The organism is Paenibacillus sp. JQZ6Y-1 (genome assembly GCF_040719145.1).
Taxonomy (GTDB): domain Bacteria; phylum Bacillota; class Bacilli; order Paenibacillales; family Paenibacillaceae; genus Saccharibacillus; species Saccharibacillus kandeliae.
The window spans coordinates 57,672-115,342 of record NZ_JBFDUZ010000002.1; the positions used below are offsets into that span (position 1 = coordinate 57,672).

General features: G+C 45.1%; 49 protein-coding genes and 1 tRNA gene (1 of these 50 only partly in view). 38 read left to right on the plus strand and 12 right to left on the minus strand.

Translation table 11 applies throughout. The annotated features are described in order from the left end of the window. The 4 genes from ABXR35_RS14075 to ABXR35_RS14090 form a co-directional block, all read left to right on the plus strand. Positions 1-616, plus strand: the end of a protein-coding gene (locus ABXR35_RS14075) for an HsdM family class I SAM-dependent methyltransferase (protein ID WP_367061621.1). 1,964 nt of this gene lie to the left of the window's left edge; 616 of the gene's 2,580 nt are visible here — the last part of the coding sequence; its start codon lies off the left edge, out of view; the stop codon is at positions 614-616. Positions 617-771: 155 nt separating this feature from the next. Next, entirely contained in the window at positions 772-951 is a 180-nt protein-coding gene (locus ABXR35_RS14080; protein ID WP_367061624.1) for a JAB domain-containing protein, read from the plus strand. Positions 952-967: 16 nt separating this feature from the next. Further along, positions 968-1,147, plus strand: a complete 180-nt coding sequence (locus tag ABXR35_RS14085; protein WP_367061626.1) for a hypothetical protein — start codon at positions 968-970, stop codon at positions 1,145-1,147. Between the two features lie 12 nt (positions 1,148-1,159). Then, positions 1,160-1,318, plus strand: coding sequence for a hypothetical protein (locus tag ABXR35_RS14090; protein WP_315794186.1), 159 nt, complete (start codon positions 1,160-1,162; stop codon positions 1,316-1,318). A gap of 238 nt (positions 1,319-1,556) precedes the next feature. Here ABXR35_RS14090 and ABXR35_RS14095 read toward each other — a convergent pair whose 3' ends face one another. Further along, positions 1,557-1,892, minus strand: coding sequence for a helix-turn-helix domain-containing protein (locus ABXR35_RS14095; protein ID WP_367061628.1), 336 nt, complete (start codon positions 1,890-1,892; stop codon positions 1,557-1,559). Between the two features lie 331 nt (positions 1,893-2,223). Between ABXR35_RS14095 and ABXR35_RS14100 the strand changes: the two genes are divergently transcribed. From ABXR35_RS14100 to ABXR35_RS14135, 8 genes are all read left to right on the plus strand, one after another. Beyond that, on the plus strand, positions 2,224-3,231 hold the full coding sequence (locus ABXR35_RS14100; RefSeq protein WP_367061631.1) for a hypothetical protein: 1,008 nt from the start codon (positions 2,224-2,226) through the stop codon (positions 3,229-3,231). A gap of 531 nt (positions 3,232-3,762) precedes the next feature. Continuing rightward, positions 3,763-4,830 (plus strand): copper amine oxidase N-terminal domain-containing protein, encoded by a 1,068-nt coding sequence (locus tag ABXR35_RS14105; RefSeq protein WP_367061633.1) that lies wholly within the window; start codon positions 3,763-3,765, stop codon positions 4,828-4,830. A 197-nt stretch (positions 4,831-5,027) separates the two neighbouring features. Then, a complete protein-coding gene (locus ABXR35_RS14110; RefSeq protein WP_367061636.1) occupies positions 5,028-6,236 on the plus strand; it encodes a hypothetical protein in 1,209 nt (402 codons plus the stop codon). A gap of 162 nt (positions 6,237-6,398) precedes the next feature. Then, positions 6,399-6,932: a hypothetical protein gene (locus ABXR35_RS14115; protein WP_367061638.1), complete on the plus strand. Its 534-nt coding sequence runs from the start codon at positions 6,399-6,401 to the stop codon at positions 6,930-6,932. Further along, positions 6,933-8,513, plus strand: coding sequence for a DNA primase family protein (locus ABXR35_RS14120; protein WP_367061641.1), 1,581 nt, complete (start codon positions 6,933-6,935; stop codon positions 8,511-8,513). A gap of 243 nt (positions 8,514-8,756) precedes the next feature. Further along, positions 8,757-8,939, plus strand: coding sequence for a helix-turn-helix domain-containing protein (locus ABXR35_RS14125; RefSeq protein ID WP_367061643.1), 183 nt, complete (start codon positions 8,757-8,759; stop codon positions 8,937-8,939). A gap of 28 nt (positions 8,940-8,967) precedes the next feature. Next, positions 8,968-10,089, plus strand: coding sequence for a site-specific integrase (locus tag ABXR35_RS14130; protein ID WP_367061646.1), 1,122 nt, complete (start codon positions 8,968-8,970; stop codon positions 10,087-10,089). Positions 10,090-10,272: 183 nt separating this feature from the next. Continuing rightward, on the plus strand, positions 10,273-10,887 hold the full coding sequence (locus ABXR35_RS14135) for a recombinase family protein (protein ID WP_436669374.1): 615 nt from the start codon (positions 10,273-10,275) through the stop codon (positions 10,885-10,887). A gap of 53 nt (positions 10,888-10,940) precedes the next feature. Here ABXR35_RS14135 and ABXR35_RS14140 read toward each other — a convergent pair whose 3' ends face one another. Then, positions 10,941-11,099: a hypothetical protein gene (locus ABXR35_RS14140; RefSeq protein WP_367061650.1), complete on the minus strand. Its 159-nt coding sequence runs from the start codon at positions 11,097-11,099 to the stop codon at positions 10,941-10,943. A 147-nt stretch (positions 11,100-11,246) separates the two neighbouring features. Between ABXR35_RS14140 and ABXR35_RS14145 the strand changes: the two genes are divergently transcribed. From ABXR35_RS14145 to ABXR35_RS14175, 7 genes are all read left to right on the plus strand, one after another. Next, entirely contained in the window at positions 11,247-11,918 is a 672-nt protein-coding gene (locus ABXR35_RS14145; protein ID WP_367061653.1) for a hypothetical protein, read from the plus strand. A gap of 312 nt (positions 11,919-12,230) precedes the next feature. Continuing rightward, entirely contained in the window at positions 12,231-12,428 is a 198-nt protein-coding gene (locus ABXR35_RS14150) for a hypothetical protein (RefSeq protein WP_367061655.1), read from the plus strand. Then, positions 12,421-12,630 carry a hypothetical protein gene (locus ABXR35_RS14155; RefSeq protein ID WP_367061658.1) on the plus strand — a complete coding sequence of 70 codons (210 nt, stop codon included), beginning with the start codon at positions 12,421-12,423 and terminating at the stop codon, positions 12,628-12,630. Before ABXR35_RS14150 ends, ABXR35_RS14155 begins: the two co-directional genes overlap by 8 nt. 613 nt (positions 12,631-13,243) lie before the next feature. Further along, on the plus strand, positions 13,244-13,522 hold the full coding sequence (locus tag ABXR35_RS14160; protein ID WP_367061660.1) for a hypothetical protein: 279 nt from the start codon (positions 13,244-13,246) through the stop codon (positions 13,520-13,522). A 381-nt stretch (positions 13,523-13,903) separates the two neighbouring features. After that, positions 13,904-15,064, plus strand: coding sequence for a cobalamin-independent methionine synthase II family protein (locus tag ABXR35_RS14165; protein WP_367061663.1), 1,161 nt, complete (start codon positions 13,904-13,906; stop codon positions 15,062-15,064). A 208-nt stretch (positions 15,065-15,272) separates the two neighbouring features. Continuing rightward, positions 15,273-16,751 (plus strand): amidase family protein, encoded by a 1,479-nt coding sequence (locus ABXR35_RS14170; RefSeq protein ID WP_367061665.1) that lies wholly within the window; start codon positions 15,273-15,275, stop codon positions 16,749-16,751. Between the two features lie 120 nt (positions 16,752-16,871). After that, complete coding sequence (locus ABXR35_RS14175; RefSeq protein ID WP_367061668.1) at positions 16,872-17,459, plus strand: hypothetical protein; 588 nt, start codon at positions 16,872-16,874, stop codon at positions 17,457-17,459. 206 nt (positions 17,460-17,665) lie between these two features. Here ABXR35_RS14175 and ABXR35_RS14180 read toward each other — a convergent pair whose 3' ends face one another. Further along, positions 17,666-18,268, minus strand: coding sequence for a hypothetical protein (locus tag ABXR35_RS14180; RefSeq protein ID WP_367061671.1), 603 nt, complete (start codon positions 18,266-18,268; stop codon positions 17,666-17,668). A gap of 47 nt (positions 18,269-18,315) precedes the next feature. Next, positions 18,316-18,873, minus strand: a complete 558-nt coding sequence (locus tag ABXR35_RS14185) for an SMI1/KNR4 family protein (protein ID WP_367061674.1) — start codon at positions 18,871-18,873, stop codon at positions 18,316-18,318. A 292-nt stretch (positions 18,874-19,165) separates the two neighbouring features. Here ABXR35_RS14185 and ABXR35_RS14190 point away from each other — a divergent pair, with 292 nt between their 5' ends. The 12 genes from ABXR35_RS14190 to ABXR35_RS14245 all read left to right on the plus strand — a co-directional run bounded on the left by ABXR35_RS14190 (position 19,166) and on the right by ABXR35_RS14245 (position 40,671). Further along, positions 19,166-20,419: a mechanosensitive ion channel family protein gene (locus ABXR35_RS14190; protein WP_367061677.1), complete on the plus strand. Its 1,254-nt coding sequence runs from the start codon at positions 19,166-19,168 to the stop codon at positions 20,417-20,419. A gap of 361 nt (positions 20,420-20,780) precedes the next feature. Continuing rightward, positions 20,781-21,482: a PspA/IM30 family protein gene (locus ABXR35_RS14195; protein ID WP_367061680.1), complete on the plus strand. Its 702-nt coding sequence runs from the start codon at positions 20,781-20,783 to the stop codon at positions 21,480-21,482. A gap of 101 nt (positions 21,483-21,583) precedes the next feature. Further along, complete coding sequence (locus ABXR35_RS14200; protein ID WP_367061683.1) at positions 21,584-22,615, plus strand: TFIIB-type zinc ribbon-containing protein; 1,032 nt, start codon at positions 21,584-21,586, stop codon at positions 22,613-22,615. After that, positions 22,612-23,535, plus strand: a complete 924-nt coding sequence (locus ABXR35_RS14205) for a TPM domain-containing protein (protein WP_367061686.1) — start codon at positions 22,612-22,614, stop codon at positions 23,533-23,535. The genes ABXR35_RS14200 and ABXR35_RS14205 overlap by 4 nt, the downstream gene beginning before the upstream one ends. A 62-nt stretch (positions 23,536-23,597) precedes the next feature. Then, positions 23,598-24,680, plus strand: a complete 1,083-nt coding sequence (locus tag ABXR35_RS14210) for an SPFH domain-containing protein (protein WP_367061689.1) — start codon at positions 23,598-23,600, stop codon at positions 24,678-24,680. A 147-nt stretch (positions 24,681-24,827) separates the two neighbouring features. Continuing rightward, positions 24,828-25,490, plus strand: coding sequence for a hypothetical protein (locus ABXR35_RS14215; protein WP_367061692.1), 663 nt, complete (start codon positions 24,828-24,830; stop codon positions 25,488-25,490). A 208-nt stretch (positions 25,491-25,698) separates the two neighbouring features. Next, positions 25,699-26,751: a YheC/YheD family protein gene (locus ABXR35_RS14220; protein WP_367061695.1), complete on the plus strand. Its 1,053-nt coding sequence runs from the start codon at positions 25,699-25,701 to the stop codon at positions 26,749-26,751. A gap of 235 nt (positions 26,752-26,986) precedes the next feature. Continuing rightward, entirely contained in the window at positions 26,987-29,371 is a 2,385-nt protein-coding gene (locus tag ABXR35_RS14225) for a polyprenyl synthetase family protein (protein ID WP_367061698.1), read from the plus strand. 404 nt (positions 29,372-29,775) lie between these two features. Then, a complete protein-coding gene (locus ABXR35_RS14230) occupies positions 29,776-32,664 on the plus strand; it encodes a glycoside hydrolase family 3 C-terminal domain-containing protein (protein WP_367061701.1) in 2,889 nt (962 codons plus the stop codon). 228 nt (positions 32,665-32,892) lie between these two features. Next, on the plus strand, positions 32,893-33,603 hold the full coding sequence (locus tag ABXR35_RS14235; protein WP_367061704.1) for a hypothetical protein: 711 nt from the start codon (positions 32,893-32,895) through the stop codon (positions 33,601-33,603). A 261-nt stretch (positions 33,604-33,864) separates the two neighbouring features. Beyond that, positions 33,865-37,611, plus strand: coding sequence for an alpha-L-arabinofuranosidase family protein (locus ABXR35_RS14240; RefSeq protein ID WP_367061707.1), 3,747 nt, complete (start codon positions 33,865-33,867; stop codon positions 37,609-37,611). A 498-nt stretch (positions 37,612-38,109) separates the two neighbouring features. After that, positions 38,110-40,671 (plus strand): LamG-like jellyroll fold domain-containing protein, encoded by a 2,562-nt coding sequence (locus ABXR35_RS14245; protein WP_367061710.1) that lies wholly within the window; start codon positions 38,110-38,112, stop codon positions 40,669-40,671. A gap of 47 nt (positions 40,672-40,718) precedes the next feature. On the opposite strand, the gene ABXR35_RS14250 is transcribed toward ABXR35_RS14245, so the two are convergent. Further along, positions 40,719-40,841, minus strand: coding sequence for a hypothetical protein (locus tag ABXR35_RS14250; RefSeq protein WP_367061713.1), 123 nt, complete (start codon positions 40,839-40,841; stop codon positions 40,719-40,721). A gap of 57 nt (positions 40,842-40,898) precedes the next feature. On the opposite strand from ABXR35_RS14250, the gene ABXR35_RS14255 reads away from it, so the two are divergent. The 4 genes from ABXR35_RS14255 to ABXR35_RS14270 all read left to right on the plus strand — a co-directional run bounded on the left by ABXR35_RS14255 (position 40,899) and on the right by ABXR35_RS14270 (position 45,269). Beyond that, positions 40,899-42,890 (plus strand): DUF2961 domain-containing protein, encoded by a 1,992-nt coding sequence (locus ABXR35_RS14255; protein WP_367061716.1) that lies wholly within the window; start codon positions 40,899-40,901, stop codon positions 42,888-42,890. 158 nt (positions 42,891-43,048) lie between these two features. Beyond that, positions 43,049-43,132 (plus strand) — tRNA-Leu (locus ABXR35_RS14260). Between the two features lie 312 nt (positions 43,133-43,444). Then, entirely contained in the window at positions 43,445-44,836 is a 1,392-nt protein-coding gene (locus ABXR35_RS14265) for an MATE family efflux transporter (protein WP_436669368.1), read from the plus strand. A 109-nt stretch (positions 44,837-44,945) separates the two neighbouring features. After that, a complete protein-coding gene (locus tag ABXR35_RS14270; protein WP_367061719.1) occupies positions 44,946-45,269 on the plus strand; it encodes a PH domain-containing protein in 324 nt (107 codons plus the stop codon). Between the two features lie 6 nt (positions 45,270-45,275). Here ABXR35_RS14270 and ABXR35_RS14275 read toward each other — a convergent pair whose 3' ends face one another. The 5 genes from ABXR35_RS14275 to ABXR35_RS14295 all read right to left on the minus strand — a co-directional run bounded on the left by ABXR35_RS14275 (position 45,276) and on the right by ABXR35_RS14295 (position 51,250). Beyond that, on the minus strand, positions 45,276-45,491 hold the full coding sequence (locus ABXR35_RS14275) for a hypothetical protein (protein ID WP_367061721.1): 216 nt from the start codon (positions 45,489-45,491) through the stop codon (positions 45,276-45,278). A gap of 241 nt (positions 45,492-45,732) precedes the next feature. Continuing rightward, positions 45,733-46,977: a SpoVR family protein gene (locus ABXR35_RS14280; RefSeq protein ID WP_367062781.1), complete on the minus strand. Its 1,245-nt coding sequence runs from the start codon at positions 46,975-46,977 to the stop codon at positions 45,733-45,735. Positions 46,978-47,011: 34 nt separating this feature from the next. Beyond that, positions 47,012-48,277 carry a sporulation protein YhbH gene (yhbH, locus tag ABXR35_RS14285; protein WP_367061724.1) on the minus strand — a complete coding sequence of 422 codons (1,266 nt, stop codon included), beginning with the start codon at positions 48,275-48,277 and terminating at the stop codon, positions 47,012-47,014. A gap of 21 nt (positions 48,278-48,298) precedes the next feature. Next, entirely contained in the window at positions 48,299-50,200 is a 1,902-nt protein-coding gene (locus ABXR35_RS14290) for a PrkA family serine protein kinase (protein WP_367061727.1), read from the minus strand. Positions 50,201-50,884: 684 nt separating this feature from the next. After that, a complete protein-coding gene (locus ABXR35_RS14295) occupies positions 50,885-51,250 on the minus strand; it encodes a DUF1304 domain-containing protein (protein WP_367062783.1) in 366 nt (121 codons plus the stop codon). Positions 51,251-51,486: 236 nt separating this feature from the next. On the opposite strand from ABXR35_RS14295, the gene ABXR35_RS14300 reads away from it, so the two are divergent. Continuing rightward, entirely contained in the window at positions 51,487-53,064 is a 1,578-nt protein-coding gene (locus tag ABXR35_RS14300; RefSeq protein ID WP_367061730.1) for a right-handed parallel beta-helix repeat-containing protein, read from the plus strand. Between the two features lie 192 nt (positions 53,065-53,256). Then, positions 53,257-54,141, plus strand: coding sequence for an NAD(P)-dependent oxidoreductase (locus ABXR35_RS14305; protein ID WP_367062785.1), 885 nt, complete (start codon positions 53,257-53,259; stop codon positions 54,139-54,141). Positions 54,142-54,319: 178 nt separating this feature from the next. Here ABXR35_RS14305 and ABXR35_RS14310 read toward each other — a convergent pair whose 3' ends face one another. Together ABXR35_RS14310 and udk are read right to left on the minus strand one after the other, a co-directional pair. After that, a complete protein-coding gene (locus ABXR35_RS14310; protein ID WP_367061732.1) occupies positions 54,320-54,874 on the minus strand; it encodes a 5' nucleotidase, NT5C type in 555 nt (184 codons plus the stop codon). A 283-nt stretch (positions 54,875-55,157) separates the two neighbouring features. Beyond that, positions 55,158-55,805: a uridine kinase gene (udk, locus tag ABXR35_RS14315; RefSeq protein ID WP_367061735.1), complete on the minus strand. Its 648-nt coding sequence runs from the start codon at positions 55,803-55,805 to the stop codon at positions 55,158-55,160. A 491-nt stretch (positions 55,806-56,296) separates the two neighbouring features. On the opposite strand from udk, the gene ABXR35_RS14320 reads away from it, so the two are divergent. Then, a complete protein-coding gene (locus ABXR35_RS14320) occupies positions 56,297-57,535 on the plus strand; it encodes a Zn-dependent hydrolase (RefSeq protein WP_367061738.1) in 1,239 nt (412 codons plus the stop codon). The last annotated feature ends 136 nt before the right edge of the window (positions 57,536-57,671 follow it).

The window sequence follows — 57,671 nt, forward strand, 5'->3', positions numbered from 1 at the left end:
TTGCAGTTCCGAATATTTAAAGTTAGGGGAAATAGTTGAGGTTATTCCTCAGCTAAAAAACTCAAAAGGTAACTCCATCTCTATAGACTCAAGAAAAAAATATAAGTATATCGAAATACAAGACATAGGGTACGGTGAATATAGAGGTACGGAGTATAGAGGGTGGGAATTACCAGACAGAGCTAAGCATTTTGCTGAACCGGGTGACTTATATATAGGCTCAATATGGGGAAGTGTATCGAAATGGTGCCTTGTGGGACCTGAAGCTGATAATTATGTAGTTACTAATGGATGCTACAGACTGAGAGTACTTCCTCAAATGAAAGAGTATTTACTTGACCTGATAGTTGCTCTTTCAACTGAACTTTACGCAACACAAATGAGGGCATTTGCTAGAGGATCTGATGGATTAGCTGAAGTGGCTGAGGTTGATCTAAAGGAAGTTTTAATCCCGATAATTTCAGATAGCACAAGACGTAAGCAGATCCAACCTTTCGTTGATAATCTACTGAGAGGGAAGCAAAGCTTGAAGAGTATGATTGAAACTATGGTTGATAACAATGAATTAGATGTTCCGGTTCCTCCAAAGCGTCCAAATCATACAGTATTAGTTTAGTAATTGGAAGTTACTATCTGAAACAGAACAGATATTTTCGTTATTATGGAGACTCTCAGTATTGTTTGAAATCCCAAATATATATTATTCTATTGATACCTACTCGATAGGTATTCCTAACTTAACAAACAAACAAAAATGCTTTGCACTTTGAGGTGCAAAGCATTTTTGTCTGTGAGAAGCTAAAATTAAAATATGGAAGATTGAAGGTATCTATAGTAACATATCGTAATATCATTGGTATCCACGTGTTGAATCATATAATTATTGGAGAAAATCGATATTATAGCTTGGAGGAACACGGACATATGTGTCGTGTTCTTTTGTTTTTATGAAAGGAGGTGAGGAAACTTGATTAAAAGGCCTGTATCAGTAATTGTTGAGACATTAAATGTGGCATCAGGGACATTAGTTGGTGGAGCTACAGGTGCAGCTGTTGGGACGCTTATTTTACCTGGAGCTGGAACTGCGCTAGGCTACATCTTGGGAGCTAGTGCGGGTATTTCGGTTGCCACCAAGTCTAAAAAGTAGGAGAGTGATAAATTGATTAATCGTTGGAAACAGGCACAAAATGCGGCATCTGATGCCATTATTAAGACGTTGGAAAATGGTTTCGACATATTCAAAACAGCAAAAGATTTGCACGAGAAGTACGCAGATGAAAATAGTCGAAGTGAAATTTCCAAATTAAAAGAGAAATAATAGAATAGCCATAAGAGAGTGTCTATATGGAATAGACAACTCTCTTTTTTAGATATTGTTATCAAACAATAGGGGATAGCTATCTATAAGCAGAATGTAGTTCGATAATACCGCATAAAAAGTTGATGTAGCGGTTCATATTACCTATAATTGTATGATGCTGTAGTATTATTACATATTATTCTGAGAGAAATTACAGATAACTTTATTTAGATATATATGCTTCTGAAATTACTTGTTACTCTTGTAACTCATCGACATGTGCCAGCATTACTCTAAGGACATCTAATATCATTTTTTTCTCTTTAATTGAACGATCTATCATAATTTTTTTAAGCTGATTCAAAAATTGGTCATCGTTCGAATCTAATGAATTATTTATTAGGTAATCAACTGTTACGCCAAATTGATCCGTGATTTTTAACAGCGTATCCAGGGACAAAATTCGTTCCCCTCTTTCAATTTGCCCTATATACGCTTCGGATAAATCTATTCTTTCTGCCAGCTTTTCTTGAGTCAGATTAAGTCTTTTTCTTTCTTCACGAATTCTCTTTCCCAAAAGCTCGTAATCCATTTTTGTTTCAGCCCCTCTCAATACAACAGTAGATAAAATGAGGAGGAATCATAACAAACTATAAGCTTTTTTAATGTTTACTATAGGCTTTTAATTTCGTATAATTAGTGCATCTATAGAACTAGATCTTTTAATATCTGTAAGTCTAGTACGCACTGAAACACTATTAATTTATATATTATAGTTTTGACATCTTGCTAGAAGATGATCAGGCTTTTATATGCTGCTTTCTAGCTTTATTCCATTATGTTAGTAAGGAGGACAATCTCATACATAGTAGTGACAGATAGAGAAAACTAAATTATTTAAGAGAATTCTATGGAGGTATTCAATGATTAAGAAAATAGTTTCTCAATTACCAGGCTTCAGAACCAACAAAAGATGGAAGAAGATTGTTTCGATAGTTCTATATGTTGTCATGGTTCTTTTAGCTATTGTGCTCATGGGAATTGGAGATTCGACATTATCGGCGTTGGATGATACCGTCTCAAGGTGGCAGGGCTTTGTCGTATTTGTATTCCTTGTTCTTATTCCGTATATACTTATATCAAATTTAGGGAATATAAGAACTAAACTACCTCTATTTAGTAGCGGCACTGTATTCAAAAAGGTAATGGCATGGATAATGTCTTTATTAATAGTGTTAACAGGATTGTTATCTAGCTGGGCTGCTTTAGACGGTATGCACTCAACTGAATTTATTGCTAAACAAGAGGAGCAACGCAAAGATAAGGCTATTCAAGTAAAAAAAGATAAGGAAGAAAGAGAAGCTGAAAAGCAAGTTGCCCTAGCAAAAGAAGAAAAGATCCAACGTGGATTAGAAGGTAAGGCTACTAAAGAAAAAGCCATAAGTACATTGGACAAACAATTAGAGCAACAGGCAGAGGATGAAAAAACTGTAAGTACAGTGGGAAATCAAACAGAGCAAGAAGAAGTATTATCAGAGCAACAGTCTGTTGAGATAAAGAATACTACTGAAAATGAAGATAACACAGAAAAGGAATCATCCTTTTCTAATTGGTTCAGCAATTTATTTAATTCAGAGCCAGAAGATAGTTATCAGAAAACTATAAAGGAAATCGACAATAGTCTAAAAAAGGAGAAAACTGAGAAGCTTCTGGAGATATATAATTCATCAGAAAACTTAGAAATAAAGAAATACATTGAAGAACGCACGAAAGAAAAATACATTCAGATTTTAAAAGAAAACAAGGATTTATATACTAATTCAAAAATTGATAAGCTGGAGAAGTTATACGGTAAGATAAGTTTTATACATGGTATTACAGGACTCAAAAATAGCAATGTTGGTGTTGTGGTGGATGAGACAAAAAAATAATCAAAGCAAAAAGTGATCTCGAAAAATTCCTAAAGGAAAATCCACGGCTGTTTTATGGTGCTATAAAGGATGAATCTGAAATACAGACAATAAAAGGATATATAGGTTACAGGATTAAGGATGCGGATACCAAGATTGGGGATCTCACAATCTCCACTGGAAATTATTCAGACAGTTATTATATATCTAGCTATTCTTACTCTGAACTATTTGGTTACTCTGCTTCCGAGGAATGGGCAGCTGTTCTGCAATTGAGCGAAGGATCTAATTTATCTGGAGAAGGAATCTATGAAACAAGTGTAGTGCCTAATGGAGTAACTAAACTTGTAGATAATAGAGGATTTGAGAAGGAGTACCCTCGATATCGCGAAGTATCTCAAGCCGATTTTGATAAATACTATCAGATAAAAGATTTGATGGAGGAGCAAGAGAGACTTACTAGATTGATAAGCCAAAGTACCAGTCGTATTTTTAAACATCTGTAATTTAATAGATGATGTTTAGACCATCATATATACTCAGGAGGTTAAAATGAAACTTACCTTTAGGAAAGTTATTATATCCATAATGATGATACTAATTTTTATGATGCTTAATTTATCAGCATATACAAACATGGCTCGCGCAGAAAGTGTCGATAGTATTCCAGTCCATGTTGTACTTCATGTCGGCTCTAATAATGTTATCGTTAATGGTCAAAATCAAAAGCTTGATGAGCGTGGCAGTACTCCTATCATTAAAAATGGTTCAACTTACTTGCCAGTAGCTAGTGTGATGAAGCTTTTTGGTGGGAAAAGTGGATGGAACAGCGTAAGTAAGGAAATTACATTGCAGTACAAGGGTAGTACTGCGGTGCTCAAACCCGATAATTTAAAGGCAAAAGTAAACGGGAAATCACTTTCGCTTTCTGTAGCACCTACCGTTATTAACGGAACCACTGTTGTTCCTCTGAGATTCTTAGAACAGTTTAAAATTGCCGTTACTTGGCATGGAACCAGCTCATTCATTAGTTTGACGGAGAAAACGGAAGGCTATACTCCTTGGTATGCAGGGCAGCATACTGGAAAGCAGAATATTAAGGAGGGCATTTACTATGATGGAGGGAAGCAATATTACTCCTACAAAACAACATTCCTTAATTCATGGGGGACTCCTGTAGTAATACTTTTCGGGAGAGAAGTTATTTCAGGAGCAGATGAAATTGAAGGTAAGGTCGATATGGATTATTATACGATATTCTACTATACCGATAATGTTTCAATTATAGGAACCGTATGGGAAAATTATAATGGAATCAAAGGGGAGGACTTCTTAGAACTTTTAGGTATGACATACAGTGGGACTCTATCAAGTATAAAAAAAGTATCTGTAAAAGGAGCCGAGAGTGCATATGTTGTTGAGGAACATTTTTATGACTCAGGAGTGAGTAGTGATTCTACAACACTTATGGCCTTTGTTGGAAATAAGGTATACTCTATCAACTTTACTCAAGATATTTATGATGCATATCAAAAATTAGATGATGAAGCGTATTATTATTTCCTTGAGAAAATGATTCCTAATATGAGCTTAGGACAAAACGCTGGAGCGGCTGGATAGAAAACATAGCTACAACACTGTGGAGGGTTTATATACTAGAGAGGTGTTCTTTCTGAACACCTCTCTTTTTCATAATTTATCAAACCTTTATCCAAATTATGTCTAGATGGACTTTTGAGGTAATGATATATTTTTGTAAAAAAGAGAACGGATGAATCAAATTGCTTCAATATGATGCAACTTCTAGGAAACTTTTGATGTCAATTTTGGGATTTAAGTTGAACTTAGGAAATGATGAAAAGTTAGAAGATCTAAATACCTTGATACATTCTATTCGTTTTGGATCTGAAGTGAATCGTATACTGGGTGTTTTGGATCTTGATAACCATAATTTTCGACTATCATTAATTAAAAGTGCTGTTTTTATGCTGAAAAAAAACACGGAATCAGAATTGTTAGCACACGAAAACATATATAATAGTGGCGATTTTGATGAAGCAGAAGTATACGATGATCTCCTAATTTCATCTGTAGATGTTTACAAGGAGGTATATGGGGAGATTATTCAGGAATATTTAACTGAAATATGGGGGAGTGATGTAAACCTACACAGAGACATTAAGAAAATATTTCAAAATAATAAAATAGTTAAATATGGATCTGTATATAACGTTTATGCAAAGGCATGTATACGACACAAAAAACCTCTGAGAAAAATCATGAATCCCACAAGGCTTATCAAAAATGATTTGGAACTAATCAAAGAAAATACAGAGACCTTCTTAAGAATGTTATGTAGTTTAGAAGATGTATCAGTTTTAGATGAAATTTATGCATTTGAAATAGATACAGACGTATTCTTTGGTCTTGATCTTCTTTCGATATTCAATTTAATTGACGAAAGTGCTCCAGATAAAAAAGTGATAATGAAAGCCTTAGCTTCTGTAACTATAATCGAATCACCATATGTTAGGAGAGAAATCCTAAATTCAATAATAGAGAATGGTTTAGGTCAAGTGGAATTTTTTATTCCAGTTTTAATGAAAATCAGATATTTTATATTGCCACTCTTGATAGAATTTATAAAAGAACAAATTCTAGAAAACTTTTTTGTGAAGCAGGCAGGAAAAGAATACATAGACATAAGTTCTTCCTCGTTTATTTACAATTTTATAAAACAAAGTGAGGTTTTTGGAGATGACTCACAAATAATTTTGAAACATACAAAGCATATTCAAAGTATCAAAACTGCTTCTATAAACAATGAATTGCTCCCTAAGGTTCCCTATAATATAAATGTAATTAGAAATAATATAAAATGCATGGATAAAATTGTAGAGAGGGATGTTGCCAAATATATTGAGCCTATAATTGAATCGGGTACGAAACAAGAAAAAATTTTAGATCTCTTAACTATGTATGCTCATGATTTTTTTATTACCACGGCAATAGGGATAAAAGAATAAAATAATTTTTCAAAACACTAATTCACAAGAATTAGTGTTTTTCTTTTGTAGCAAGGGTTTTAGTGTATAAAAAAGTATTATGAATTTCCTTACAGTTAAAAAAGACACAGTATACTCTATTTTGTAAGTTACTTAAGACAAATTGAAAGGGGTTTGGAAAAGATGAAAATACCAAACGTACATGAGAACGAAATTAAACTATTCGACAATAAGAGAATTGATCGAGATGATATCCAGTGTCACATGATTGAAAAGGAGAAATCATTGATGTATATCAACGATTGTGTCCTAGCCAAAGGACATTTATTCATTGGTTTGGTAGAGGGTGACAATAAAGTTATAATGACACATCAATCTAATTCCTATTGGTCTCAGGGCGTTGATGAAGATGACTTTTTAAGGGTTACTTTCGATTGCAGAAAAAAAGATATAAAATTCCATGTTGTTCAAAAGGATAGGTATTTAAAGCTGAAGAACGATGATGATTTTAAGAATATATTTATGGTCGTAATGGTTGAATGTGCAGAATTTCTTCAACTAACAATTTATGATGGAAGCCTTGAACAAAAGATCAGTCATATGTTTGTAACAGCAGCAAATTTAAGAGATAAGTTAAGAGTAATTGCTTTTAGTATGATGAATAATCGTTTCCCTTCTTTTTACGAAAATTTAAAAAACCAAATGGAGGTCAATTAAATGAGTCAAAAGAAAAATCAGTGGAGTCTCGATATCTCTAACACCATGAGCACTGTTAGCCCAGAGTATTTAGAGAGAAATGAAACATTGGATAATAATTATGTGACAGTAGTTAGACGGGAAAGTGTACTATCAGATGTTTTCATACAGAAATTTAGTGATGAAGAAGAATTCAACCTAGACAATACCAAGAGTTTAGAGAAGGAGCAGTCTATATCGAATCACGTAAGTGATAATGGCAGTCATGTCAGTAACAATGAGACCAGTGACATACCAGACCATGGTCTATATCAGAATAGAAGAGATGATGTTACTTATAAGGTAGCGACTGAGATTGTAAGAAAACTTATCATAAAGTGTAGTGATAAAAATATATACGTATATAACGATCTGTACGGATATTTTCAAGAGGTGACAGAATTGCAGTTGGCAATTCATGTTCGGAGCAACATTCCTACTGATGTTGATAAAAAGATGAATAAAAACAGAATGTTTGAAGTGATACATCGGATAGAAAGTAACCCCGATTTACAGATAGAAGGTAAAGAATTCAACAGGTACAGTCATCTGATTAATTTTAGAAATGGTGTTTATAACTTGGAGGATAACAGTTTCCAGGAACACCACTCAGATTATCTATTTACTACTTTCATTGACGGATATTATGAGGAAAGACTAGCAAATAATTATTCGGGTTATGCTAACTACTTTGAGGAGTTTCTTGATGAATGTACTGAAGGCAATATTGATAAGCAAAGGACTCTTCAAGAGATTACTGGGTATATTCTTAGCAATTACTGCAACGCAAAGAAGTTTTTCATTTTGTTAGGAAAAGCCCATTCAGGAAAATCTTTATGGTTAGGAATTTGGAGAAGTTTAATCGGTGAAAGCTTCACTACAGCGGTTACTCTCAAACAACTTGGGGTTAATCGATTTATGGCAGCTGAGTTATTCAAATCCAAATTAAATATCTCTCCTGAGATGAACGAGGAGGGAAGTTTTAAAGGCGTCGATGTGATTAAAGCGGTAACTGGTGGAGACTTAATTGCAGCGAAAAAAAAGGGTAAAGATCCCTTTTACTTTTATAGTAAAACAAAGATTGTAGCGGCAGGAAACCACATGCCTAGTTTAAGTAAAGCAGATACAACAGGGGCGTTAACAGATAGAATGTTGTTTATAATGTTTAACCACTCAATACCCGAAGAGAGACGGGACAAAGACCTGTTAGGAAAAATTTTAGCAGAAAAGTCTTATATTATACACTGGGCTCTTGAAGGGCTAAGAAGGTTAATGCAGCGGAACTTTATCTTCACAGAGAGTAGTGATGCTATAGATTTTAAAAAGCAATTCATATTTGAGTCGGGAATTACAGGGTTTGTAGAAGATTGTTGTTTGATTGATGTAGGCGATAGCGAACTTAAAACTCATAGAAAAGTGCTGTACGACGCCTACATTAGTTACTACAAAAATAACCAGTCGAAGGCTATGAGCTCAAGAGAGTTCTTTAACGAGGTTGTTAAAACTGGAGTTGAACCAGGGAAGTTCCGCATAGACGGAACCACACCATTAGCGGGATTTTGAGGCATTATGCTAAAGCATTCATAAAAATACAGGCTACAGTGGCTACGACCTTCAGAAAAGCCTTACACAGCATAGTTCTAGGGAGTTTTTCACGTAGAACTTGCAGTCTACAACGTGTCTCATAGTGTAGCTACGACATCGAAAACTTTAGGATTATGAAGCGATTCAATACTTTGATTTGGATTAAAACGCATGGTATTTCCCACTTTTTTATTAATATATTATTCAATGGAGATGGTAAGAATGGTCAACTTTGAAAAATTGTTTTACACAATTGATGAGCTTTATGAAATATTACCACTTGGAAAAAATTCGCTATACAGTCTGGTTAAAAAGGAGGGGTTTCCCAAGGTCATAGTGGGTAGGAAAATTCTCATACCTGTAAAGGGGTTTAATCTTTGGATTGAGCAAAATTCAGTATTTTAATTGTGTTTAACGACAGGAGGAGTTTAGAGTGGCTGGTAGTATCTCAAAGATAGGCAACAAATATAGAGTTACATTTGAGTTAGGTAAAGATATAAACAACGGTAAGAGATTAAGAGAATACGTTACAGTTCAATCAAAAAAGGAAGCTGAAAAGCTCCTTAACGAGTTTGAGTATAACCAAAACCGTAATCTTATGGTGCTAAGTAGTGGAATGACATTTGTAGAGACGATCCATCATTGGATGGACAACTATGTGAGGTACAATTGTGAGGAGACGACGATTTATGGGTATCAGAATATTCTGAATAAGCACATAGCTCCTTTTTTCAAAATTCTCGAACTGCAAAAGCTCCAGCCTGGACACATTCAACAATATTATAAAGCTCTTATGGATGAGAAAGATTTATCACCAAATACAGTGCATAAACATCACGCACTCATTCGTAAGACTTTGGATTATGCTTTGAAACAGCAGTTAGTCCATAGGAATGTGGCTGATGCTGTATCTTTACCAAAAAAGAGAAGATTCGAAGGGAAAGCTTATACTAAAGAACAACTTTTTGTACTGCTGGAAAAGGTAAAGAATACAAAATTGGAGGTTCCAGTTAACCTAGCTATATATTTGGGCCTAAGAAGAGAAGAAATCGTTGGCCTTAGATGGGATTATGTTGACCTGGATCAAAGGAAAATTCATATTGAAGAGGTTCGCACAAGTGCAGGTAACAAGGTAATAACAAAACTACCAAAGACAGATAAAAGTAGACGATCACTTCATATGAGTGATGACCTTCACTGTTTACTATCAAATTTAAAAGCTAAACATGAGGAAATGAAGATATTGTTTGAAACTGAGTATGATAAATCTGGTTACCTCTATTGTCATGATAATGGAAAGCCATATCGTGTGAACTCAGTCACAGAGCAGTTCAAGGACTTTCTTGAAAAAAATGAATTTCCTAAAATTCGTCTTCATGATCTCAGACATTCGTTCGCGAGTGTGCTACACAATGAGGGAGTGGACTTGAAATCAATTTCTGAGGCATTGGGCCACTCAGACATATGCACTACTAATAAAATATATACTCATGTATTTGATAAGACTCACAAGGATACATTAAACCTAATGAGTGATGCATTAAGGGGTCGATGATATGAAAATAGACACACAAAAGGAAGCAGTACTGCTTCCTTTTGTGTGTCTTAAAGCATGCTTTTAGGCACGTCCTCAAAGTGCATCACTTAACGTGCCAAAATATCAATAATTTATTATTGGCATGTGCCATAGATAACACATACTTTTTGGCAGGAATTTTAGGAGGGGTAAATTGTGATAATGGGATATGGCAGAGTATCGGCTAAAGATCAGAATCCGGAAAGGCAACTTTTAAAATTTCGAGAGATCGGAATTGATGGAAGATATATATTTGTTGATAAGCTAAGTGGAAAGGACTTTAATAGGCCACAATATCAAGCTATGCGTTTAATGATTCGCGAAGGTGACTTAATCTATATTGATGCCTTAGACCGATTAGGGCGTGATTATGAGGGAATTATAAATGAGTGGAAGTATGTTACTCGTGAAGTGAAGGCAGATATTGTTTGCCTGGATAATGAGACTCTATTTGATTCAAGGAAATTTAAAACTATGGGTGATTTCGGAAAAGTAATGGAGGACCAATTTTTGAGTTTACTGGCATATGTAGCTGCACAGGAAAGAAAGAAAAATAAACAACGTCAAGCAGAGGGAATTCAAATAGCTAAGAGTGATGGAGTCAAGTTTGGTCGCCCGAAGATTGAAATAAATGAAGCATTCATTGAAGTTTATCAAGAGTGGAAGTCTGGTATGATCACGGCTACGTTTGCTATGAAGCAATTGGGAATGAAACATCGAACGTTTTATAGGAGGCTTAGAGAGTATGAGCAGCTATTGGAACATAGTAATCAATAAAAATAGAAACCTACCCTAAGCAGCTATGGAAAGGTTTCTATTTTTTATAGAATTTAAAAACTCATACTGCCAATAAATTGCTTGGCCAAAATTTCGGCGAAACCAGCCAGAACAACAGAGAAAAATTTGCCCATTTGTTCAGGATACTTTACTAAAAGAAATATTAAAATAACTAGAATTGCTATCTTCATAATATCGTTGCGAAGTGCCATCTGAGTTTCCTCCTCATAATATGTAGTTATATTAAAACAACGTTGTTTTAATATAACAAAATTATCACAAGGATAGTATGTTGTCAACTAAAAACATCTGTTGACTTGTTATGACAACGAAATTATCATTATTATGAGGTGTTTATAATGCTTTCTTATGGAGAATTGCTAAGACAATATATAGATAATTCGGAGTTATCATTAAGCCAGATTGAGTCTAAGTTAAGAGAAAAAGGGCTAGCTACTAATAAAGCATATATAAGTAAGCTGCAAAACGGTAAGTTACCTCCTGCTGGAGACGAAATTAATAAAGCGTTGGCAGAAGTGTTGAATGGGGATGAAGAAGAACTGATTCTATCTTCATATGCAGAAAGAGCCCCCTTTCTTAAAGCAATAATAGACAAGCTGTTCGAATCCTTTACAACTATGCTTCTAAGCAATAAGAAATTGATTGTTGCTATGATGCAGCCAATTCATAATAATGAAGACGAGCTGCTTGAGAATTATGAGGATATAATTGTACAAGTGATGTCAAACATGAGCCTGAAGGAAAAGACTGAAATGATAAGTTCGCTTTCTGAATATATGGCTAAAGGCGGACTAGCGGAATATACAAAGTTTCAGGATGGGATATTGGAGATTAATCCAATTAGCTTTTTCAGTGATAAAAAAGATCAAGCCAAATATCGCGAGGTGTATGATCTTCGTAAGAGAGAGTCTATTACTGATTTAACAAAGGATGAATTATTTTTTCTAACTAAGCAACTTGAGTTGTATCGAAGTTTGAATCTGAGCGATTTACAGAAATCAGATGGTTAAGTCATGATGTTAGAAAGAGTATTTATGCAAGTTTCCTGTCCGATTCCTGTAGTCAACGGTAGACAAATGAATTAAATGAATATAATTCTCTATAATTTTAAACGATAATAGATAACAAATTTATTGTCGCAATGCCTTGCCAGTTAAGCATTCTGGATACTTATTAAATCATTTAAGGACAACTTAACGAGAGCAAGACAGGGGTTCGACTCCCCTCGCCTCCATAAGAGAAAAACCACTAACCAGACTGTATAGGCTAGTGGTTTTTTCGTTTATAATATAAAAAAATAAAATCAGATTGGAGATCTTTATATGCTCGACAATCGAGAACAACTTCAAGAAATCTTAAAAAAAGCCAACCAACACGCACGCAAACAAGCCAAAGAGTCAGGTGCTTCTATTTACTATATGAAAAACAACAAACGTGTCCGTGAAGATGCAAACGGTAATAAATTCGAAATTGTATTTGATGACGCAGGGAACAGACAGGAATTTGAATATCATGAATGAAATCAAGCCTACTATGACTGTATTTGCAGGAACGAATAGAGCTGGAAAAAGTACGCTCAGCATGCAAATGAGAGATTGGCTTGGTGAACTGGTTGATCCAGATCAAATCGCTAGAGAACTAAAGCCAGATAATCCGCGTAGTGCTGATTTATCTGCTGGTCGAGGGTCGAGAGGCTGTCAAACGAATCCGATCGCTGATTAAAACTGGTGCTGATTTTGCTATAGAAACGACTCTATCTGGCTCTTTCGTTTTAAAGCATATGCAAATTGACCGTGTTGCTTCTCGTGTCGAGCAGGGTGGGTATTGGATCGCAGAGGAAGATATTCGCTTTCGATATGGACAATCCCTACAGAATCTTAAACCAGCTCTAGCTATCGCAGATCAAGTCATCATTATTAATAATACATACGAGCCGTTAATTGTAGCGGAGTTAGTTCATGATAAATTAGTTTATTGTGCAGATGAGGTACCTAACTGGGCACAGGCAGTTGTTGTGAAATAATATAATGAAAAACATCTAATTTTGCTGTATACACAACTGGATGTTTTTTTGTATTCGGTGTGTCATATGTAAAAGTATTTTATCGAAGGGATAGCGATAGTTTCTTTGCTAAGTTCATGGATAAAAACGGTACTGATGTCACGCTAAATATATAACGATCCATTTTGAATGTATGGATCAGTTTACAGAATACATAGCTCCATATCATTTGCCTTTTAGCTAAAAACTTCATATGATAAAAAGATCAAAGCGAAGGAGTGAACCTATGAAATTACTTGATGGTCTCTAGCTTCCCTAAAGGAGGTTAGGGCTATGAGTAGAAGTTATAAAAAAACTCTCGTTTGTAAAGATCAAGGTACACTTTGGATGAAACGCCAGGCAAGTAAAGCAGTTCGCCGATATGCTGAGGACATAAGTAATGGAGGTAGTTATAAGAAGTTATTTTGTTCCTATAACATTTGTGATTACCGTATAGTGCAGACTTATCAACAAGCAATCGACGAATGGAATACAAGCAAGTATCTGTGGACTCATCAAAAAACATTTAAAGATTTTTTATTAAGCTGGCACAAATACTATAAAAGAAAATGAAAAAAGACCATCGGTAGGGAAGCCCGATGGTCTTTTTCTATTTCAATTTAGAGGGATTAATCATAAGTCATAAATGGAAAAGATATCTCGTCATATAATATATGCTTACGAAGAGTTGGATTTACACAGAAAAGCCCTTCAATTGAAGAAAAATATTCTGATAATGCACTTAACAAACAGTTATACGATGATAGCATATATAATCTACTGACTAGTATAACCTTTCCCTAATCCTGCCATAGCTCCTCCCTATAACCAGCCATACCTTTTCAGCTTTACATATCCCCCTTCTACTCATGCTAAAATTAACCCATACAACAACCGACGGTAAGCACCACCCAATCCAACCACAAAAACCACCCAACCAGGAGGATTTCCCACATGAGTGATAAATTCCAAATCGTAGGCAGCCTGCTTCGTCCGGCTGAACTGTTAGAATACAAAACCCAAATCGAGCACCGCGATGACATCCAGTACCCGTTCTACCAGGAATTCGATGGCTACCAGCAGTGCGAGGACCGCGCCATCCAATCCGTAATCGAAAAAGAAATCCAAAATGATCTCTCCATCATCACCGACGGTGAATATTCCAAATCCATGTGGCATCTGGACTTTGTCTGGGGCTTTGATGGCGTGGAGCGTTATATTGCAGATCATGGCTACTTTTTCCGTGATACGGACGGTAGCTCGAAGTACGAGACGCGTAAAGATATCGGTCTACGTATCACAGGCGAGCTGAGCGGCAAAAATCACCACTTTATCGAGGTATACAAAAAGCTGCAGGAGCGTGCAGGCGATCGTGAAACCAAGCTATGCGTGCCTTCGCCATCTCATATCTTCGGCGAACTATCCTGGTCGGATAATATCGGTGGTACGGACTCGGTATACAAGGATACGAAGGAACTGAAGGCTGGACTGGTGAAAGCATATAAAGAATTTGTAGATGATTTTGCGGCTGCGGGCGGCAAAATTCTGCAATTCGACGATTGCTTGTGGGAGCTATTTGCGGATGACAATCCGAACTCTCCGTATACAGGTGAGCATATCAATCAGGAGGAAGTACAAGCGCTGGCGACGGAGTTTATCGATATTAGCAATATTATCATCGACTACGGTCACAGTCTCGGTCTGAAAATGTGGACGCACAACTGCCGCGGTAACTACGATTCCCGTAATATGGGTGGTGGTTCGTATGTGAAGATCGCGAATTTGTTCCTGAAGCAACTCAAATACGACCGTTTCTTCCTCGAATGGGATGATGATCGTGCGGGTTCTCTGGAAGCGCTGGCTGTGTTTAAGGATAAGCCTAATACGGAAGTGGTGCTGGGTTTGCTGTCTTCCAAAACAAGCACACTGGACGATGAAGAGCGTGTACTGCGTTTGTTGGATGAAGCGTCTAATATTATTGAAAAAGATCGTTTGCTATTGTCTCACCAGTGCGGCTTTGCTTCCTGTGATGGTGGTAATGAGCTGACCGAGGCGGAACAGTGGGCGAAAATTAATCAAGGGCAACGGATTGCGAAGCAGTATTGGAATCAGTGATTAAGGTCATGAATCTTCTGAAAATAATATAACAGTATAGTAAAGCATACTTGTTATAAGAGAGTTAGTATTTTTCATATATACAAAATGAAGCGGACGCCGTATGGTGTCCGTTTTGCTTTGGAATCGAACATAATCTTTATCGATTTTCCAAAATAAAGGAATTACCAAGCAAGCATCGAATACACCATCCATGGAGGATGATTATATGAATATAGATCAATGGATAATTGAAGCAGATATATCTGCCATGCAGCAAGCGCTGGAGTCGGGCAGCATCACGTCTGAGCAATTGACGAAAGTGTACATACAGCGAATACATAGGCTGAATCCTCAGCTTCGCGTTGTCTTGGAAATCAATCCAGATGCGCTGGAGATTGCTATAGCTCTAGATGAAGAAAGAAAACAGCAAGGAGTTAGAGGACTGTTGCACGGCATCCCGATCCTGCTCAAAGACAATATTGATACAGCCGACAAGATGCACACGAGCGCAGGTGCTATCGCGTTGGAGAACTCTATTGCAATGACAGATTCGGCGGTCGCTGCCAATCTGCGCGCCGCAGGTGCTATTTTACTAGGAAAAGCGAATATGACGGAATGGGCGAGCTTTATGTCTCCAAAGATGTGGGCAGGATACAGCTCGCGTGGTGGATTGACGCTAAATCCGTACGGACCTGGCGAACTGTTTGTCGGTGGATCGAGTTCTGGTTCAGCGGTAGCGGTGGCGACGAATTTGGCAGCACCGGCAATTGGTACGGAAACATCCGGCTCGATTATTAGTCCAGCGAGTCAAAATAGCGTAGTGGGCTTGAAGCCTACAGTGGGGCTTGTGAGTCAGCAGGGTATCATCCCAATTACCTTTACACAGGATACAGCCGGACCAATGGGACGAACGGTGACGGATGTTGCGTTTGTATTGGGTGGTTTGGTGGAAAAGGATGGGCAGAGTAGTACAGCAAATACTGCCGAGATTCGTGCGTATGAAGATTACACCCCTTTTTTGGATATAAGCTTTTTGCAGCAAGCACGGATTGGTATACCGAGAACGTATATGAATGAGTTGGACGAAGCAAGACTACATATATTTGAAGCCGCGATTACGGTATTGAAGGAAGCAGGAGCAACGATTGTTGATCCAGTGCACCTTCCATGTGAGCAGGCGCAGTGGAATGCAGATGTGCTGCGGTATGAGTTTAAATATGCGCTGAATGCGTATTTGGAAAAGCTGCGGGAAGATGTGCCAGTGCATTCGTTGCAGGATGTGATTGCTTTTAACGAGCAGTATGGCGAGCGTGCATTAAAGTATGGGCAAAATACGCTGTATTGGTCGGAGGAGACGAGCGGGACATTGCAGGAGAAGGAGTATTTGGATAGTTTGAAGTACAATGCGGAGATGGCACGGACAAAAGGTATTGATTATGCGCTGCAAGAGCATCATTTGGATGCGTTGATGTTTCTAGGGGATATGGGAAGTGATCTTGCTGCTCGGGCAGGGTATCCGATGATTACAGTCCCTGGCGGATATGCGGATACTGGTGTAGTGGCTCCGGGTGGATATGTGACAAAGGGACCACATGGTATATCGTTTATAGGTACGGCTTGGAGTGAGCCGACTTTGATTAAGATTGCGTTTGTATTTGAGCAGATGACGAAGCACCGGGTTATGCTGGAGCTAGATGAGTTTTGATATTTTTAGAGAAATTATGATAGCGTAGTTCTGCTTTATAATAAAAATAGTGAGTATACTTATTTGTATGGAGAATATCCATGAGAATGTACATGAGTGATTACAACGATAGGATAAGGAATGAATAAAGTGAAGAATTTTGCGGAAGAGTTAGTGTATTGGTATTTGAGGTTTAATGGTTTCTTTCCACTTGCTAATTTTGTATTGCATCGCGAAGGGCTATGCGCTGGAAGTCAGAGCGCTGACGCTGATTTAATTGCTATTCGACCAAAATTTGTGTACGAAGAAATAGGGGTGGACCATAAGGATCCGATGCTTTTTAAGCATTTCAGTATGAAGACTAATATTGGTTTGATGTGTGAAGTGAAATCAGGTAATTATGTAAGTCGTGAAGATATACATCTGGGACGAAAAGAACGTATATCGTATTGCTTAAAGAGAATAGGCTTTTTCTCTAATAAAAAGTTGCAAGAGCATTCAAAGACTCTTGAGTCTCATCCTATAGCTAAAGGTGATTTTCATCAGGTAGGTAAACTTTTAGTTACAAAAAGGGAGATGCATGTGCCAGGATTTATTTGTTTATCATTAGATCATATTGAAAAGTTTATCATGGAGCGAATCAGTCTTTTTTCTCGCGAAAAAGATGGAGCCAAACTTCATTTCGATTCTGACATGCTTCAGTATATGATCTGGAAACATAATATGTAGATCTAGCATACAAGGAAAGACCGCCCAATCAGCGGTCTTTTTTAATTGTTTGCCTTCATCTCCATTTCATAATCAGTAGGTTCCAACCGTTTGATGACATGCGTTTGCAGAGAGGGCAATATGAGGCAAATAGATGCCATTTGTCCGGCTTCTTTGGAACTGTAGTCTTACGGCTGTTCCAACGCCTCATCAGTTATAAAGCATGATTATTTCGTTGTATGTAACCACTCTTTAAGCATACGAATAATAGGATCGGCATAATCCGAAGAGGTAGAACGCAGCCAATTATACAGAGGTCCTTCCAGAAAGCCCTGTAATGCTGCGACCGATTGTTGAGTAGTCAAGACCCATTCATGATTGGTATACACGATGGGAATGTTTTCAGGATGAGCACGATCTAGACGATCTGGCCAGACGTACACATGATTTTCGTCATACGTTAACGTGGGATCAGGATCGTGTCCCATCCATGGACTGATTTTCTTGTCGAGACAGACTAAGAATTCATTGATATCCTCTATGCCGCCGCAGCAGCTCGGTAGTATGTAGCGGTCTTCATTTTCAAAAAACGCGATTCCGCCTGGCATAATGAAACCTTCTTGTTGCGACAGCTCCTTTAGGGCGGTCTGTGCGGATTGGGACATATCTATGTCATGATATCCTAGTAGCACTCTCATAAACCATTCCACTTCTGGCTCGCTTGCCTGCGGAGTCAATGCCATATAAGGTTTCCATGGAAGGTCATGCTTCATCCATTTTGGACGCTCGTAATAAGGTTCGATAGTAATGACGGCTTTAGTATAAGGCATATGGTACCTCCTGTTGAAATGCGGAAAACTCCATACGACGTTTAAACCTAAGAGTCCAATTCAAGCCAGAATCTGATGTGCTTGATCTTCTCGAATTGCATATCTGTATACAGCTTGTCTCCAAACTCTATCTGAACATAGTCTTCCAGATCGACACCGTAAGGAATCACATCGGTCTGGTGTACAGACAATACAGGATTGCCGACTTCATGCGGCTCGGTTGGCATGTAGCGATGACCGTAGATAGGAATGAGCTTTGGTAATTGGGAATACTGTTGTCTGGCGATCTCCTGAGCTGCTTGGTGGTTCGCAGGACGCTCTCCCCATGCTGGATACCAGAAGGAATTATATTGGATGTCAAATAGGATACCTTCCAACGGTGCGTTCAAATACTGTTGCATCAAAGCGATTCCTCGTTTTGAAAAATCTCCCCATATCGGAAAACCCCTACCAGTTGGCTGAACCTGTGACAGCAATTGGCGCAGATCCGGTGGGAAACGGAATTGGTAGAAGGTTTCGATGGTATGAATTGTTTCGTCAGACAGACCGGGATGCAGGCTAACCTCGTTCGATGTCAGCAATTGTTTGATTTTGGATATGTTCATGGATATGTAGGTGCTCCTTATGAGGTTATGAATATAGACGAATAGACGCTTGGAAAAGCATAGGATTTGCTATTTCGTTATCTGTTGTACTGACTCTACTTTTTTTACAATTCATACTGTTCTCTGTTCTCTGTTCTCTGTTCTCTGTTCTCTGTTCTCTGTTCTCTGTTCTCTGTGTCTATTGTCTTTACATGTATACTGCATAGAACTCTGGCAAACTTGGTTTCGCACTAGGCAGTCCTTTATAATAAGAAACCAGTACACATGCAAGCAGAAGGAGAACCTATACATCATGGATTTGATCAGACAACAGCTTCAACATTTGGGCATGAATGACGCGGTGATTGGTTATGCTGCCAATAGTATTATGATACTGTTCATCGCCGTCGTTTGTATTCTTGCCAACTGGATTACGCAGAAAATCGTGCTTAAAACGATTATACACATCGCCAACAACAATCGGTATACATGGGACGACATCATTGTGGAGAAAAAGGTCTTTCACAAGCTGTCCCATCTCGTACCAGCGATTATTATTTACTATGCCGCATCGGTCTTCCCATCGTATCAAGAGCTGATCGAAAAAGCTGCAATGACGTATATGATTGTGGTGGCGATTACGGTATTCGATGCGCTGCTGAATGCCTTTGATGCGATCTATCGTTCGTTTGAAGTATCCAAGATTCGTCCGATTCGTGGGTACATTCAGGTGGCGAAGATTGTGTTGTTTATTATCGGGGGCATCATTGTTATCTCGAATCTGATCGGGCAAAATCCGCTTATTATTCTCAGCGGACTTGGCGCGCTGTCGGCGGTGTTGATGCTCATTTTCAAGGATTCGATTCTCGGTTTGGTTGCTGGTATCCAGCTGTCATCCAACGATATGGTACGGGTGGGTGACTGGATTGAGATGCCCAAGTACAATGCCGATGGCGATGTGATCGACATTACGCTGAATACGGTGAAGGTAATGAATTTTGATAAGACGATTACGATGATTCCGAGCTATGCTCTGATCTCGGATTCGTTTCGCAACTGGCGCGGGATGCAGGTGTCGGGTGGTCGGCGGATCAAGCGCAGTGTGCAGATCGATACGAGCAGTATTACCTTTTGCACACCAGAGATGATCCAAGAATTTCGGAAAATTCATTATCTCGTCGATTATCTGGATAGCAAGGTAGCGGAGATTGAGGCGTACAATGCAGAGCGTCAGATTAACCGGGAGAGTAAGGTGAATGGAAGACAACTGACGAATATTGGGGTGTTTCGGGAATATGTGTATCGGTATCTCAAAAACCATCCGGGTATTCACAGCAATATGACGCTGATCGTGCGTCAATTGGCGCCTGCGGATAATGGGCTGCCGCTGGAGATTTATGCGTTCAGCAGCGATACGACGTGGGCGGTGTATGAAGGGGTGCAGGCAGATATTTTTGACCATATCTTCGCGGTGGCTCCAACGTTTGGACTGCGCACATTCCAGAATCCGACTGGGCATGATATTGGGCGGCTCAAGGAGAAGTCACTGTTGGTGCAAGGGGATTGATTGGATTAAGACAAGGTGGAAGTGAAGTGGATATGTAGAATTACACGCTGTACACGTAAAAGCCATTCATCTCTCAATGAGCAGATGAATGGCTTTTATGCTAATAGGAATGACAGTGGAGACTTTAGTATAACAAGCTTTTAGCATAAATAGACGTTTTATAAAACGGTGTAAGGGAATCTGTATATGCTGAAGTCGATTCCCTTATTTTCGTTTCTAATACATATATGATTGCATGTTTGAAAAGAGTCATACATATTCTGATACCCCATATCTTCATCCTGATCCACAAAAAATGAAACCTCTCTCCCACGATTCGGGTACAATATTACATATACCTTTCCGAAAGGAGATAACGGACATGAGTATTTGGAGTAGGTTTAGAGACGTAATGAAGGCGAATCTGCACAGCATACTAGAGCGGTCGGATGATCCTGAGCGCACGGCAAGGCAATATATGCAGCAGCTAACGAGCGATATAGGACAGGTGAAGGCGGAGACGGCAGCCGTGCTGGCGGAGGAAAGTCGCAGCAAGCGCGCGCTCGACGAGAGTAGCGGGGAGATTGCCAAATTACAACGGTATGCCGAGAAGTCGGTGCAAAATGGTGATTCGGATGGCGCACTTCGTTTTCTGGAAAAGAAAGAGCAGCTGGCGCAAAAGCATAGCGAGCTACAAGCCGCTCATGAACGTGCAGCCGCTAAGGCAGATGTAATGCGGCAGATGCAGATCAAGCTGACGAGCGATCTGAACACCCTACAAACTCGCTACGCCGACATCCAAAGCAAGCTAAACCAAGCGCAAACGCTTCAGCAAAGCACTAACGCTAACACCTTCGCTGGCGCTAGCGATGCGCTGAATAGTATGCAGCAAAAGGCGAATCAAGCACTTAACGAAGCGGAAGCGCTCGCTGAAGTGCGCGGTAGCGCTCAGCCGGAGGAAGATCTGGATGTGCTGATTGCCCGCTTGGAGCAGCAAATGAACGCACAACCTGACAATATGAGTACGACTGCAGCTACACCACAGGACGAATTAGCCGCGATCCAACAACAATACAAAGGCTAGACTATATCTTTGTTCTTTGTTATATGACGAAATAAGATGCAGGGATCTAGTTGCTGTTCCACCTGTACAGTCCAGCATTTCAAACCGAGGTGAATCTATTCATGCCCGTTATTGATTACAAATGTCCCAACTGCGGCAGCAGCATGATGTTCGATAGCAATACTGGTATGCTGTCCTGTCCAAGCTGCGGCAGGCAGGATAATATCGAACAGCTGCCCGATCCATTGAAAAAGGTCGTCTTTACTGGCGACGAAGTAAAAGAATACCACTGTCCGAACTGCGGCGCTGATCTGGTGACCGAGCCGGAGACGAGTGCAACGACGTGTAGCTTTTGCGGTTCACCTGTGGTGCTGAGTGAGCGGTTAAGTGGTCAGCTTGCGCCAGTGAGTGTGATTCCTTTTTCCATTAGTAAGCAGCAAGCAGAGCAGGCATTCAAGAAATGGTGTCGTAACGGACTGCTTACGCCAGCTGGCTTTATGTCTGCCGACCGGATCAAAAGCATGACTGGCATGTATGTGCCATTCTGGTTATATGAGTTACATAATATTGCGGAGGCGCGCGGGCATGCGACCCGAGTGCGCAGCTACACGCAGGGCGATTATCATTACACGGAAACCCAGCACTACGAGTTTTACCGACGTATGCGGCTGCACTACGTCAATCTGCCCGTCGATGCCTCCGAGAAAATGAACGACCAGCTCATGGATAAGCTGGAGCCTTTTCCATATGCTCAATTAAAGGACTTTAAAACGCCATATCTGGCGGGCTATATTGCTGAAAAATACAACTACGACGATAACGATCTATTACCGCGTGCCAAGGACAAAACAATTCCATATATTGATTCATCTATTGCCTCTACCGTTACGGGCTATTCCAGCGTGAGCTATACCGACCGACAGGTGGACACGACGGTGCGGCGTGCAGATTATGTGCTGCTGCCAGTGTGGATGGTGAATTATGACTTTGACCACAAAGAATATCTGTTTGCGATGAATGGTCAGACTGGCAAGGTGGTCGGCAAGCCGCCACTCAGCAAGGGCAAGATATTTGCTTGGTTTGCTGGAATTAGCGCTGTATCGCTCGTATGTCTGAAGACCGTTTCTTGGGCGCTGGGAGGTGGATTCTTTTGACGAAGGAGCGGAATGAGCCTTTTTATAACAGCAACCAGATGAAGATGGAAGGCAAAAAGATAATCATGCCTACTCGCATAGATGCCAAACGCAAATGCTATTCGCAGGTTGGCAAACGTTTGCTGATCTTGCTGCTATTCCTGACGTTGCTATGTACGGGTGGCATGGTGGGGTTGCCAACTCTGGTGCATGCCTCCGGTTCTAGTCAGACGACAACGAGCAACAAGACGCTCGTATATGATGCTGCCAGATTGCTGACCACAGAGCAAAAGCAGGAGATTAACAAGCTGGCGAATCAATATGGGGCGCTGCGGCAGACGGATTTCGTCATTTATACGACGAATAATGATGACAATCTGGATGTGGTGAAGCTGACAGAAAATCTGTACGACAACAAGGCATTTGGCTATAACCAAAGGTACGGGAGTGCCGCAATTCTCACACTAGATATGCGTAATCGGGACATCTATCTGGCTGGCTTTGGTGAAGCGGAGCAGCTGTTGGACGACTCGCGGATGGACAAGATTCGTAACTATATCACTCCCGATCTCAGCAATGGCAATTATACAGCCGCTTTTGAAAAATATATTCAGCGCTCGTATGAATATATGGGTTATCGGACAGGGGTGAATCCAGATAATTTGCTGTTCAAATTCTGGTTTCAAGCGGCTCTGGCGCTTCTGATCGGCATCATTGTCGTTTGGATTATGGCGTATCGTTCCGGTGGTCGGGTGACAGTGGATCGTGCAACCTATGAGGATACCAGTGCATCGTCACTGTTGGATCATTACGACCGATATATCAACACCACCGTCACCAAGCAGAAAATCGAAAAAAGCAGTAGCAGCAGTGGTGGCGGAGGAGGCGGTGGAACAAGCAGCGGCGGTCATTCGCATAGCGGAAGTCGCGGTTCCTTTTAGCGTTATGGTGTAAGCAACATCATCAACAATTCCAAACTTCAAATACAGGGAGGGTACTGCATATGGGATTTTTCAAAAATCAGTTTGCTAATGTTGTGGAATGGGAAGAATTTAGAGATGATATGATCTTCTGGAAATGGAGCAATCGTGAGATTAAGAAGGGCAGCAAGCTCATTATTCGCTCTGGGCAGGATGCTATTTTTTTGAACAATGGCAAGATTGAAGGGATCTTTGAGGACGAGGGTTCGTTTAATGTGGAATCGGATATTATTCCGTTTCTGTCCACGCTGAAGGGATTCAAGTTTGGCTTTAACAGCGGGATGCGGGTAGAAGTACTATTCGTAAATACGAAGGAATTTACCGTGCGCTGGGGAACACAAAGTCCAATTCTCATCCCTGCCCCGCAGCTGCCGGGTGGCATGCCGATTCGTGCGAACGGGACGTTTAATTTCAAGGTCAGCGATTATGTGTCCCTGATCGACAAAGTAGCAGGCATCAAGCAGAGCTATCTAGTCGAAGATGTGAAAATCCGCATTACATCTGTGCTCGATCAGCTGCTGATGAAATGGATTGTGCGCGAAGGGAAGGACATGTTCAATCTGCAAGCGAATGCGTTTGATATTGCCAACGGGATTCGTGAGGATCTGGATATGCAGATGATGCAGCTGGGTATCGGTATTACTGGCTTCCAAGTGATGAGCTTCAACTATCCGCAAGAAATTCAGGATATGATCACGAAGACAGCTTCGCATGAGATGATCGGCAACATGCAAAAATATCAGCAGGTCAGCATGACAGATGGCATTGCATCCGGTAAAGTGCAGGGCGGCGGTACCGCGTCTGATATGGCGGGCATGATGATGGGCATGAATATGGCGAACGAAATGATGAAGAATATGAATCAGCAGAATGGTCAGAATAACGGTGGGCAGAACAATACCAACGCGCAGAATGCAAACGGCAATAATGGCGGCAATTCCACAGCTGGGCAAAATGCAGGTAATAACAACTCTGGTGGACAGGGAAGTCAGGATGGTTCTGCACCAACAGGTTCCAGCGGTACAAAGCCGAATTTCTGTCCCAACTGTGGCGCGAAGAATGAAGGAGCAAACTTCTGCCCGAATTGTGGGTATAAGCTGGCGTAATGATTTTGAATGAAAGAATATATGCAATCTTTCGTTACAAATGTATCAAGCGATCCATTCGGTCATACACCGACATGGATCGCTTTTTGATTTGGCAACATGATTTGAAGCAATATGCCGATAGGTAATAGTATAGGGGGGAGTTCATTGGCAGCAGATAACAATGAAAAAGATATCGTTTACTATTATGCTACATTGTTTGGATGGTTAAAGTGCATTTCATTATTTGAACTTATACGATATTACCGTAAGAAAAAAGGAAAAGAGAACCATACACATATTGTGGAGCTGTGGGTAGTCGGTCACGTGTTGTTATCCTTTATTGCGGTTATTATTGCAAACTATTTTGGTACCATCAAATGGATTATTTATCCATTGATGATATATGGATTTTTGCGGAATTTTGAGATTATCATTTACCAGATCAATGTATTGTTATTTGATCAGTATCGATCTGAAAGAAAAAATATCCCTTATAAAATCGCAGATTACCGCAGGATGGTGATTCTACTATTTCATAACTTTGTAGAAATTGTATTCTGGTTCTCGGTTACCTATTTGTTTGCGATCAAATTCTTTATTATCGAAAATGACATCAAAAATAATTTTGCGCAGTCTATTTATATTAGCTTTGTAACAATGACGACGTTTGGACCGCCTAACTTTAATATCAAGGAATCGTTTGGGTTATACTTGGTTTCCATCCAGTCGATGATTGGTCTAATTATGACCTTACTGACCTTTGCCAGATTCATATCATTACTGCCGAATATTGAAGCGAAAAGTACCAAATCAGACGATCCTTCATAGATTGTACATAACGCAATCTTTAACATGTCTGACAACAAAGCAAAGCCATGAACCAGTACTATGCTCGGTTCATGGCTTTGTTCTCGTTGAACCAGCGTCTACATCCAGTGTCATCTAAGAAAATTTCTGTATGCCGACTCTTGCATTGAGTACAATACATATACAAACTACAATCGTAATATTTCAACACGACAGGAGGTAGCAGAAGATGAGCCATAGACCGTTGATTGGCATGATGCTGGGCTGGAAGGTGAAACCGGATCTGATGCGAGCTTGTACATTATCGGCAGCTTATTATGGCGCTGATTTGTACTATTTTTATACATGGGATGTCAAAGAGGACAGCATTACTGGGATGCAGTTGATCGATAATCAGTGGGTACAGGGGGAGTTTCGTTATCCCGATGTGATCTATGACAACACGCGTCGCCGTGGACATGAGCGGTATGAAGACGCGTATCGCAAGCTAGATGGTATTCCCATGGGGCATACACTCAAGGGGCGTGGCTTTGGGAAAACGAAAATCTACAATCTGATTCGCCACCACGAAGGGTTGAAAAAGAATCTGATTCCATTTATGACCATGAAGGAACCGGACAAGGTGATGGGTTTTATTGAGAAGCATAAGCGTGTCATTTTGAAGCCAGATGGCGGGTTTATGGGGCGTAATGCGCTGACAGTGCAGCTGACAGAGGACGGAATCGAGGTATTTGATCAGGAGCAGCTGCATATGTTTCGTCGCGAGGAGATGCTGCAGGTAATTGAGGCGCTGATTCCGAAGAAATTCTGTGCGCAAAAGCTGATCCGCAGTGAAACATCGCATGGGTATCCATTTCATATTCGAGTGCATCTATCCAAAAATGGTCAAAATGAATGGGTGGTAGCATTTAAATCGGTGACGTTATCGCTGCGTCCGCATATTAAGATTACCAACAGTGATTCGACGTATCGCGGAACAAGCACATGGGCGGATTTTCTGCTGCATCGGTTTGGTGAAAAGGTGGATGGGCAGATGGACAACCAGCTACGCGATTATGGATTAGCGCTGGCATCCTATTTGGAAGAAGCGATTGGTGGTGGCTTTCATGAGCTAGGACTGGATATTGGGGTGGATAAAAAGAACCGCATTTGGCTATTTGAAGCGGGTCTTGGTCTGCCGCGCTCGCCGTATTACCAGATGCAGCTATCCATTCCTGCCATGGCGCATTGTATGTATTTATACAACGAAGCACAGCACGATAAGAGCACAAGCAATAGCTAGATGAGGAGTGTACAGTCGTTCGACATGTAGCGCTCATGACGACTGTCTAAGCAATGGGAGTGTCACCATACCGTGGCAACGAATGGATGGCTAGCATTATCCTAGGCTGACTCTACCCTTATATGCTTGCAGAATCTTCGTCAGTCTGCGTCGATTATTCCGTAACCCCGCCGTTATTTCTCCGTATTACTCTGTACTTATGACAAATAACGAACAGGATTTGAGGGAAAGCCTTATGAATCAATTATTCAACAATCGGGCGGAAGATGGGTATGCGGCGGCGGAACGGAAGGCGGCAGCGTATTTTGCAGAACTGTGTCAGCAGTTGGAGGGGCAGCGATACGCGCAAGGGCTAATGGCGGATTTTGGTCAATGGCAAAAGCAGCATATTTCGCTATCTTCTCGGCTTACGCGCTGGCTGCCAATCAAGCAAAAGCCGGATATGCGGGATTACCATGTCTATATGCAATGGCTACAGATGACGGGGAAGCTGGATGGTTATTTGCAGCGCAGTGTAGCGTATATTTATATGCGCGATCTGGGGCGGGCGCTGCATGATCCACATACACAGCTACGTGTGCAGGAAGTGGCAAACAGCCTGAAAAAGCGTCTACTCACTTCGTCGCAGTCCAAAACAAATAATGTGCCTGAGTTTATGAGCCTAGATGGTGTGTACCGCTGGGCGCAGCGCGAAGGCGTGGAAACGGCGATTATTTGGGTGATGGATAAGTTACAGCAGGTGACCACTCATATTCCAGAAGGCATGAATGCGGAACAAGCCCAGCGCAAATTGATCAAGATCATCGTTGGTGTTGTGCTGCATGCAGTGGAGGAAATGGACGATACCGTGCCGCCCAGCGAGCGTTCGCGTAGGCTAGATGAAGCGGTTCGTCTGGGGTACTCATACGGGCTGACGTATCCGTTTATCGACGATATTTTGGACTCGGATCTACTCACCGCAGCGGAAAAGGAGCAGTATTCACGTCTGATTCGTAGCGCGCTGTTGACCGGATCAGTGCCAAAGCTGGGCGATTGGTCAGGCAGCCAGCCGGAGCTGATCCGCTATATTCACGGTGAACTGCGTGAAGCATTTGAGTATATCAAGGGTCGCCAGCAGCCGCAGGTGCAGGGTGTGTTTTTCGAGCAGGCGTATGTGTTTTTTCAGGCGCAGGATGTGGATCGGACGCGCAGTCTGGAGGATGCGGGATACAGCAATGAAGCGTTGTATGTGCCTGTGATTCTGAAGTCGGCATGCTCGCGTCTGGTGGCGCGCTCCATTATTGGGGCAGATGAGGATGAAGGGTTTGACCAGCGTACGTTTTGTTACGGAATTTATAATCAGCTGGCGGATGATTTTGCTGATTTGTTTGACGATTTGGAGCGTGGGGCGGTGACACCGTACACGTATTATATAAAATATGGACAACAGCGGGACGATCTGATGAATCCGTTTGAGCTGTATTGGGCAGTCATCCACTATCTCATTCATGATGTGTATCGCTCGGATGAAGCTACGCGCGAGGTCATTCTGGACCGGGCAATCAACGGTTTGAAGCGTGCGTATGCTCGGCTGGGAGCAGCTCGTTATAATGAACTGATGGAGCGGTTGACCGCCGGAATGCCGCAATGGAATCGTGTTATTCAGCGGATGGTGCGAGATGCGGAGGATGTAGATTTTCTCGACAAATTATTGCGTGACCAGATGCTGATCCATCTGCGGCAGGATCGGGAGCAGCAGGCGCAGTTTGAAGACACGGTGCGACAGGTACGTGAGCAGATTAATCAGCAACTGCCGATTGCGACTCGTGAGGGAATACTTCCGATGAATGAGTTGCTGATCGATGCTGCCAACTACAGTCTAAAAGGCTCCGGCAAACGGCTGCGTCCGATTCTCGCTTGGGTGATGGGTGTGCAGCATTATGGGCTGGATGCACAGGCGGTTATGCCGCTACTGCGTTCGCTGGAATACATGCACACCGCTTCTCTGATCTTCGATGATTTGCCTTCGCAGGACAACGCGCCATCGCGACGCGGGCGGGCGACCTTGCATGAGATGCACGATAGTGCGACAGCGGAGCTGAGCGGTCTATTCCTGATTCAGAAAAGTATCCGCGAGCAAGCGTCCATGACCGGATTTGCCGCCGATACTGTGTTACAGTTGATGGACTATTCAGCGCAAAAGGCTGAGGAGCTATGTACGGGGCAGGCGATGGATCTGCATTCCCGTGGACAGAACTTAACGCTAGAGCAGCTGAATGATATTTGCTTTTACAAAACGGGTGCGGCATTTGAAGCTTCGTTGGTGATGCCAGCGATTCTGGCGCAGGCGCAGCAGCAGGAGATTCGAACCCTACAAACATTCGCCTATCATGCGGGGATTGCTTTTCAGATTAAAGATGATCTACTGGATGTCAAAGGGGATACCGTGCATCTGGGTAAACCAGTAGGGCAGGATGAGAGTAACCATAACTCGACCTTTGTATCCATTCTCGGTGAGGATGGTGCGCAGCGAGAGATGTGGAATCATTATTGCGATGCGCTAGAGACGCTGCGGCAGATGCCGAAGGCAGTGCCATTTCTGAAGCATTTGCTGGATTATATCGTGCATCGGGATCGGTGACGAGCGGTAAGACGGTTATGGCATCAACAATTTGGTAGATTGTAAGACAGCTCTGATTCTTTTGGCATATGAAGTTTGTATACTTGTTGGTATGCAACATGCGTGTGCTGGAAGTTAAGGGCTGTTTTAACTGTGTATTGAGATATGAAAATAACAGAATATTGAGAATGAAATTACATTTTTAACATTACAATGGAGGAAGATCGCATCGGTGTAATTCATGTGGTTGACAGCGTACTTCAAATGGTGGAGTATGGAAGAGACGGATGCGTACAAGCCGCGATTGGCAAGGCGTATGCGTTGGAAAAAGCTCGGATATTGCGGGTGGATAGAGCCGAAATGGTTGAAATGACGGAGTAGTATTCATTTACATATTTTGATTCAGCGAATGGGAGGAAACGAACATGACAACATCGCAAATTGGAGTTCCATTGGAAGGCTTTGCCGAATTTAGCCGAAAGGTTGCAGCCGACGGTGCGGTATTGCTGAAAAACGAGAATCACATTTTACCGCTGTCGAAAAATGAAAGCGTTTCGATTTTTGGTCGGGTACAGGTGAATTATTATCGAAGCGGTACAGGATCAGGCGGTAGCGTGAATGTGGCATATACGACGAATCTGCTGGATGGGCTGCGCAGCAAAGGGAATATCACGGTCAATGAGCAGCTGGCGCAGGTGTATGAACATTGGATTCAGGAGCATCCATTTGACAATGGCGGCGGCGGTTGGGCTGCTGAACCGTGGCATCAGCAAGAGATGCCGCTGAATAGCGAGCTGGTGGCAGAAGCGAGACGTCAATCGGATAAGGCGGTTGTGGTGATTGGACGTACGGCGGGCGAGGATAAGGACAATGCCGACGAGCCGGGCAGCTATCGTTTAACAGAGGACGAGCTAGATATGCTGAAGCAGGTTACGGCGCATTTTGAACAGGTAGCGGTTGTGCTGAATGTGTCCAACATCGTCGATATGAGCTGGGTGAATGCAACGGAGCATGTGCATCCTATTGGAGCGGTCATCTATGCTTGGCATGGTGGCATGGAGGGCGGTAACGCGATTGCGGATGTGCTGGTCGGAGAGGTAACACCGGGCGGCAAATTGACCGATACCATTGCCTATTCCATCGACGATTATCCTTCCACTTCCAACTACGGAAATGAGTTCAAAAGCGTGTATGCAGAGGACATTTATGTCGGCTATCGGTACTTTGAAACCTTTTGCCCAGAAAAGGTACAGTATGCGTTCGGATATGGTATCTCTTATACGACATTTGCGCTAGAAACAGATGAGGCGGCAGTGGTAACCCGTGACGGGCAAGAGCAGGTAGAGATATCGGTGAAGGTGACGAATACCGGTTCGGCATATGCGGGCAAAGAAGTGGTGCAGCTGTATGTGGAAGCACCGCAGGGCAAGCTTGGTCAGCCGACACGTTCATTGGCGGGCTTTGGTAAAACGAAACTGCTGCAACCGGGCGAATCGCAGACACTGACGTTGTCTGTTCCGGTCAATCGCTTGGCTTCGTACGACGATGCTGGGGTAACCGGTCATGCGCATGCTTATGTGCTAGAGCCGGGAACGTATCTATTCCATGTCGGTACCAGTGTGAAGGACACGACACCGGTCTCTTTTGCAGCAGGTTCTGCTCAAGCAGGACAGGGAGCAGCGTCGGGAGATAGTAATGCTGAGAGTTTAGCAAGCGAGCCAATGCTCACAAACGGTGGTGATACAGCAACTGCAGGTCTATATATCCCTGAACTGCGTGTAGTAGAGCAATGGGAAGAAGCGATGGCGCCAGTGGAATCGTTTAACCGGATCAAGCCGGGTGTGCGTAAGCCGGATGGTTCCTATGAGCTATCTTCGGAGCCAGTACCGACGCGTCAGATTGTGCTGGCAGATCGTATTCAGAGCCGCTTGCCGCAACGATTGACTCAGACAGGGAATCAGGGTTATACGTTGCAGGATGTGGGCAATGGAACGATTTCGCTGGAACAGTTTGTAGCTCAACTGGATAATGAAGACCTCGCTGCGCTGGTACGTGCAGAAGGCATGAGTAGTCCGCTGGCGACACCGGGAACGGCATCTGCATTTGGCGGAGTCACTGATCGTCTGCTCGGTTATGGCATTCCCGTTGCGTGTACAGCGGATGGTCCATCCGGTATTCGGATGGATAGCGGCGACAAATCGACACAAGTGTCGATCGGTACACTGCTGGCGGCGACATGGGATGTGGAGTTAGTGCAGGAGCTATATGTACTGGAAGGTAAGGAAATGCTGCGTAACCATATTGACGCATTACTCGGACCGGGGTTGAATATTCGTCGCAGCCCGCTGAACGGGAGGAATTTTGAATACTTTTCCGAAGACCCGTATATCTCTGGTGTATTTGCAGCGGCATGTGTACGCGGCATTACGGACGGCGGCTCCAATGCGACGCTCAAGCACTTTGCCTGCAACAATCAGGAGCAGCATCGCAGTAAAGTAGACGCGGTCGTATCGGAGCGCGCGCTGCGCCAGATTTATTTGAAAGGTTTTGAGATTGCTGTGCGCGAAGGTGGCGCCAATTCGGTGATGACCTCGTACAACCCGATCAATGGTCACTGGGCAGCATCCAACTACGATCTGAACACCACACTGCTACGCGGGGAATGGGGCTTCAAAGGTATCGTGATGACCGACTGGTGGGCGATTATGAATGACTGCGCCAACGGCGGGGAAGCGGATCGCAAATATACGAACTGGATGATTCGGGCGCAAAATGATCTGTACATGGTCGTTGCCAACTATGGTGCGGAGACGAATGTATGGAACGACAATACGATGGAATCGCTGGAAAATGGCACACTGACAGTTGGCGAATTGCAGCGCTGTGCGGTGAATATTTGCGACTTTATTGTAAAAGCACCTGTGTTTGCACGGGGGGAACTGTTGAAGGAGCAAACGCATTTCTTTGCGGCAGCTTCCAGTGTGGGCAATGGGCATGAACAGGCAACGACCGCAGGGGAAGATGTACAGATTCCGGTGCAGACAGACGGAGTAACTGTGATTCAGGTGCCAGAGGAAGGCGAGTATCGCTTGTTTATGCGAGTGATGTCCGAAGGCAATCATATGGCGCAAAGTGCGACCAATCTGCTGTTTAACGGACAATTGGTGACGACGGCACAGACAAATGGCACCGAAGGAAGCTGGATACGACAGAAGCTGGTGAAAGTGAAGCTGGAAAAAGGAATCTACGAGCTGACGCTAGAATTTGTGAAGCCGGGTATGCAGGTGGAATGGATCGAGTTGAAAAAGGTGTAATGGATTCATTGTGAATCGACTGCTATAGTGATCTTCGCTCAGAGTAGTTTGAAAAATAGTAACATGAATGAAATGGAACAATAGTAAATAGATGCAAAATAACTGTAGCCGTATGCTTAGATTAGATTCTAAGTGTACGGCTATTTTTTATGCAAGCACATATAGTTGACGCTTGTAGGCTTTAAAATTAAACTTACAGAGCGATATACATAATTTAGGAGGATATATATGAAAAAATCAAATAAAGAACCTTTTAAAAAATGGTGGATGTGGCTAGCTATTGTGCTTTTGTTTGTGATTGTGTTACAGAATATCAATAAAAAGAACGAATATTCTTCTACTGCCGAACCTGTTGAAAACGAGGTGGTGGAAGAAGTATTGGTTGATGTAGCAACGACTGATACACTCAATAACAAAACGACCGAAACCAAAGAACAAATTTCTGAAGAGGTTGCAGAAGCTAAAGAAATTGCCGGATCTAATAAGGAAACAGCCATTCCGAAAACTGATTACATCGGGATCGGCAGCACAAAATCACAGATTGAAGCCAAATATGGTGAGAATCGCAATGAGGATGACGAAATAGGCAGCTACCAAAACAAAACATTGCTTATTTTTTATTCAGATGGGGAAATTGCAGATAATCTGTCTTATGAATATGGATCTGATCCACAAACCAGACGTACGATAAAAGAAGCGCTAGTGAAAGCAAAAGACTTTTTACCTTCTGATGTTCAAAAAGTTAAGGAATACGATGCTGATCAAGAACATCATGTAGTTGTTTATAAGAGTGAAAAGTTGGCAGAGTTTATTCCAAGCTACTATCAAATTGCTACAGAACTTGGATCAACCGATGTTCCGGGAACAGTTAGTGTATACACCAAGCAGGATGAGGCGGGCGTGTATATGTTTGGTGTAGTTTTAGGGAATTATCAATAAAATGTAGCTTAAGAAAGAATCATTTATATGGATTTAAAAAGCCAAAAGCGTATAGAACATATGCTTTCGGCTTTTTCTTGCATAAGCGATGAAATTGGTAAATGACGTACATATTTGTTTATAAAACATGTCATTTTTTGAACATTCTGCATTTAGCAGTTGAAAAACAACCTACATATGGAGTAGTATGACAGTATATAATACAATTATATTAATATATTAATAATAATATTAACTATACCGACACAGGAGTTGTAGATCATGAGCAAGCTTGGGGAAACGTTAATTGCATGGTATCGGCTAGATGGGCAAGAGCAAGCAGGTACAGATCGGTCAGGGCGCGGTAATGATGCACATGTAGCAGGTCAACAAGCACCGGAAATCAAGGATATTCATGGACGGAAAGCAGCTTGGTTTGGCGGAGGCGCCAATGGAACAAGTTATCTGGAATTGCCAGCTTCCCTACTGGAAAATGTAAGCGATAACACAGGTCTTACGGTAGCGGCATGGGTGAATTTTGGTATGGGCGTGAGCATCTGGGAGCGGATTTTTGATTTTGGTAGCGGAGAGGGCAAGCCGTCATTATTTCTGACTCGGCAAATGCGCGGTACGCTTACCGCAGACGGTGATCTGGCAGTCGATCCGGGTAAAGGGTATGTGCGCGACGAATGGATGCACGTAGCATTTGCAATCAAAGGCACTCAAGGTGGAACGCAAAGCAGCGCGGGACCGATTGTATACGTTAACGGCGAGATTGCGGTCGACGGCACGATCAGCCAAACATCGAGTGGCAACTATGCTAAACTGCGTAGCTGGTTTGCTTCCTTCGGTTCATCTGAGCATTACCGCAGCAATTATATCGGACGCTCGCAATTCGCAGCGGACGACGATTATACGGGTGCGGTTGCCGACTTCCGTGTGTATGAGGCGGGCTTGAGTGCAGATGAAGTGATCGAAGTGATGTGCGATTCGCTTGGAGATGACGAAGTGATCCAGCTAGCACGGGATAAATATCTGTCTGCACCAGCCAGCATTGTTACCAAGTCGCTACATCTGCCCACAGAGCTAATGGGCGGTCGTGTCACTGTACAATGGACATCCAGTCAACCGGAAGTACTGTCTCATACCGGCGAGCTGCTGCATGTACAATCGCCGCAGGGTGTGCAGTTGAAGGCTACACTAACGCGCGGCGAGCATGTTGTAGACAAGAGCTTTGACGTGTCTGTGCTGCCAGCAGATCTGCCGCCTTATACCTTGACGGTACATGGCGACCGCGAAGTGCTGGATGTGAGCGAAGTGATGTACGGGCTATTTTACGAGGATATTAACAATGCAGCGGACGGCGGTATCTATGCGGAAATGGTGCAGAATCGCTCGTTTGAATCGTTTGCCTTTGATACATATTCTCATGCTTCCGGGGCGTGTGGCTGTTCGACTGGACGCAACCGGGAGCCATTGTTTGCATGGTATGGACAAACGGACAAGCTGACGGTACAGCATACCGGTGGCTTGAATGAGCATTTTGGTGTGGATGATCCAGATGTAAATGCGTATTATGTGACCGCAGCAGATGGAACGACCATCATCAATCGCGGCTTCAACGATAGCAATGGTGGATGTGCGATGAATATTCGCGTTGGCGCTCGCTATACCTTTACCATCTGGGCAAAAGCAGAGCAGGAAGCGGAGATCACGCTGCAACTACAAACGTCAAATGGCGAAGCAGCGAGTGAGCCAGTGAACATCGCGATTGCAGGTGATGGACAATGGAACAAGTATGGGGTGGAGACACCGATTGTCTTGCATGGCAGCACGAATGTACTCGGTCAGCTGGCACTGACCTTTAACGGCGAGGTATCCATTGATATGGTATCGCTTGTACCACAGGATGTATGGGGTGCAGGGGAGGAAGAACATTCCCCGTCCGCTCACGCCAACTACACAGGTAACCCGAACTACCGTCTGCGCCGCGATCTTGTAGAAGCATTACAAAATATGAAGCCATCGTTCCTGCGTTTTCCGGGTGGCTGTATCTCGGAAGGCTCCTTTATCTGGGACAATGTGTACGATTGGAAAGATTCCATCGGTGATATTGAGCTGCGCAAGGAGAATTTCAACGTCTGGGGCTATATGATGACGATGGGTCTCGGCTATATGGAATATTTCCAACTCGCGGAAGACCTGAATGCGGTTCCGTTGCCAGTTATGGCGTGCGGTGTACTCTGTCAGGCGCGTTCGGATTATGCGCATCCAGCAGGTGGCGCATTGCGTGAGCATTATATCAAGAACTTTACCGATCTGATCGACTTTGCGATTAGTATGGATTTCGAACACAACGAGTGGGCGGCGATGCGTCGTCATATGGGACATGAGGCGCCATTCGATCTGCGCTATTTGGGTGTGGGCAACGAGAACTGGGGAACGGAGTTTTTCGCCAATTTTGAAGTGTTTAAACGGGATATTGAAGCATATGTTGCTGCTCACTATCCGGGTCATGAGCTGCATATTATCTCTACCGTCGGCGCGCAGGCGGATGACGATGCGTATCAACAGGGTTGGAAATTCCTAAGCGGCAATCTGGAAGGCGGCGCTGAAGTGGAATTTGCCGATGGACAGAACGTCATTCGGGAGCAGATTACATGGTATGCTGATCAGCCGGATTATATGGATACGATTGCGGACGAGCATTATTACCGTTCCAATGAATACCTGCTCAACAACGCAGACCGATACAATTACTACCATCGCGCGCAGTTGCCAGACGGCAGCATCGACTGGCGCCATACGTCCAAAGTGTTCGTCGGCGAGTACGCATCTACCGACAAAAATACACTTGCCGGAGCCGTCGCCGAAGCCGCAGTGATGACCGGATTTGAAAATAACGCGGACGTGGTTCGTCTCGCCGCGTATGCACCGCTGTTCAACAAAGTGCTGACCGATGGCACTTACCGCTGGACACCGGACTGCATCTGGTTCGACGATGAGACGGTTTGGTACACGCCAAACTACTATGTACAGCATCTGTTCGCTACCTATCTCGGTGACAAAGTACTGGAAACCTCCTTTTCCACGTACAAAAACGGTCGCCCATTGGAGCTGATCCCACGCGGCGGTATCGAGATCGCTACCGGACAAGCAGAGATTACAGTGAAAAAAGTAACCGTCACTTCCAATACAGATGGTGCAGTACTGCTGGAACAGGATTTTACAACATCAAGCGAATTGCTGCCAGAATGGAAGATCATTCCCGGTTCCGCTGGTTACCGTTTGGAGCAAGAGACTGGACTGATCCTATCCGCACAGGATAGCGGCTTGAACGGATTGTATGTGCTGAACGACAACTGGATCGACTACAAAGTAGACGTGGTTGCTGTGCGTACATCCGGCATCGACGGTTTCCATATCGGCGCAGGTCTGACCGATATTCGTCCCGATACCAAGGATGTACTGGAATACGCAATCGGCTACGGCGGCAACGCAACAGGGGTCAAAGTGTACAAACAAGGCATCGAAGGCTACACACTGGGCGACTATTCCTCTAGTACCGCAGCTGGCAACCTGCGCGCTGCTAGTTATGAGCCGTTGTCCGACGATACCGAATACACCATTACCGTCAACTATGGAGGCGGAACCGGCAATCGCCTGATCTGCTCTTATACTGACGGAACATTCAACAGCAAAGTGCTGGACTACAAACTGGAAGCCTACAATCGCGAAGTCTTCCATTCCGTTACCAAAGATGACCAGCACGTCTACATCAAACTGGTCAACGCTGATGCTGCTGCCAAAGCAACCCGTCTGCAACTGAACCACCTGAACGTTGATCCATCTGCCAGATGGCTCACCTTAACCGGCGACGAATCACTCGTGCACGTACCAAACGTCAACACCAAAAACGCCGAGCAAGTCGTCCCAACCGAACAATCGCTAACCTTGACCGAATCAACTGTCACACTCAATCTACCACCCAACTCGGTCAACGTGTTAGTACTTAACATCCGCAAATAGCAGTACGCAATACTAAAAATCGCACCAACAAATCTGCTACAGCAGAAGTGAAATCAAACAGAATATCAACAAGACACACAGATATTCCATATAAACGAATAAAACAAATCAACAAAACTTCTCGTACGCCAGCAATAAAAAACAAATCAAATATCTTCAAGTGCTTCAAGCACCCAGTCTTTACAATCTCTACCCTTCACTACCACCCACCACTTGCAGTTGCGCATGATGCAAGGTGCACGGAGCGGAGGGAAGGAAATAAGGGAAAAGGACGACTTCCCGTGTTTACGATTTTCAAACACGAAGTTCCATGAGAAGTGATTTTTGCGCAAGCAAAGTATCTTACCTCTCTGGAGGGGCGTGAATCTACAAGTATCGCCCTAATCCGTAGATTCGCGCGGCTCCACCGGAGTCCCGTTCCCTTATTCCTTCCCAAAGCGGTCCCTGCACCAAGCACAACGCCAACGAGCAAGCCCAAACGAAAGGGGTTTTCCCAGCATGGTCTCATTCTCTATCCAATCATCCGGTAAAAAGCTCGTCCTTGCGGCACTCAGCCTATCCTTAGCCGCTGTCGTCGCTATTCCCGGCAATGCTTCCACTGCCTCAGCAGCATCCGACAACAAGGCGCCATCCACATCGGCACCTACATTCAGCAATGCCACCGTACACGATCCATCCATCATCAAGGACGGCAATACTTATTACGTCTTCGGCTCCCATATCGCTGCCGCCAAGTCACCTGACCTGATGCACTGGACCAACTTTGCAAACGGTTACACCACACCGGGCAACACTCTGTATGGTGATCTATCCAAAAATCTAGCAGGCTCGTTCAAATGGGCTGGCGAAAATGATGCTGATAGCAAAGGCGGCTACGCAGTCTGGGCGCCAGACGTGATCTGGAATCCGAAATACGTCAACAAAGACGGCAGCAAAGGAGCATATACGCTTTACTACTCCACTTCATCCACCTATATCCGCTCTGCCATCGGCATGGCGGTATCGCAAAAGATCGAAGGCCCGTACACGTATGCAGACACTTATATCTACACAGGCTTTACGAAGGATACCGCGTTTGATGCGAACAGCCAAGTGGACAAAAAGTGGACCAATACCAACGTACAGCGTCTGATCGACCAGAAGCAGCTGAGCGCTGCCAATCCGGCTTGGTTTAACGACAATGGCTCGTATAACAATCAGCAGTACCCGAACGCGATTGATCCAACGATTTTTTATGATAAAAAAGGCAAGCTGTGGATGACCTACGGCTCTTGGTCGGGCGGCATCTATGTGCTGCAAGTGGATGAGAAGACAGGCAAACCGATCTATCCGGGCAAAGACGGTAAAACATCCGATGGTCGCCTCATCGACCGCTATTTTGGCACCAAAATCGCTGGCGGTTACGGTAAATCTGGCGAAGGCCCATACATTCAGTACAACAAGGACACTGGCTATTTCTACCTGTACATGACCTACGGTGGTCTCGCAGCAAACGGTGGCTACAATATGCGCGTTTTCCGCTCCAAAACGCCAGATGGCATCTACACCGATGCTAGAGGGCATCAGGCAACATGGCCAGCAGATGCGGACAATAATGAATATGGCAACAAGCTGATCGGCAACTTTATCTTTGGTAGCAAGCCGGGCGATCCGGGCTATGGCGAGAACGTTGGCTATGTATCACCGGGTCATAACTCCGTCTATACGGATGCCAAAACAGGCCAGTTGTTCCTCGTCTTCCATTCCCGCTTCCCAGCACGCGGCGAGGAACATGAAGTGCGGGTGCATCAGATGTATATGAACAAGGATGGTTGGCCGGTTGTATCGCCTTATCGTTACGCAGGCGAGCAGCTGTCTAAAGTGAGTGATAAAATGATCGTCGGCGATTACCAATTTGTTGATCACGGCAATGATTCGTCCGCTGCCATCAAATCATCGCAATACATTCGCCTGAACGCTGACCATACCGTAACCGGCGAAGTACAAGGAACATGGAAAAAGAAAGGCACTGCCGATGCTGAATTGACACTGGGCGGTGTGCAGTACACCGGCGTATTCGTCAAGGATTGGGATCAGGTATCTGAGCAATATATAATGACCTTTACTGCATTGTCATCCAATGGCACGATGGGCTGGGGTAGTCGTCTAGCAGATGAGTCAGATGCACAGGTAGTGGACGATGTATATCATGATCTGACGCTGGGCGATACGGCTGAAGTGACCACCAACCTCAATCTACCGCAGTCGGGCAGTCGCGGTACCACCATCTCATGGACATCATCCAATCCAGAGATTGTACAAACCAACGGCACCGTTCATCGTCCAGAATCCGGCAACGCTGCTGTTCCAGTTACGCTAACGGCAACGATTGGAAACGGAGCCAGCCAACGCAGTAAAACGTTTACTGTACAGGTTCTACCGTATGTGAATGCACAGCTGGTAGCGCAATACAGCTTTGACAACAATCTGAATGACAGCACAGGCACATGGGGGCAAGGCGTATGGACTGGCAACCGTCTGGATGTGAACGTCACCCGTGCCACCTATGCCACATATGGTCAGGGTGTACAAGGGCAGTCGCTTGTATTTGACGGACAATATGGAGTGCGTCTGCCGAATGGTCTGATTCACAGCAACTCGTATTCGTTGTCACTATGGGTGAAGCCAGAAACACTAACAACATACACACCTGCCTTCTTCGGAGCGGCAGATTCGAACCACTGGATCAGCCTGTTACCACGCGGCAGTGCAGGTGACCATACGATGCTTTGGGCTGGCAGTCAGCCTTGGTATGATGCCAGCACCGGTCTGAAGATTCCGTCTGGTCAATGGAGTCATCTAGCAATCTCCGTGGATAATGGTGCGGTGCAAGTATATGTGGATGGCAAGGAAACATTCAGCGGTACAGGTTTCCCAGATGTGTTTTCCGGTACGAATGACGCCAGCTTCGGTCTAGGTGTCAACTACTGGGATACGCCGTTCCAAGGGGAACTGGATGAGCTGAGTATCTTCACTGGTGCGCTGACCCCATCACAATTGGCGAAGCTATCGGCACGCTGATCCGATTCATACGGAAGTAGAAGTAGGTTTATCCATCTCAAGCTTGCCTATTTGGCAAAACCAGCAGAATGTTCAATATAATCTGAAAATCCTTCAATCTCGCTCGTCGATTCCTTCTTTATAATGAGCGATAACGCCATCGCCGTAGAGCGATTCGCTGCCATCTTCATGGTTGCGGATGCGCCCTGCGGCGATGCTGCATTTTATGAAGAAACGCGGTGAATGAGATGAAGGAGCCTATAAACGAAGCACAGTATATTTTGCATACAGAAGCAGGGGGAGCAATCTCTGATCTAGTAGATGCAGACACAGCTCCATCTGTGTCTGCCGGTATCGACAGCTTGCTGCGCTTGGAGCTGCTGCCTCGCCTGCGAAATAACGTACAGGTGCGTTATGAAGGTAGTATCGACAAGCAGGGCTTCAATGCCGATTGGGATTGGTGGCTGTACAAGGAAGGCAAGGAATGGGTGATCTTCGATGTGGATGGACCGGGCTGTATTTATAATCTGGTGCAGCATCGGTATCCCGACAGTGAGGAGCCGACGTTTTTCTTTTATTTTGATGGAGAAGAAGAACCTCGTTTTCAGATTCGGCATTCGGAGTTTGGGCAGAAGGCTCCGTTTACCGCACCGCTGGCAGATCAGTATATGGGACCGGATGACAATGGAAGGGGACCGATTCGGGTGGTGCGTAGTTTTGTGCCGATGCCATTTGCCCGATCCTGCCGGATTACGACGGATATTCGCCTGAAGGGTGCTGCCAAAGGGGATGGTGGCTGGGGGCATGTGATGTACCATACGTATACCAGCGCGCAGGGTATCCAGACCTTCACCGGAACCGAGGATGATAGCGAACTGTTGAATCAGTGGACTCATGTAGGCGATGACCCTAAGCCGCAGGTGGAAGGTGAAACGGTAACCTTGGAGCAGTTGCAGCTTTCTGCGGGGCAGACAGTCACTGTGCTGAAGCAGGACGAGCCGGGCAGTATTGTATCCATTCAGGCACGCTGGCAGGAGGATTCCACCGTAGAGATTCCGAAGCAACTGCTGCACGACATCTGGATTGTGGCGCACTGGGACGATCATGAGCAGCCAGATGTGGAATGTCCGTTAGGGGCTTTTTTTGGCAATGAATTGGGGTATAACCGGATTGGAATTTTGTCGCATGGGCAGCGCGAAGATGGGCAGTGGTATCAGTATTTACCGATGCCGTATTGGAGCGGGGCGCACATCCAGTTAGATAATCGGGGGAGTGAGGATGTGGCGTTTGCCCAGTGGAACATCCGGTATACAACGGCAAATGCACATCTGTATCCACAGCAGGATACTGGCTATTTCCGCACGTCTGCATATTATCCACTGCAAGCGAGTCATGGACAGGACAGTATTATCGGGCGGATTACTGGGCGTGGGCATATGGTAGCAGGGCAGGTGACGGCAATCGCGCGTACACCGGGCATCATTAGCTGTGAAGGGGATGTACGCGTCTATATCGACGGTAATGCGACCCCGCAGGTGGAGAGTGACGGTTCGGAGAGTTGGGTGAATTACGGCTGGGGCTTTCCAACGCCGCCGGAGATGAATCCAGCTACCGCTTATGATGGGTTGCCGGACAATCCATGGTCGATGGTGCGGCTGTGCAGTGGTGATTGTTATCCATTTCGGCAGGAACTGGTATTTGGGATCGAAGCGGGGGAGTTTAACAATCAGTATTTGCGACATTCGGGTATTTTGTTTTACTACGGACAGGATGAAGTCGGCATGGTGCTGACGGATGAACTGGATGTAGGTAATAAAGCATCCGAAGGCATTCACGAGTATCGGACGCAGGGCAGCCGAGGGTATTACACGCTGGAATCCAGCTACGAAGGCGATGCGGACGACGTGCTTATAACGAGTACAGGGCATGAAACGGAAGGGTGGAGTCAATTCACGGTAGCGGTATCGCCAAACAATGCCGGAGTGCGACTACGCCGACGCTCTGACCAGATGATTGGGCGGCAACGTGCGATTGTGTATGTGGATGATCAGCAGGTGCAGGAGCGTAGCTGGTATGTTGCTGACCGCAATTCGTATAAACGCTGGCTGGATGACGAGTTTGAGATTCCGTCTGCGTATACAGTAGGCAAGGAGCAATTGACGATTCGGCTGGAATATGTGCAGGAGGGTGAGACACGGGTTTGGAATGAATTTTACTATTGGGTTTACAGTTTGAAATGATCTGAAATGACCTTAAATAGGTCAACCAGCCATGATATAGGGGGGAAGAATGGCGCAGCCGTAAGCGCTTAAAACATGATTATAAAAAATGCTTGCGTCATTCTCCCATACATGGTATGATCTTTCTTGTGGTTGCGAAATCAATCACCTAACAATTTGCGGTCGTGGCGGAATTGGCAGACGCGCACGGTTCAGGTCCGTGTGGGCTTACCCCCGTGGAGGTTCGAGTCCTCTCGACCGCATTATAGCTTTACTAGCGAAACTCTTCTCTTGCAGAAGAGTTTTTCTTTTGTTTATCGGTTGTTCTCCAATCGACACGTGGATATTCCAAAATCATGTGCATAACGCAGGATAGAGCCTACTGGAAAGAAATAATTTCAGAAAATTCCATTTTACTCTTCATAAATGTCGGCAATCGTCTTAATATAGAGAACGACAATAACAAACAGAGCCTGAAGACTACAGGCTAGACAACTCTTAGTCGAATTGGCAAACCCGTCGGACAGGCTGGAACCAGAGCAGTAACCAATCTTAACAAAAAAAGAAGTGAATCCATGATGGAAGAAGCAATACGCTGGAAATGGGGGCATCGGGTACTGGATCGGTATTTCTCCGGGGCTACGATGCATTACAGACAGATCATCGCGCTGTTCATTCCGATTTTGATCGACCAAGCGTTTATTATGGGACTCAATCTGATCAATACGGCGATGATCAGTGCTGCCGGAGTATCGGCGGTCAGTGCGGTCAATATGATCGACTCGCTGAATATTTTCCTGTTTAGTATCTTTATCGCGGTCGCTACAGGCGGTACAGTTGTGGTCGCTCAGTACAAGGGCAATGGCAATGTGAAAAAGGTGTCCGAAGCGAGCTCAAGCGCCGTCTCGGTCGTTACCTTACTTGGTATCGTGGTCGGTATCTTCGGTATCGCGCTGCATGTGCCGCTACTGAATTTGCTATTTGGCTCGGCGGAAGCGGATGTCATGAGTCATGCGCGAACGTATCTGATCGGTAGCTGTATTTCGTTTGCAGGGATTGCGATTGTAGAAGCGATTTGCGGAGCGCTACGCGGCGTGGGTAGTACGCGTGCGTCGCTCATGCTCTCACTGATTATGAATGTGCTGTACGTGCTGCTTAACTTCCTATTTATTCACGGATTGGGATTGGGTGTGCTCGGCATGACGATTGCGCTGAATATCGCTCGTTATGGCGGAGCAGCCTGTGCGCTGTATTATCTGTTCAAAATGGACATCAATCTCAAGGTGCGCATGCGCGAGCTGTTCAAGGTGAAGTGGGAAATGTTCCGCAAAATCCTCTTTATCGGCTTCCCGTTTGCGACGGAGCAGATGTTCTTTAACGGCGGTAAAATTCTGACGCAGATCTTTATTGTCGGCATGGGTACGTATGCGATTGCGGTCAATGCGATCTGTTCAGCACTTGCTGGAGCGATGCAAATTCCTGCCAATGCGCTGTCGCTGACTGTCATTACCGTAGTCGGTATCTGTATTGGTAGTGGCAATGTGCAGGAGGCGCGCAAATTTACGAAATCGTTTCTGGTGCTATCGTCACTGTCGTTTATCGTGATGGGGCTGATTATTTTACCGTTGTTCCATCCGCTAATTTCGCTGTTTGATCCACCAGCGGAGATCGTGGACGAGATCTTTATCGTACTGCTGGTCAATACGCTGGTGCAGATTCCGCTATGGTCCATTTCGTTTATTACGCCATCTGCCTTGCGAGCGGCGGGCGATGCCAAGTTTACCTCGATGATCTCCATGCTATCGATGTGGCTGTTCCGCGTGGTCATGGGTTACATTCTTGGTGTCGTGATGGGCTGGGGTGTACTCGGCGTCTGGCTGGCAATGGATCTGGAGTGGGGCGTACGGGGAGCAATCTTCCTCAAGCGATTCTACGGGAACAAGTGGCTACAGCATCGAATCATTTAGCGAGTGTCCCATATTAAATAGAACGTGATTATACTATAGCAACACACAGCAGGAGAGGCGGCATTTGGATGCCGCTTCTGCTGTATATACATAAACGGAGGTTATCGTGATGGAGCTGTTACCAGACGAATATATGGTTAGAAAGAATATTATGGCGAATCTGTTCAAAGGCATTGAAGGAGTCGGCGGATTGATGCACATTACGAATCAACGGATTGTATTCACGCCACATGCGCTGAATGTGCAGACTGGTCCGGTGGACATTTGGATCGAGGATATTGTGCAGATGGGCAAGCGCAATACGCTGGGCTTTGTGCCGAACGGTATGCGCATCATCGTAGCAAATGGAACGGAGTACCGATTTGTCGTCTGGAAGCGCGGCGAGCTGATGGCGTTGATCGACAAGGTTAAGCGCGATAATATGAAGGGGTAATACGAGCTATTCTTCCGAAGATGCCTGCTGCTGTCGTTTCATAAAGTTGTGCTGACCCCAGATGCCGATGGCGGCAATGAAAGGCAAAATAGCCATTGCCAGCACGATCGCTTCGCGTAGCGGAGCTTTCATCCAGACGGGCATAACGATGACGAACAAAGTAATCATGAGTACATCCCAGACCAGCTGTTTTTTGACATACATTTGTATCGCTTGCGTCATTCGTACGACCTCCAATGAGAATAATATGTACGTAGGATCTATTTGGATATGGGAAATGTTGTAAATCCATTATACGTGGTTTAGCTGGAAATGAGAATATTGGGATAGGAAATATAAAAGACCGGCCATTCCCACCTTGTGGAAACTACCGGTCTTTTTGCTGTATTTGAATAAGAACTGTACAATCGACTTGGTTTGTAGTCATTGGATCTATTGTTTCATTCAGAGAAGCTGTTGCCGATCAGCCAACTAACTCGTTACCATCATAGACATACGTCTTTTCCTTGCCACCCGTCATCGTTATCAGATGTACCGTACGTCCCCATAGCTTGAACACTAGCGGCAATGTGCGCTCGATATACTTGCGATCCAGCTCCATCCCGTCAAATCGATGATGCAGCAGCAGCTCACCACGTCCATGCAGATCATCGTCCTTGACCGTAATGTAGGGAAAGCCGCCGTTGGTGCGCGAGCGGATCAGTTGCTCCTTAATTTCATTCACACTGTTGGCGGTCACACGATACACCTGCTGCTCTTTTTGAAAAACGAACAAATCCATCTCCTCCGCCAGCTCGCGCGTCAGATAGTTGCGGATAAACGATACATCCGATTCGATCTCCCGAATCTCAAACAGCGCCTCCGTCCCTTCGCGGCGCTCAATATGGCGCAGCATCATCAGACCGAGATAGTAGGGGTTGATCCGCCCGGATGAGGGTTGGATGACACCTGCATTCATTTTGGCAAATTCGACCACTTCCGAATCGCTCAGATCCAGCTCCCTTACCAGCTTTAGATGCCAGTAGCTCGCCCAACCCTCATTCATGATCTTCGTCTCCATTTGCGGCCAAAAGTACAGCATCTCTGCGCGCAGCATATGCAGAATCTCACGCTGCCATTCCTCTAAATACCGACTGCGTGCAGCAACAAAGCCGATCATATCCTTGACTGATCCATCCAATTCACGAAAGCCGCCATCTCCGCCAAAGCGTACATACGGATCGACATGCTCCTGAATCGCAATGCCTGCATCGAGAAACGCTTCCACTTCATCCATGCCATATTCCTGCCCAAAGTGTTCCATTCGGTCGGCGAAAACCGCCATCCGATCCACCATCTGACGGTCAGTGCCGCGGAACATGGCATTGTTTTTGAAAAAGTCGCTATGCCCTAGTACATGGGCGACGATGAGCTTATTTTGCAGCAGGGTATTGCTGTCCAGCAGAAAGGCATAGCACGGATCGGAGTTGATCACCAGCTCATAGATTTTGCTTAATCCATGATCATATTCTGACTTCATCCGATGATACGCCTTGCCGAAGCTCCAATGCGCAAATCGGGTCGGCATCCCGTAGGCACCGATGGAATATAACACCTCTGACGGGCAAAACTGATACCGCATCGGGAAAAAGTCCAGTCCATGCGATAGCGCTGATTGTGTCAGCTGCTCCACCGACTGCTCCAGCTGTTGAATCTCGCTCTCCATAATCATCTGTGCCACTCCTTTCCTGTAGGATCGTGAATCAACTGGCGATCTCATCACCGAAAAAGGCTTTTAGCGTGTTGAATACATCGTCCTTGTCTTGCAGCAATGCCTGTACAAAGGCGGGCGAATCTAGCTTGCCTAGCGAATCCCACAGCTGCCGACTGCCATAGCTACCATACCCGCGCTGACGAATCTCGCCATAGCCCAGCATATTCACCTGCTCTAGTAGCTGCCGAGCGCATTGAATCGTCTGCGGATTGTCGCTACTCAGATTATCACCATCGGAAAAGTGAAAAGCATACGTATTGAACAGATCAGGCGGATACTCATCGTGAATCAGCTTGAGCGCTAGCTCATACACGGATGAGCATTTGGTGCCGCCGCTTTCGCCTTTGTGGAAAAAGGACTCCTCGTCTACTTCCTTAGCCTCTGTAGAATGCGCTAGAAAGCGGATATTCACATGTTCGTACTTTGTACGTAAAAAGCGCACCATCCAGAAAAAGAAGCTGCGGGCGACATACTTTTCAAATGTTCCCATCGAGCCGGACGTATCCATCATTGCCAGTACCACCGCAGACGATTGCGGCTTATGGATGTCTTCCCATGTTTTGTAGCGCACATCATCGCCGATAATCGGACCAAGTACAGGCGTGGGAGCTGTATCCGCACTAGGGCTGCCAATGGATATGCCGCTGCTAGAAGGAATGGCAGTTGAACCCGGTACGCCTGCAAGCCCGCCGTTTAGCGCCTGCCGTTTGATCGCTTCGAATAGAGTACGGCGCTTGTCGATATTGGACACCATGCCTTGCTTGCGCACATCGTCGAATCGAATGTCATCGACCATCATCTCCTGCGCTGCCTTGGGCTTCAATCGCGGCAGCTTCAAGTCTTCAAATACTAGCTCTGCCAGCTCGTCGATCGACAGCTCAGCTTCGTAATAATCGACGCCCGGCTGGTCGCCCGCTTCGCGTCCACCTTGCCCCGGACCACTGCCGGGTGCTCCGGGTTGACCGTTGGGATCAGCTTGCCCGACTACATCGCCTACCTGCGTACCGCCTTGCCCCTGCCCAACCTGCGGTTCATCGTTGTAATTATAGCGAAAGCGCGGCTCATCTAGACTGCGAATAGGCACTTTGACCATTTTATCGCCCTGTGGCATGATGATCGATTCCTCACTCACCAGATCGGCAAGGTTTTGGCGAATTGCTTCTTTTACCTTGCGTTTATGTCGTTCCTGATCCATTTCGCCTTTACGGTGAAGGGACCAGTCATCTTGCGACAGCACGAACAGACGATTATCCATGTTCGTTCCCTTCCTTTCGGCTTACCGGTTAAGCAGACTGCCGACGTATTTCATCAGATCGTTGGCGCATACTGCACAGTAGCCATGATGTTCGATCAGACGGCGAGACACTTCATTCATACGTTTTACCTGCGTTTCGTCAGGATTCATAGACGAGGTTGTAATTTTGATCACGTCCTTGAGGTCGGTGAACAACTTTTTCTCAATCGCATCTTTGAGTGGTTCATGGGAGGTGTATTCAAATTTGCGACCACGACGGGCGAAGGAGGAGATTTTGATCAAAATTTCTTCGCGGAACGCTCGTTTCTGATTCTCTGTAATGCCAATCTGTTCTTCGATGGAGCGCATCAGCTTCTCATCGGGATCATGCTCCTCACTGGTGATGGGATCGGGCATTTTGTGACCGCTGCAATACGCTTCTACATTGTCGAGATAATTGTTCAGCATCGTATGTGCTGATTCTTCAAAGGAATAGACAAACGCGCGCTGCACTTCCGTTTTGGCGCGATGGTCGTATTCACGGCGGGCGGTGGTGATCAGATTGAGCAGACGCTCGCGCTCGTCCTTTGTAATCGACGGATGATGATCCAGCCCTTCCTTGAGTGAACGCAGTACATCCAGTGCGTTAATACACGGCTTGTTGCCCTTGATCAAGGCGCTGGAGATACGATTGATCACATAGCGTGGATCGACGCCAGACATGCCTTCGTCCTGATGTTCGCGGTGTAGCTCCTCGACCTCGCCGGATTTGATACCATCGACCTGTGTGCCGTCGTAGAGTGCCATTTTTTTGATGTGATCAATGCCGGGCTTTTTTGGTTCCTTGAGACGCGAAAGTACAGTGAAGATCGAAGCGGTACCGAGAGCGCCAGGGGCGAGGTGAACCTGATGATTCAAGCCGGAAGCGTCAACGAGCTTCTGGTAAATGCGTTCTTCTTGCGTAACTTTGAGATTGTAGGGAACACGCATGACGATCATGCGAGAATGGAGGGCTTCGTTCTTTTTATTGGAGATGAAGGTGCGATATTCCGTTTCGTTGGTGTGGGCGATGATTAATTCGTCGGCGGATATGAGGGCGAAGCGTCCCGCTTTGAAATTGCCTTCCTGAGTCAACGACAATAGATTCCAGAGAAATTTCTCATCACATTTCAGAATTTCTTGGAATTCCATCAGACCGCGATTCGCCTTGTTCAGCTCACCGTCAAAACGGTAGGCGCGCGGATCGGATTCGGAACCGTATTGGGTGATGGTGGAGAAGTCGATACTGCCTGTTAGGTCGGCAATATCCTGTGATTTGGGATCAGATGGGGCGAAGGTGCCGATTCCACGGCGTCCGCTTTCGGAAAAGAGTACTCGTTCGACAGGCATTTCCTCGATGCGTCCGCCATATTCGTGTTCCAGCTTCATGCGACATACCGGGCAAAGATCGCCTTCGATATGCACACCATATTCGTTGCCAAATTCCTTGCGCAATTCGCGCGGAATGAGATGAAGCGGTTCCTCCTGCATCGGGCAACCCTGTATCGCATAGACCGCACCTTCTGGAGTTCGAGTGAATTGTTCCAGACCGTTTTTGAGTAGGGTAACGAGTGTCGATTTACCACCACTGACGGGTCCCATTAGTAACAGTAGCCGTTTACGTACATCCAGCCGCTGTGCTGCTGGGCGAAAATATTCTTCCACCAGCAATTGAATCGCATCCTCCAACCCAAACAGCGTACCGCTAAAAAATTGATATTCTCGCCGTCCGTCCCCCAGCTCAGTGATGCCTGCATGTTCGATCATCCGATAGACGCGTTCATGCGCCGTACCAGCAATATGCGGATGCTCCTTCACCAGTCTGAGGTAGTCGAGAAATGTGCCCTCCCAGTGGAGATCATGCTCCTGATCCCGGTAGGCCATTAATTTGTCCAAGAATGTCATGCTGACCGCCTCCCTATACATGTCTTTTACGAAAAGTTCGAGGTCACGGAATCCAGACGTCCGGCAACAACTTCAACGTTTGACAAGAGCTGCAACGACATTCCATCAAATGAGATGAAACAGAGTGGGTATTTTGTTGTTTTTAAATTCTAGCATAACTTCTGTCATCTATCGACAGTTAAATTAACATAATTCTATAGAAAGTAAACGAATAGTGTATAGGAATGAGCAGATGATAAACTTTATTTTCCAATGAAGTCAGATAATCTACATAGAAAATCCATGAATCAATCGATAATTGCTTTGGAAAATAGGGTAGAGGGTTGTAAGGTGTGATCACTGTGTAGAAGAGGAATAACAGGATTATACCATCGGATCAGTGAGCAGGGAGGCTGGATAAGGAAAAATGATCAGAGCGCAAACGGGATAAAAAATAACTATCGCACGAAGCGGATAGGGGAGCGCGCACAAGCTGGTCATCTTAAAGATTCGGATGGGCGTAAAACAAAAACAATCGGAGTAGGGCAGCTTCGCATGTGAGCGTTCTCCCTATCTCCGATTGATCATAAAATATAGTTGATTGTATCGCCTTACCCCTTACCATACTTGAGCCATCAGCCATCAGCCATCAGCCATCAGCCATCAGCCATCAGCCATCAGCCATCAGCCATCAGCCATCAGCCATCAGCTGACCAGCACGAGAAGCAGGGCGATCACTGCTGGCAATCCCTGCATCAACAGAATGGAGCGTTTTACACTCAGCCCGCCGTACAGCGCCGCCACAATAACACAGACTAGGAAAAAGATCGCCAGCTGATGCGCAACGTCAGCATTTGGATGTAGCAACGACCAGATCAAGCCTGCCGCAAGAAAACCGTTGTACAGCCCTTGATTTGCCGCCATCGACGAGGTGGATTGTGCCAGCTCCGGCGTTGTGCCAAACGTCTTCATCACGCGCGGCGTGGTCCACAAAAACATCTCCATCACCAAAATATACAAATGCTCAATTGCCACAAGCGCGACCATAATGCCTGCCAAAATGGAAAGCATACTATTCACTGCCTTTCCTCATGAAAATAAAATCAACAATACCTGTACCCGCATTCTACGAGTTTGCCAAGCCCCTTTAAAAAGAGTATGTAAATTCCCTAGATGCCGTTACAATCATAATAACAGAAACTGCGTACAATCCTATATCTATAGCAGCTTTCGATCCTCAGCCATCCATAGGAATACAGCTATATTCATTATTTTGTCTATTTCATCAAGGAAGGGGTTACCTATTCATGCGCAACACGAGAATACAACGGAGAACTACATGGATAACTATAGCCATTATAGCGGGACTATTACTGCTGACTGCATGGATGCTGCAATCCAGAGTATCGGAGCAAGCCTATGCAGCATCGGCTACTCATTATGTCGCGCCTACAGGTAAGGATACTGGTAATGGCACATTGCAATCGCCGTGGCGCACGCTGCAATACGCTGCCGATCATGCCGAAGCTGGCAGCACCGTCTATATTCGCTCTGGCACTTATCGCGAACGACTGTATATTACGCGCTCCGGTTCGGCGAGTGCGGGCAATATAATATTTAAAAATTATACAAACGAGCATCCTATTCTGGATGGAACAGGTCTGAAAGTGGACGGTATACAGGGATTGATCGAGCTGAACAATGCCAGCTATATTACTATCGAAGGGATATCCGTGCGTAACTACACGACGACTCAACGTGATCAGGTCCCGGTCGGCATCTATGTGCATGGCGCTGGGAAACAGATCAGTCTGCTCAACAATAATGTATACAATATCCGCAATACGGCTACACCGACAGGTAATGATTTGGCAGGGCGGGATGCGCATGGCATCGCTGTATACGGCACAGCAGCACCTGCGTCTATTCAGCAGTTGAATATTAGCGGCAATGAGCTGTACAATCTGGTGCTTGGTTCTAGCGAAGCAATGGTGATCAACGGCAATGTGGAGCGATTTAATGTTTCTGGGAATAGTGTGCATGACAGCGACAATATCGGGATCGATGTGATCGGCTATGAAGGTACATCACCGGACGACAAATACGATACCGCACGCAATGGTCGCATCACCGGCAATACCGTCTACAACATCTCAGCTAACCAGAACCCCTCCTATGGCAAAAAGCTGCCTAACAACTGCAATTGCGCAGGTGGCATCTATGTGGACGGTGGCAAACACATTGTCATTGAGCGTAATACCAGCTATGGGAACGACATTGGTATTGAGCTGGCATCGGAGCATAAAGGGAAAGTGACGCAGGGGATCACCGTACGCAGCAATGTCGTATACCAGAATCGATATACGGGCATCGCATTTGGCGGGTATGACGAGGATCGCGGTACGACAACTGGCTCGGTCATGATTAACAACACGCTGTATGGCAATGATACCCTATCCAATGAGAGCGGCGACGGAGCTGGACAGCTATTGATTCAGTATGGCACGTCTGGCAATACAGTACTCAATAACATTATGGTATCGTCCGCATCCGGCGTGCTGATTCGCAACGATTATCCATCCACCAACAACAAAGTGGATTACAATCTCTACGCCTTGAGCGGCAATGCCGATACCGCGTATTGGAGCTGGCAGGAGCATACGTATGAAGGGTTGGCATCGTATCAAAAAGGGAGTAAGCAGGATGCCCATTCTATGCAGACAGCGCCGCAATTGGTCGATCCGGTCAAAGCGAATTTTCATCTGCAATCTACTTCACCAGCACGTCAAAGTGGAATCTGGAACGATATCCTCAAAGGCGCCTTCGACCGCGACGGCAAAATTTACGCACCATCATCCAGCGTCACCATTGGTGCTTACCAATGATGGTAAGGTGATTCTTATCTGATCTGCATGCGGTATGATCTGTATCTGTATCTGTATCTGTATCTGTATCGTTGTTCGGTCTATGATGCTCAGTGAAAATGGTATAATGGACAGCGACATACTGGAACTGATCATCGATCAGTGAACACAATCGGCAATGTAAAACCAATTGAGGGGGCAATTACAGTGGCAATGAATCCGGCAGAAACAGCAGTAGGTTTTATCGGTATTGGTGTGATGGGCAAAAGCATGGCACGTCATCTCAAGAAGGCGGGCTATCCGCTGCATGTGTATACACGCACAGCATCCTCCGCGCAGGAACTGGTGGATGAAGGCGCAACTTGGCATGAATCGCCAGGCAAGCTGGCATCCGCAAGCAATGTCATCATCACGATGGTTGGCTATCCGCAGGATGTCGAAGATATTTATCTAGGAGAAGACGGTATTCTGAATCGTGCCGCATCCGGTTCGTATGTGATTGATATGACCACTTCCAGTCCACAGCTCGCACAGCGCATTGCTGAACTGGCAAAGGATAAGGGCATTCACGCCTTTGACGCTCCGGTATCAGGCGGAGATGTGGGCGCACGTGAAGCCCGTCTGTCGATCATGGTCGGTGGCGAACAAGAATCCTTTGCCGCTATTCAGCCATTACTAGAAACGATGGGGACTAACATCGTGCTACAAGGTGGTCCAGGTGCGGGTCAGCATACGAAAATGTGTAACCAGATCGCCATCGCCTCCAATATGCTCGGCGTATGTGAAGCACTGGCATATGCCAAATTTGCGGGTCTGGATGCTGAAACGGTATTAAAAAGCATCGCTACTGGCGCAGCAGGCAGCTGGTCACTTAGCAACCTCGGTCCGCGCATGATCCAAGGCGATTTTGAGCCGGGCTTTTATGTGAAGCATTTTATTAAGGATATGGGCATTGCACTGAACTCGGCAAAAGAAATGGGCTTGGATACGCCAGGATTGGCGCTGGCAGAATCGGTATATCAGCAGCTATCCCAGCAAGGCTATGATGAAAAGGGTACACAGGTGCTGTACAAATATTTCACAGCACAGTTTCAATAAGCATCCGCAAGCGGTCATGTAAACCGTAGTATACGATGCACATAGTAGTTGGTTGATCCAAAGTAAACAGCCGCTGTTCCTCTCCGAGGATAGCGGCTTTTGTTTGTTTATACTTCTACCGTATACGATCTACTTCCTGATCTACAAGTCTGGAAGCGTTGAACCGATGACACTGCAATCAGTTGCTGTTCAAGATCTCATCCACCAGCTCGCTCATGCCCTGCCACGAATCCTTCATCACAAATTCTGATTGAATGGGCTGATTCCACGGACGCGGAATGCCAATCGTCTTTTTGCCAACGTCACGCGCAGCGAGCAGATTATGCGGACCATCGTCGATCAGTAGATCGAATTCCAACAGGTATTTGCGTTTGGCGACGAAGAAATTGTCATACGTAATAAACGGCAAGTGCTGCTGCAACCAGCGCCACTTTTCTGGCACTGACGATGGGCGGGCGGCAGTCACGATAATCAGATCATGCTTGGCATGGATCTTCTCCACTTCAGCAATCGTATATTCATCGAAAATCTCCAATTCCTCGTACAATCCCGGTCGACCGAAAAAGATCTCCTCCGAGCATTCATGATGCCAGATTCGGCTCATATCAAAATTCACAATCTGCTCCATAGTGAGCAGTAGATCAGGGTATAGCGCATTATGATAGTGAATCGCCCGCGGCAGTAGATGACACAGCGTATCATCCATGTCGATGGCGACAATTTTCCTGTCCAATGAAACGTCCTCCTTTATTCCTCAAGCAAACCGGTCTGCCATTTCAGACATGACAGACAATATCCAAATTGTAGCGGAGCATCTGGGAAATAGCAAAACGAATCCTGACAGGCAAACAAAAAGCAGGCTCCATCAGAGCCTGCCTATATATGCGAGAAATGATTCATCTATCTCATCAGCCTGTACTATGTCGTTACTCTGTTCGCTAACGCTACGCTCCAAATATTCCATCACTGCTGATAGTCGACTTCGGCGTGGTCATGTTCAGATCACGTACAGCTGCTTAGTCGGTGCGTTTTGCACCTGTCCATTCTTCACCGGACAGGTATTTTTCTGTCAGGATCGACAGCAGTTGAATACCGACTTCGTTATGCCCACCTTCAGGAATGATCAGGTCTGCATATTTTTTGGAAGGCTCGATAAAAGCTTCGTGCATCGGCTTCACTGTGGTCAGATACTGCTGGTGAATCGACTGAATGCTGCGTCCGCGTTCCTCGATGTCACGCAGTACACGGCGCAGGATGCGTACATCCGGGTCTGTATCCACGAACACCTTGATGTCCAGCTGTTCACGCAGCTTCTCGTCGGACAGCACATGCAGCCCTTCGATAATCACGATATTGTTCGGCTGTAGTTCCAGCGTTTGATCTGTAAAGCGCGCGTGCATAGTAAAATCGTACACTGGCGCATGTGCCACTTGACCTTGCTTCAGCTCGCCAAGATGCTGGATCAGCAGCTCATTATCAAAGGCAAACGGGTGATCATAGTTGATCAGCGCGCGTTCTTCCAGATTCAGATGCGTATGATCCTTGTAGTAATTGTCCTGCGAAATAAACGTAACTTCCTTGCCTGCACTCAAACGTTCAATGACCGAGCGTGCGACTGTTGTCTTGCCTGAACCGGTGCCACCGGCAATACCAATAATGAGCATGGCGTTAAAATAAACCTCCCTGGAATAAAAACACAATATAGTGCGGTACGGTGCAGCAAGCGTATCACGAGTTGCCTTAGCAGCGGTTCGTTCCTCAGCTTGCACTGTCGTATCCGTAAGTAAGCCGGTTATGCCTCTGTCCGATCCGAGTCGAGTGAACCCGGACGGTAAGCCGCCACTGTAAGAAAAGCTTCAGCCGCGGCGCGTAGATTGCATCATTCTTTTATGGATATTCCGTGACCCGGTTGCCCGTTTGGAGCATGTCGGCTGCCGAAAATGGCAATCTTACCGACGAAACCGGATTTTACACACTACTAATATTTTAGAATAGCACAGCTGGCGCGATTTTTCACCTGATTTCAAAAGGTTTGTGCAGGAAATATTACATTTTGTCAAATGACATTCACAACCATTGCTTTAGTATAGAAGATATGGAAATCGGCGGGACCTTGCGTTTCGGCATCCCAAATCTGAAGAGTGGAGTGATACAGATGAAGCAGCAGCAACAATGGTTGGTCAATGTGCAGCGACTGGAGCAGACAATCGAACGATTTGCGGACTATGGACGTACCGAGCAGAATGGAGTCACACGACTGGCGCTGGGCGAACAGGATATTGCAGTACGGCAGTATTTTCGACAGTGCTGTGAGGAGTTGGATATGCAGATGACTGTGGACGATATGGGCTGTATGTACGCGACACTGGAAGGTACGGAGCAGGCGCCGCCGATTGTGATCGGCTCCCATATGGATACCGTCAAAAAGGGCGGGCGTTTTGATGGTATCCTCGGCGTACTAGCAGGGCTAGAGATTGTACGCACACTCAAGGATTACGGCATTCAGCCGCGTATTCCCATCACCGTTATGAATTTTACGAATGAAGAGGGCGCGCGCTTTGAGCCATCGATGATGGCTTCCGGCGTACTAGCAGGACGCTTTGATAAGGAAACGATGCTGAACAAAACTGATCCAGATGGTATCAGCTTTCGCGAAGCGCTGGAGCAGAGCGGATATGCTGGCGATGTTGCCAACCGGATCAAGGAAGCGACGGCATATTTGGAGCTGCATATCGAGCAGGGACCGGTGCTGGAGCGCGAGAATGTGAGTATTGGTCTAGTGGATTGTGTGGTCGGGATGGTCTGTTACGAGATTGAAGTGACTGGCGAATCGGATCATGCCGGAACGACTCCGATGGATATGCGGCGGGATGCTTTTTTTGCAGCCAATGATCTGGTGATGCTATTGCGTGAGCAGTTGGAAACGCTGGACTACGATCTGGTGTACACGATGGGACGCGCCAATGTGTATCCGAATATTCATACTGTGATTCCGAATCGTGTCGTCTTCACACTGGAAGCGCGGCATAAGGATGAACAGATCGTGCGGCAGGTGGAGGAGATCATTCACGCATTGCCGGAGCAGCAGGGTGGGTGTGAGGTGACAGCGACTCGACTATGGAATCGGAATACGGTTTGGTTTGATCAACACATTTGTGCTACCTTGCAGCAGGCGGTGCAGACGCTCGGCTACTCGCACAAAACTATGGCAAGCGGCGCTGGGCATGATGCGCAGTTTGTAGCGGACTTTCTGCCGTCGGCGATGGTATTTGTGCCGAGTGTCAAAGGTAAAAGCCATTGTGAGAAAGAATTCACCTCCTATGAAGAATGCGCGCAGGGTGTGAATGTGCTGCTGGAAGCAATTATGCTATTGCAGGAGCAATCCAAGCTGTAATATATCCACTTGTAGTCACGGTATAAGCAAAGAAGCAAAGATCCGTCGCATGGTATACCAAAGAGGCATAGCCGCAGTCATTTTCGCTGTGCTATGCCTCTTTGATTTGAGCATACGGAATACCTATTATATGGAT

Bases quoted from the DNA above. Each gene is read 5' to 3' on its own strand.
- yhbH (WP_367061724.1), bottom strand. From the start codon at position 48,277: ATGGATAATCGTCTGTTCGTGCTGTCGCAAGATGACTGGTCCCTTCAC.
- ABXR35_RS14125 (WP_367061643.1), top strand. From the start codon at position 8,757: ATGGTCAACTTTGAAAAATTGTTTTACACAATTGATGAGCTTTATGAA.
- ABXR35_RS14220 (WP_367061695.1), top strand. From the start codon at position 25,699: ATGAGCCATAGACCGTTGATTGGCATGATGCTGGGCTGGAAGGTGAAA.
- ABXR35_RS14290 (WP_367061727.1), bottom strand. From the start codon at position 50,200: ATGACATTCTTGGACAAATTAATGGCCTACCGGGATCAGGAGCATGAT.
- ABXR35_RS14155 (WP_367061658.1), top strand. From the start codon at position 12,421: ATGAATGAAATCAAGCCTACTATGACTGTATTTGCAGGAACGAATAGA.
- ABXR35_RS14120 (WP_367061641.1), top strand. From the start codon at position 6,933: ATGAGTCAAAAGAAAAATCAGTGGAGTCTCGATATCTCTAACACCATG.
- ABXR35_RS14160 (WP_367061660.1), top strand. From the start codon at position 13,244: ATGAGTAGAAGTTATAAAAAAACTCTCGTTTGTAAAGATCAAGGTACA.
- ABXR35_RS14250 (WP_367061713.1), bottom strand. From the start codon at position 40,841: ATGAAGATGGCAGCGAATCGCTCTACGGCGATGGCGTTATCGCTCATT.
- udk (WP_367061735.1), bottom strand. From the start codon at position 55,805: ATGCTCATTATTGGTATTGCCGGTGGCACCGGTTCAGGCAAGACAACA.
- ABXR35_RS14180 (WP_367061671.1), bottom strand. From the start codon at position 18,268: ATGCCTTATACTAAAGCCGTCATTACTATCGAACCTTATTACGAGCGT.
- ABXR35_RS14110 (WP_367061636.1), top strand. From the start codon at position 5,028: ATGTCAATTTTGGGATTTAAGTTGAACTTAGGAAATGATGAAAAGTTA.
- ABXR35_RS14175 (WP_367061668.1), top strand. From the start codon at position 16,872: ATGAATAAAGTGAAGAATTTTGCGGAAGAGTTAGTGTATTGGTATTTG.
- ABXR35_RS14240 (WP_367061707.1), top strand. From the start codon at position 33,865: ATGAGCAAGCTTGGGGAAACGTTAATTGCATGGTATCGGCTAGATGGG.
- ABXR35_RS14225 (WP_367061698.1), top strand. From the start codon at position 26,987: ATGAATCAATTATTCAACAATCGGGCGGAAGATGGGTATGCGGCGGCG.
- ABXR35_RS14145 (WP_367061653.1), top strand. From the start codon at position 11,247: ATGCTTTCTTATGGAGAATTGCTAAGACAATATATAGATAATTCGGAG.
- ABXR35_RS14135 (WP_436669374.1), top strand. From the start codon at position 10,273: ATGGGATATGGCAGAGTATCGGCTAAAGATCAGAATCCGGAAAGGCAA.
- ABXR35_RS14230 (WP_367061701.1), top strand. From the start codon at position 29,776: ATGACAACATCGCAAATTGGAGTTCCATTGGAAGGCTTTGCCGAATTT.
- ABXR35_RS14305 (WP_367062785.1), top strand. From the start codon at position 53,257: ATGAATCCGGCAGAAACAGCAGTAGGTTTTATCGGTATTGGTGTGATG.
- ABXR35_RS14210 (WP_367061689.1), top strand. From the start codon at position 23,598: ATGGGATTTTTCAAAAATCAGTTTGCTAATGTTGTGGAATGGGAAGAA.
- ABXR35_RS14140 (WP_367061650.1), bottom strand. From the start codon at position 11,099: ATGGCACTTCGCAACGATATTATGAAGATAGCAATTCTAGTTATTTTA.
- ABXR35_RS14115 (WP_367061638.1), top strand. From the start codon at position 6,399: ATGAAAATACCAAACGTACATGAGAACGAAATTAAACTATTCGACAAT.
- ABXR35_RS14255 (WP_367061716.1), top strand. From the start codon at position 40,899: ATGAAGGAGCCTATAAACGAAGCACAGTATATTTTGCATACAGAAGCA.
- ABXR35_RS14200 (WP_367061683.1), top strand. From the start codon at position 21,584: ATGCCCGTTATTGATTACAAATGTCCCAACTGCGGCAGCAGCATGATG.
- ABXR35_RS14095 (WP_367061628.1), bottom strand. From the start codon at position 1,892: ATGGATTACGAGCTTTTGGGAAAGAGAATTCGTGAAGAAAGAAAAAGA.
- ABXR35_RS14300 (WP_367061730.1), top strand. From the start codon at position 51,487: ATGCGCAACACGAGAATACAACGGAGAACTACATGGATAACTATAGCC.
- ABXR35_RS14185 (WP_367061674.1), bottom strand. From the start codon at position 18,873: ATGAACATATCCAAAATCAAACAATTGCTGACATCGAACGAGGTTAGC.
- ABXR35_RS14270 (WP_367061719.1), top strand. From the start codon at position 44,946: ATGGAGCTGTTACCAGACGAATATATGGTTAGAAAGAATATTATGGCG.
- ABXR35_RS14265 (WP_436669368.1), top strand. From the start codon at position 43,445: ATGATGGAAGAAGCAATACGCTGGAAATGGGGGCATCGGGTACTGGAT.
- ABXR35_RS14235 (WP_367061704.1), top strand. From the start codon at position 32,893: ATGAAAAAATCAAATAAAGAACCTTTTAAAAAATGGTGGATGTGGCTA.
- ABXR35_RS14105 (WP_367061633.1), top strand. From the start codon at position 3,763: ATGAAACTTACCTTTAGGAAAGTTATTATATCCATAATGATGATACTA.
- ABXR35_RS14190 (WP_367061677.1), top strand. From the start codon at position 19,166: ATGGATTTGATCAGACAACAGCTTCAACATTTGGGCATGAATGACGCG.
- ABXR35_RS14150 (WP_367061655.1), top strand. From the start codon at position 12,231: ATGCTCGACAATCGAGAACAACTTCAAGAAATCTTAAAAAAAGCCAAC.
- ABXR35_RS14275 (WP_367061721.1), bottom strand. From the start codon at position 45,491: ATGACGCAAGCGATACAAATGTATGTCAAAAAACAGCTGGTCTGGGAT.
- ABXR35_RS14295 (WP_367062783.1), bottom strand. From the start codon at position 51,250: ATGCTTTCCATTTTGGCAGGCATTATGGTCGCGCTTGTGGCAATTGAG.
- ABXR35_RS14245 (WP_367061710.1), top strand. From the start codon at position 38,110: ATGGTCTCATTCTCTATCCAATCATCCGGTAAAAAGCTCGTCCTTGCG.
- ABXR35_RS14320 (WP_367061738.1), top strand. From the start codon at position 56,297: ATGAAGCAGCAGCAACAATGGTTGGTCAATGTGCAGCGACTGGAGCAG.
- ABXR35_RS14195 (WP_367061680.1), top strand. From the start codon at position 20,781: ATGAGTATTTGGAGTAGGTTTAGAGACGTAATGAAGGCGAATCTGCAC.
- ABXR35_RS14100 (WP_367061631.1), top strand. From the start codon at position 2,224: ATGATTAAGAAAATAGTTTCTCAATTACCAGGCTTCAGAACCAACAAA.
- ABXR35_RS14170 (WP_367061665.1), top strand. From the start codon at position 15,273: ATGAATATAGATCAATGGATAATTGAAGCAGATATATCTGCCATGCAG.
- ABXR35_RS14165 (WP_367061663.1), top strand. From the start codon at position 13,904: ATGAGTGATAAATTCCAAATCGTAGGCAGCCTGCTTCGTCCGGCTGAA.